The 56,549-nt window shown below is 64.3% G+C and carries 52 protein-coding genes and 2 tRNA genes (2 of these 54 running past the window's edge); 27 read left to right on the top strand and 27 right to left on the bottom strand.

Features of this window, described 5'->3' with window-relative positions; all coding sequences use genetic code 11:
- A protein-coding gene (locus CG51_RS05130; RefSeq protein WP_035742647.1) for a methyltransferase domain-containing protein crosses the window boundary here: on the bottom strand, nt 1–65 show its start. Its footprint begins 757 nt before the window's first position; 65 of the gene's 822 nt are visible here — the first part of the coding sequence; its start codon is at nt 63–65; its stop codon lies beyond the left edge, outside the window.
- A gap of 51 nt (nt 66–116) precedes the next feature.
- Here CG51_RS05130 and CG51_RS05135 point away from each other — a divergent pair, with 51 nt between their 5' ends.
- From CG51_RS05135 to CG51_RS05150, 4 genes are read left to right on the top strand one after another with little or no spacing between them, the layout of a single operon-like run.
- Nucleotides 117–848 (top strand): ComF family protein, encoded by a 732-nt coding sequence (locus CG51_RS05135; protein ID WP_035742649.1) that lies wholly within the window; start codon nt 117–119, stop codon nt 846–848.
- A gap of 33 nt (nt 849–881) precedes the next feature.
- Nucleotides 882–1,139, top strand: coding sequence for a glutaredoxin 3 (gene grxC / locus CG51_RS05140; protein WP_035742651.1), 258 nt, complete (start codon nt 882–884; stop codon nt 1,137–1,139).
- Nucleotides 1,140–1,143: 4 nt separating this feature from the next.
- The gene (locus CG51_RS05145; protein WP_035742652.1) at nt 1,144–1,974 is read left to right on the top strand and encodes a carbon-nitrogen hydrolase family protein; all 831 of its coding nucleotides are present in this window, start codon (nt 1,144–1,146) and stop codon (nt 1,972–1,974) included.
- Nucleotides 1,971–2,414, top strand: a complete 444-nt coding sequence (locus tag CG51_RS05150; RefSeq protein WP_051930057.1) for a MarR family winged helix-turn-helix transcriptional regulator — start codon at nt 1,971–1,973, stop codon at nt 2,412–2,414. Before CG51_RS05145 ends, CG51_RS05150 begins: the two co-directional genes overlap by 4 nt.
- A 3-nt stretch (nt 2,415–2,417) precedes the next feature.
- Here the strand turns inward: CG51_RS05150 and CG51_RS05155 are convergent, their stop codons facing one another.
- From CG51_RS05155 to CG51_RS19935, 3 genes are read right to left on the bottom strand one after another with little or no spacing between them, the layout of a single operon-like run.
- A complete protein-coding gene (locus CG51_RS05155) occupies nt 2,418–3,113 on the bottom strand; it encodes a flagellar hook capping FlgD N-terminal domain-containing protein (RefSeq protein WP_338085909.1) in 696 nt (231 codons plus the stop codon).
- Nucleotides 3,085–3,546, bottom strand: coding sequence for a flagellar hook-length control protein FliK (gene fliK, locus CG51_RS19930; RefSeq protein ID WP_088239027.1), 462 nt, complete (start codon nt 3,544–3,546; stop codon nt 3,085–3,087). Before fliK ends, CG51_RS05155 begins: the two co-directional genes overlap by 29 nt.
- A 20-nt stretch (nt 3,547–3,566) precedes the next feature.
- Nucleotides 3,567–4,406 (bottom strand): hypothetical protein, encoded by an 840-nt coding sequence (locus CG51_RS19935; protein WP_143412845.1) that lies wholly within the window; start codon nt 4,404–4,406, stop codon nt 3,567–3,569.
- Nucleotides 4,407–4,507: 101 nt separating this feature from the next.
- Here CG51_RS19935 and CG51_RS05170 point away from each other — a divergent pair, with 101 nt between their 5' ends.
- The 6 genes from CG51_RS05170 to CG51_RS05195 all read left to right on the top strand — a co-directional run bounded on the left by CG51_RS05170 (nt 4,508) and on the right by CG51_RS05195 (nt 8,105).
- The gene (locus CG51_RS05170; RefSeq protein WP_035742659.1) at nt 4,508–4,765 is read left to right on the top strand and encodes a rod-binding protein; all 258 of its coding nucleotides are present in this window, start codon (nt 4,508–4,510) and stop codon (nt 4,763–4,765) included.
- The gene (locus CG51_RS05175) at nt 4,758–5,054 is read left to right on the top strand and encodes a hypothetical protein (RefSeq protein WP_035742662.1); all 297 of its coding nucleotides are present in this window, start codon (nt 4,758–4,760) and stop codon (nt 5,052–5,054) included. The genes CG51_RS05170 and CG51_RS05175 overlap by 8 nt, the downstream gene beginning before the upstream one ends.
- A gap of 174 nt (nt 5,055–5,228) precedes the next feature.
- Entirely contained in the window at nt 5,229–6,431 is a 1,203-nt protein-coding gene (locus CG51_RS05180; RefSeq protein ID WP_035742664.1) for a flagellin, read from the top strand.
- A gap of 77 nt (nt 6,432–6,508) precedes the next feature.
- Complete coding sequence (flaF, locus tag CG51_RS05185; protein ID WP_035742958.1) at nt 6,509–6,886, top strand: flagellar biosynthesis regulator FlaF; 378 nt, start codon at nt 6,509–6,511, stop codon at nt 6,884–6,886.
- Nucleotides 6,883–7,281 carry a flagellar biosynthesis repressor FlbT gene (gene flbT / locus CG51_RS05190; RefSeq protein WP_035742667.1) on the top strand — a complete coding sequence of 133 codons (399 nt, stop codon included), beginning with the start codon at nt 6,883–6,885 and terminating at the stop codon, nt 7,279–7,281. Before flaF ends, flbT begins: the two co-directional genes overlap by 4 nt.
- On the top strand, nt 7,278–8,105 hold the full coding sequence (locus CG51_RS05195; RefSeq protein ID WP_035742670.1) for a DUF1217 domain-containing protein: 828 nt from the start codon (nt 7,278–7,280) through the stop codon (nt 8,103–8,105). The genes flbT and CG51_RS05195 overlap by 4 nt, the downstream gene beginning before the upstream one ends.
- Before the next feature lie 77 nt (nt 8,106–8,182).
- On the opposite strand, the gene CG51_RS05200 is transcribed toward CG51_RS05195, so the two are convergent.
- The 3 genes from CG51_RS05200 to dapE form a co-directional block, all read right to left on the bottom strand.
- Nucleotides 8,183–9,448 (bottom strand): lytic murein transglycosylase, encoded by a 1,266-nt coding sequence (locus CG51_RS05200; RefSeq protein WP_084695044.1) that lies wholly within the window; start codon nt 9,446–9,448, stop codon nt 8,183–8,185.
- Between the two features lie 96 nt (nt 9,449–9,544).
- Entirely contained in the window at nt 9,545–11,827 is a 2,283-nt protein-coding gene (rnr, locus tag CG51_RS05205) for a ribonuclease R (RefSeq protein WP_035742675.1), read from the bottom strand.
- 104 nt (nt 11,828–11,931) lie between these two features.
- Nucleotides 11,932–13,068 (bottom strand): succinyl-diaminopimelate desuccinylase, encoded by a 1,137-nt coding sequence (gene dapE / locus CG51_RS05210; RefSeq protein WP_035742678.1) that lies wholly within the window; start codon nt 13,066–13,068, stop codon nt 11,932–11,934.
- 605 nt (nt 13,069–13,673) lie between these two features.
- Between dapE and cysQ the strand changes: the two genes are divergently transcribed.
- From cysQ to galU, 3 genes are all read left to right on the top strand, one after another.
- Nucleotides 13,674–14,468, top strand: a complete 795-nt coding sequence (gene cysQ / locus CG51_RS05215; protein ID WP_035742681.1) for a 3'(2'),5'-bisphosphate nucleotidase CysQ — start codon at nt 13,674–13,676, stop codon at nt 14,466–14,468.
- 7 nt (nt 14,469–14,475) lie between these two features.
- A complete protein-coding gene (locus CG51_RS05220) occupies nt 14,476–15,288 on the top strand; it encodes a 3-deoxy-manno-octulosonate cytidylyltransferase (RefSeq protein WP_035742684.1) in 813 nt (270 codons plus the stop codon).
- A gap of 168 nt (nt 15,289–15,456) precedes the next feature.
- Nucleotides 15,457–16,350: a UTP--glucose-1-phosphate uridylyltransferase GalU gene (gene galU / locus CG51_RS05225; RefSeq protein WP_035707656.1), complete on the top strand. Its 894-nt coding sequence runs from the start codon at nt 15,457–15,459 to the stop codon at nt 16,348–16,350.
- A 160-nt stretch (nt 16,351–16,510) separates the two neighbouring features.
- Here the strand turns inward: galU and CG51_RS05230 are convergent, their stop codons facing one another.
- From CG51_RS05230 to CG51_RS05275, 9 genes are all read right to left on the bottom strand, one after another.
- Nucleotides 16,511–16,975, bottom strand: coding sequence for a PTS sugar transporter subunit IIA (locus CG51_RS05230; RefSeq protein WP_035742686.1), 465 nt, complete (start codon nt 16,973–16,975; stop codon nt 16,511–16,513).
- A gap of 36 nt (nt 16,976–17,011) precedes the next feature.
- Nucleotides 17,012–17,587 (bottom strand): ribosome hibernation-promoting factor, HPF/YfiA family, encoded by a 576-nt coding sequence (hpf, locus tag CG51_RS05235; protein WP_035707662.1) that lies wholly within the window; start codon nt 17,585–17,587, stop codon nt 17,012–17,014.
- Nucleotides 17,588–17,598: 11 nt separating this feature from the next.
- Nucleotides 17,599–18,960, bottom strand: coding sequence for an RNA polymerase factor sigma-54 (locus CG51_RS19045; protein ID WP_233141287.1), 1,362 nt, complete (start codon nt 18,958–18,960; stop codon nt 17,599–17,601).
- Between the two features lie 16 nt (nt 18,961–18,976).
- The gene (gene lptB / locus CG51_RS05250; RefSeq protein WP_051930100.1) at nt 18,977–19,735 is read right to left on the bottom strand and encodes an LPS export ABC transporter ATP-binding protein; all 759 of its coding nucleotides are present in this window, start codon (nt 19,733–19,735) and stop codon (nt 18,977–18,979) included.
- Between the two features lie 5 nt (nt 19,736–19,740).
- Entirely contained in the window at nt 19,741–20,289 is a 549-nt protein-coding gene (gene lptA / locus CG51_RS05255) for a lipopolysaccharide transport periplasmic protein LptA (RefSeq protein WP_035742697.1), read from the bottom strand.
- Nucleotides 20,286–20,954 carry an LPS export ABC transporter periplasmic protein LptC gene (gene lptC / locus CG51_RS05260; protein WP_051930062.1) on the bottom strand — a complete coding sequence of 223 codons (669 nt, stop codon included), beginning with the start codon at nt 20,952–20,954 and terminating at the stop codon, nt 20,286–20,288. The genes lptA and lptC overlap by 4 nt, the downstream gene beginning before the upstream one ends.
- A 4-nt stretch (nt 20,955–20,958) precedes the next feature.
- Complete coding sequence (locus tag CG51_RS05265; protein WP_035742700.1) at nt 20,959–21,921, bottom strand: KpsF/GutQ family sugar-phosphate isomerase; 963 nt, start codon at nt 21,919–21,921, stop codon at nt 20,959–20,961.
- Between the two features lie 16 nt (nt 21,922–21,937).
- Entirely contained in the window at nt 21,938–22,549 is a 612-nt protein-coding gene (locus tag CG51_RS05270; RefSeq protein WP_035742703.1) for a ribonuclease D, read from the bottom strand.
- Nucleotides 22,550–22,577: 28 nt separating this feature from the next.
- Nucleotides 22,578–22,662: transfer RNA gene (locus CG51_RS05275), tRNA-Leu, on the bottom strand.
- 171 nt (nt 22,663–22,833) lie between these two features.
- Here CG51_RS05275 and CG51_RS05280 point away from each other — a divergent pair.
- From CG51_RS05280 to gltB, 5 genes are all read left to right on the top strand, one after another.
- Nucleotides 22,834–23,820: a complex I NDUFA9 subunit family protein gene (locus CG51_RS05280; protein ID WP_035742706.1), complete on the top strand. Its 987-nt coding sequence runs from the start codon at nt 22,834–22,836 to the stop codon at nt 23,818–23,820.
- Nucleotides 23,821–23,863: 43 nt separating this feature from the next.
- Nucleotides 23,864–24,667 carry an undecaprenyl-diphosphate phosphatase gene (locus CG51_RS05285; RefSeq protein ID WP_035742710.1) on the top strand — a complete coding sequence of 268 codons (804 nt, stop codon included), beginning with the start codon at nt 23,864–23,866 and terminating at the stop codon, nt 24,665–24,667.
- Nucleotides 24,668–24,823: 156 nt separating this feature from the next.
- Nucleotides 24,824–26,260 (top strand): NAD(P)-dependent oxidoreductase, encoded by a 1,437-nt coding sequence (locus CG51_RS05290; protein WP_035742713.1) that lies wholly within the window; start codon nt 24,824–24,826, stop codon nt 26,258–26,260.
- Nucleotides 26,257–26,727 (top strand): GFA family protein, encoded by a 471-nt coding sequence (locus tag CG51_RS05295; protein WP_051930064.1) that lies wholly within the window; start codon nt 26,257–26,259, stop codon nt 26,725–26,727. The genes CG51_RS05290 and CG51_RS05295 overlap by 4 nt, the downstream gene beginning before the upstream one ends.
- 3 nt (nt 26,728–26,730) lie before the next feature.
- Nucleotides 26,731–31,266 carry a glutamate synthase large subunit gene (gltB, locus tag CG51_RS05300; RefSeq protein WP_035742722.1) on the top strand — a complete coding sequence of 1,512 codons (4,536 nt, stop codon included), beginning with the start codon at nt 26,731–26,733 and terminating at the stop codon, nt 31,264–31,266.
- A gap of 221 nt (nt 31,267–31,487) precedes the next feature.
- On the opposite strand, the gene CG51_RS05305 is transcribed toward gltB, so the two are convergent.
- A tRNA-Glu gene (locus CG51_RS05305) sits at nt 31,488–31,562 on the bottom strand.
- A 165-nt stretch (nt 31,563–31,727) separates the two neighbouring features.
- Between CG51_RS05305 and CG51_RS05310 the strand changes: the two genes are divergently transcribed.
- On the top strand, nt 31,728–34,157 hold the full coding sequence (locus CG51_RS05310) for an ATP-dependent helicase (RefSeq protein WP_035742962.1): 2,430 nt from the start codon (nt 31,728–31,730) through the stop codon (nt 34,155–34,157).
- A gap of 39 nt (nt 34,158–34,196) precedes the next feature.
- The gene (locus CG51_RS05315; RefSeq protein WP_035742725.1) at nt 34,197–34,880 is read left to right on the top strand and encodes a M48 family metallopeptidase; all 684 of its coding nucleotides are present in this window, start codon (nt 34,197–34,199) and stop codon (nt 34,878–34,880) included.
- A 577-nt stretch (nt 34,881–35,457) separates the two neighbouring features.
- On the opposite strand, the gene CG51_RS05320 is transcribed toward CG51_RS05315, so the two are convergent.
- The 3 genes from CG51_RS05320 to CG51_RS19940 all read right to left on the bottom strand — a co-directional run bounded on the left by CG51_RS05320 (nt 35,458) and on the right by CG51_RS19940 (nt 37,519).
- Nucleotides 35,458–35,991, bottom strand: a complete 534-nt coding sequence (locus CG51_RS05320) for an RSP_2648 family PIN domain-containing protein (RefSeq protein ID WP_035742728.1) — start codon at nt 35,989–35,991, stop codon at nt 35,458–35,460.
- 27 nt (nt 35,992–36,018) lie between these two features.
- Nucleotides 36,019–37,206, bottom strand: coding sequence for an RSP_2647 family RNA methyltransferase (locus CG51_RS05325; RefSeq protein ID WP_035742731.1), 1,188 nt, complete (start codon nt 37,204–37,206; stop codon nt 36,019–36,021).
- Between the two features lie 145 nt (nt 37,207–37,351).
- Nucleotides 37,352–37,519: an RSP_7527 family protein gene (locus CG51_RS19940; RefSeq protein WP_156961332.1), complete on the bottom strand. Its 168-nt coding sequence runs from the start codon at nt 37,517–37,519 to the stop codon at nt 37,352–37,354.
- Between the two features lie 221 nt (nt 37,520–37,740).
- On the opposite strand from CG51_RS19940, the gene edd reads away from it, so the two are divergent.
- Nucleotides 37,741–39,549 (top strand): phosphogluconate dehydratase, encoded by a 1,809-nt coding sequence (gene edd, locus CG51_RS05330; RefSeq protein WP_035742734.1) that lies wholly within the window; start codon nt 37,741–37,743, stop codon nt 39,547–39,549.
- A 22-nt stretch (nt 39,550–39,571) separates the two neighbouring features.
- Here the strand turns inward: edd and dusA are convergent, their stop codons facing one another.
- Entirely contained in the window at nt 39,572–40,570 is a 999-nt protein-coding gene (dusA, locus tag CG51_RS05335; protein ID WP_084695045.1) for a tRNA dihydrouridine(20/20a) synthase DusA, read from the bottom strand.
- A gap of 189 nt (nt 40,571–40,759) precedes the next feature.
- Between dusA and CG51_RS05340 the strand changes: the two genes are divergently transcribed.
- The gene (locus CG51_RS05340) at nt 40,760–41,053 is read left to right on the top strand and encodes a hypothetical protein (protein ID WP_035742737.1); all 294 of its coding nucleotides are present in this window, start codon (nt 40,760–40,762) and stop codon (nt 41,051–41,053) included.
- A 449-nt stretch (nt 41,054–41,502) separates the two neighbouring features.
- Here CG51_RS05340 and ychF read toward each other — a convergent pair whose 3' ends face one another.
- Entirely contained in the window at nt 41,503–42,600 is a 1,098-nt protein-coding gene (ychF, locus tag CG51_RS05345; RefSeq protein WP_035742742.1) for a redox-regulated ATPase YchF, read from the bottom strand.
- Nucleotides 42,601–42,703: 103 nt separating this feature from the next.
- Here ychF and CG51_RS05350 point away from each other — a divergent pair, with 103 nt between their 5' ends.
- Together CG51_RS05350 and trpA are read left to right on the top strand one after the other, a co-directional pair.
- Complete coding sequence (locus CG51_RS05350; RefSeq protein ID WP_051930066.1) at nt 42,704–43,162, top strand: VOC family protein; 459 nt, start codon at nt 42,704–42,706, stop codon at nt 43,160–43,162.
- A 138-nt stretch (nt 43,163–43,300) separates the two neighbouring features.
- Nucleotides 43,301–44,092, top strand: coding sequence for a tryptophan synthase subunit alpha (trpA, locus tag CG51_RS05355; RefSeq protein ID WP_035742967.1), 792 nt, complete (start codon nt 43,301–43,303; stop codon nt 44,090–44,092).
- 870 nt (nt 44,093–44,962) lie between these two features.
- Here the strand turns inward: trpA and carB are convergent.
- Entirely contained in the window at nt 44,963–48,292 is a 3,330-nt protein-coding gene (gene carB, locus CG51_RS05360) for a carbamoyl-phosphate synthase large subunit (RefSeq protein ID WP_035742745.1), read from the bottom strand.
- 159 nt (nt 48,293–48,451) lie between these two features.
- Here carB and CG51_RS05365 point away from each other — a divergent pair, with 159 nt between their 5' ends.
- Nucleotides 48,452–49,117: a CPBP family intramembrane glutamic endopeptidase gene (locus CG51_RS05365; RefSeq protein ID WP_035742968.1), complete on the top strand. Its 666-nt coding sequence runs from the start codon at nt 48,452–48,454 to the stop codon at nt 49,115–49,117.
- 40 nt (nt 49,118–49,157) lie between these two features.
- Here the strand turns inward: CG51_RS05365 and CG51_RS05370 are convergent, their stop codons facing one another.
- Nucleotides 49,158–50,402, bottom strand: a complete 1,245-nt coding sequence (locus CG51_RS05370) for an SAM-dependent methyltransferase (protein ID WP_051930069.1) — start codon at nt 50,400–50,402, stop codon at nt 49,158–49,160.
- Between the two features lie 147 nt (nt 50,403–50,549).
- Here CG51_RS05370 and aspS point away from each other — a divergent pair, with 147 nt between their 5' ends.
- Together aspS and CG51_RS05380 are read left to right on the top strand one after the other, a co-directional pair.
- Entirely contained in the window at nt 50,550–52,322 is a 1,773-nt protein-coding gene (gene aspS / locus CG51_RS05375) for an aspartate--tRNA ligase (protein WP_035742748.1), read from the top strand.
- Nucleotides 52,319–53,113 carry a BglII/BstYI family type II restriction endonuclease gene (locus tag CG51_RS05380; protein WP_233141161.1) on the top strand — a complete coding sequence of 265 codons (795 nt, stop codon included), beginning with the start codon at nt 52,319–52,321 and terminating at the stop codon, nt 53,111–53,113. Before aspS ends, CG51_RS05380 begins: the two co-directional genes overlap by 4 nt.
- A 1,266-nt stretch (nt 53,114–54,379) precedes the next feature.
- Here the strand turns inward: CG51_RS05380 and CG51_RS05385 are convergent.
- From CG51_RS05385 to CG51_RS05395, 3 genes are all read right to left on the bottom strand, one after another.
- Complete coding sequence (locus CG51_RS05385) at nt 54,380–55,012, bottom strand: MT-A70 family methyltransferase (protein WP_035708349.1); 633 nt, start codon at nt 55,010–55,012, stop codon at nt 54,380–54,382.
- Between the two features lie 86 nt (nt 55,013–55,098).
- Nucleotides 55,099–56,472, bottom strand: coding sequence for a sigma-54-dependent transcriptional regulator (locus CG51_RS05390; RefSeq protein WP_035742751.1), 1,374 nt, complete (start codon nt 56,470–56,472; stop codon nt 55,099–55,101).
- Nucleotides 56,469–56,549: the end of an ATP-binding protein gene (locus CG51_RS05395; RefSeq protein WP_035742754.1), read on the bottom strand. The gene runs 1,425 nt beyond the window's last position; only the last 81 of its 1,506 coding nucleotides appear in the window; its start codon lies off the right edge, out of view — the gene reads right to left on this strand; it ends in the stop codon at nt 56,469–56,471. Before CG51_RS05395 ends, CG51_RS05390 begins: the two co-directional genes overlap by 4 nt.

Raw genomic sequence — 56,549 nt, forward strand, 5'->3', positions numbered from 1 at the left:
TGCTGCGCCCGCTCGCGCTGGCGGAGAAGTTTGGGGCGATCGGTCAGTTGGGGTGGTTGATGCATGAGCCTACCTTGGAACCTGCCGAATCTAGGGGCAGGCTCCGCGCTTTGCAAATGCTCGTCGCGCGGGGAGGGCGCAGGGCTTTGCGCGCGCTCTATCCGCCGCAATGCGTGGCCTGCGCCGCGCCGGTGGCGGAGGACTTCGGGCTTTGTCCGGCCTGCTGGCGGGATGTGGATTTCCTGGACGGCCTGGTCTGCGATGCTTGCGGCCTGCCCCTGCCGGGTGGGCAGGAAGACGGTGTGCTCTGTGACAGCTGCCTGTTCGAACCGCCGGTCTGGGACAGGGCGCGTGCGGTCTTCACCTATGCGGGAACGGGGCGGCGACTCGTCCTGGCGTTCAAGCATGGCGACCGTACCGAACTTCATCGTCCGGCGGGGCGCTGGCTGAGACAGGCGGCGGAACCGCTCCTGCTTCCCGAAACGGTGATCGCGCCGGTGCCGCTTCACTGGATCAGGCTGTTACGGCGGCGATACAATCAGTCGGCCCTGCTGGCGCAGGCACTGGCGCGGGAAACCGGGACGGAATGCGTCGTTGATCTGCTGCATCGGCCCCGCTCCACCGGCAACCAGGACGGGCGCGACAGGGCAGGCCGTTTTGCCAACATGGCTGGAGCGATCTGCTGCACGCCGCGTCGTGCCGCGGTGATCGCCGGTCGCCCGGTGCTTCTGGTCGATGATGTTCTGACATCCGGCGCCACGCTTGCCGCCTGCACCGCGGCGCTCCGGGCGGCGGGCGCGTCGCGCGTCGCCGCGGTTGTGCTCGCACGCGTTGCGAAAGGGGGATAAGCAATTATATCTGGCGCGAACCACGAGGATACCATGGCCGATATCGAGATCTACACGACGCCCACTTGCCCCTATTGTGCCGCAGCAAAGCGGCTGCTTGGCAAAAAGGGCGTCGCCTACCGTGAAATTGACGTGTCTCGCGATCCCGATCTGCGCAGCGCGATGACCCGTCGGGCGGGCGGGCGGCATACGGTGCCGCAGATTTTTATTGGTGATGTGCATGTCGGCGGCTCCGACGATCTGCACGCGCTCGAGGCCGCCGGTCGCCTCGACCCGCTGCTCAAGGGCTGAGGGGATGCGCGCAGCCCTTGTTCAGCTCAACGTCACCGATCTGCCCGATGAAAACCTTCCCGGCATCTTGGCGTTCATCGATCAGGCGGTGGCTGGCGGGGCGGAGTTTGTGTTGACGCCGGAGGTGACGAACTGCATCTCCACCGACCGGGCTCACCAGCATGCAGTGCTGCGCCATGAGGAAGACGATCGCACGCTCGCCGCGCTTCGCGCCCGCGCGCGGGACCACGGGGTCTGGCTGCTGATCGGCTCGCTCGCGCTTCTGACGCACGACCCGGATGGCCGTTTTGCCAACCGCTCCTTCCTCATCACGCCGGAGGGGGAGATCGCCGCGCGCTACGACAAGATCCACATGTTCGACGTGCAGGTCTCCGAGACGGAAGTGTATCGGGAATCCTCTGGCTATCGGCCCGGCGATCGGGCGGAGGTGGTGGCAACGCCGTTCGGCAAGGTTGGCTTGTCGATCTGCTACGATCTGCGGTTTCCCTATCTGTATCGTGCAATGGCCAAGGCAGGCGCGGAAATTCTTACGGTTCCTGCCGCCTTCAATACCACGACCGGTGCCGCGCATTGGGAGCCTCTGCTGCGGGCCCGTGCCATAGAGACGGGCTGCTTTGTTCTAGCGCCCGCGCAGACGGGCACGCATGTCGAGCGCAAAGGACCAGGGCGGAGAACCTACGGTCATGGGCTTGTCGTCGCTCCCTGGGGAGAGGTTCTGGCGGATGCGGGGACGGAGCCGGGGGTGACGTTCGTCGATCTTGATCTTGCGGAAGTGCGCAAGGCCCGCGGCAGAGTACCCTCTCTCGACCATGACCGGGCTTTTGCGGGACCATGACGCGGCCGGACCACGAGCCACTGGGCGCCCTTCTTTTCAGCGAAATCTACATGGTCGATCAGCTTGCGCGGACCTTGCTGTCAAAGGCTCTGCCGCGAGGGATGGAATTGTCGCATTTCGCTGTTCTGAACCACCTCGCCCATCTGAACGAAGAGCGCACACCGGCACAGCTTGCCCGGGCCTTCCATGTCACCCGTGGCGCGATGTCCAACACCATTTCCAAACTCGAATGGGCGGGCCATGTTCATGTGCGCCCCGACTGGGACGACGCACGTCGCAAGTTTGTGGCCATCAGTCCTGCAGGCCGCGCGGCGCGCGACGCTGCCTTTGCCGCGATCTCTCCGGCCATGTCACGCACGGCGCGTGCGCTCGGCACAGAGCGGGTGCGCGCGGTTCTCCCTGTTCTGCGGGAGTTGCGCATGCGGCTGGAGGAGGGTTGAGGTTCATCCCGGTTCTCGCATGGCGACCACCTGATCGGCGCTGAACTGCGCACCCCCCCGCAGGATAAGCTGGACGGCGCCGTTGGTATTGGCCCGTATCTCCTCAACGCGCTGATAAACCGGCACGCTCTCCGTCGTGAGCGGCGTTGTCCCGGAAAAAGACTGGACGCTGAAACTGTAGCGGCCCGGCGGGAGCGGGGTCTCCCCCGACAGGCTTCCGGCCCAGGTCACGGCATTCCCATCCATCGGGAAATCCTCGCGTGAGACAATGTTTCCGCCGCTGTCCCGGACCAGCAGAACGGCACGATCTGCCCCTGCCAATTCCGGGGGAAGAAGGGTCAACGGCACACCATCGTAAGCCGCGGGAGAGGTTACTGCCACCTCCTTGCCCAGCCAATTGGAAAAGCCGGATACCCCCCCGAGCCCCGGACCAGAGGCCAGCCCCTCCAGAAGCTGGTTCGTCCGCATCTGCTGCTCGACGCCCGAAAATGTCGCGAGCTGTACGGCGAATTCACTGGATTCCATCGGGTTCAACGGGTCCTGATTCTGCAGCTGCGTCGTCAACATTCGAAGGAATGTCTGAAAATCGGTGCTGGCGAAGCCTCCGGCCGACGAACTTGGCGTTCCGGTGCTGCGCTGCGTTGTCGTACCTGCAATGTCCACTTTGTCCTCACATGCGCAAATCCAGCCGGTCCTCACCAGCCAGGCTTTTTCTAGAAGCGGGTTCGATCGTCACGGCAAACTGGGCCTCGACGGTCCCCGATCTGAGCGGACTACGCCGGTCATGTCTCTTTTCGCCGCCGAAATGGAAACTGACTTCGCCATAGCCCTGCTGCCGAAGATCCCGCTGAAGTTCTGCCGCCTGACGCTTTGCCGCGTCCAGAGAGTCCGCGCGGCTCGAATCAACCTCTATGCGGACACCACTTGGTGTTTCGTGGATCTTCAAGTCCAGTCGCCCGAGATCCTTGTCATCCAAGGAAAGCTCCATCACCTCGCCGTCCTGCCGCAAAAGCAACCGGTGTGTTTCCTGTGCGACCGGCGCGGGTGGCGAGAAAAAACGGGGACGGGTTTCGTTCGCGCCTTCCGGGTGCCGGTCAACCCTTCCGGACTCGCGGAAAACATGCGTTTCCACCGCTTCTCCATCCGGATTAATCAAAGCCTCACGATCCAAAGCGTGTTCTGGACTACTTTCCTGGTTGTCGGTGTCAGCTGCATCCTGACCGGCCTCAATCGTGGACAAATCGGCTTGCCGGATCTGAAGGGGGCTGCCAGCCCCGGCGGCATCGTCGCGGTGATCTCGGGCGGGCTCATTTCCCTTACCGGCGCGTCGCGTCCTGCAATATCATCCTGATTCTGCGTTTGAAGCGAGGGGTTGTTGGCTATCGGCGGTGTTGACGGCCCGATAACGGCGGGCAGCTTGCTTTCTATAATTCCCTGTGAGTTTACCGATTGCTGAAAATGCGGTTTCTTAGAAAAAAAACCCTCCGATATTTTTTCATCCACCGGCGTGAATCCCCGCATTATTCCCGGTCCGGCCACCCTTGAGGAAAAATTCGGAAAATCAAGAACCGCGATCGCAAAACCACCCTCCGCCTCCTTCGGCCGCTCCATCTCCTCGTCTGACCGCGCATGGTTTTCCATGCCTGTCTCCGCGGCACTTGACCAGTCCCTGAGCTGAATCTCCTCAGTTTCAACTACTTGCGACGGAATATCCTGAGGGACGGGTGAAACCGGCATAGCCGGATAGTCAATATCAATTTCAGTCGAGATCGAATCTTGATCAGGCGCCACCGCATCGAGGCGGATAGAGAACGGAATATGGTGGACAGGATTTATAAATGTCCTTGGTTCGAGTGTAGCTTTGCCGGAATTGGTGGGCTGCGCTTCAATCTCATCTTCAAAAACTGGACCTATCGGAAGCTCGCATGCAGCAGGCGACAACCCGGCATCTGTCGTTGGGGCGATAGTTGAAAGAAGAGCAATGGCGTCCATCGTAGGCCTCGCTTTGTGCTGCTCCATAATGACCGGGGGAAGTTACTCAATCTTTACCGCTGCGCGTTAAATATGGTGGCAACGGGTGAAAGGAGCTCTCAATGGAAGTCGATGGAATACCAGATCAGTCAAGGATACTGAAACTGCGCGCTGCGGCGGCCGCGCTGGAGGGAGCTTTTCTCGCGGAAATGCTCAAATCTGCCGAAGTGAAGTCCGATTTGGGCGGCGGTGCGGGCGAGGCGCAGTTCGCATCCTTCCTACGCGAAGCCCAGGCCAAGCAACTTGTATGTGCGGGGGGGGTGGGCCTTTCGGAGAGTCTCTTCACCGCGTTGATTAACTCGGAGAGCAGCCATGTGTGATGCGCTTGCACTTATGGAGGCAACGCGTGAAGCGATTGTCATCGGTCGATTTGAACAACTGACGGTTCTGATCGATGCGACAGATGACCTGCTGTCGCATCTTCCATGTGCTTCAGAAGAAGAACTCGCGATGATGCGCTCCCGCGCTCTTCGAAATCAGGGGCTTATCCGGGCGGCGTTGACGGGCTTGCGACTATCAGTATCGCTCAACGGGTCCTTTTCTGCTTATGGGACCGATGGGCGCCGCATCACGGACAGCACGGGTCCTGCCATCGAGCGAAAAGCCTGATCGTTAGAATGCAAGATATTCTCTGCGACGCTTTAGCAATTCGTTAGAGATTCGGCTGCATTATGAACAGGCATCCAGAGGGATGGCGCGGAAAAATCCGCATCGGGCAGAAGGCCGGACCAGCCAGTTCAAGGCGCAACGGGCGCAAAACGCGACCTTATCAGGGGAATTCCTATGTCCAGCATTCTTACGAACTCGAGCGCGATGGTCGCCCTTCAGACGTTGAAAGGCATCAATAGCAGTCTTGCTAAAACTCAGGACGAGATCTCCACCGGGAAGTCGGTTGCTTCCGCCAAGGATAACGCCGCCGTCTGGGCCATTTCCAAGACGATGGAATCCGATGTGGCGAGTTTCAAAGCGGTGTCGGACGGTCTGTCCCAAGCGAAGTCCACTATCGCCGTTGCCCGAACCGCGGTTGAATCGATTGCTGAAGATCTGACTTCGATCAAAGGCAAGATCGTCGCCGCGCAGCAGGGGACCGGGTCTGCCGAACTGCAAAAAGACATCGAAGGGATTATTGCGAACATCAAGTCCACGATCAGCACGGCGCAGTTCAGCGGGATCAGTCTGCTGGAAGGAACGGGATCGGTCGACTATTTGGCATCTCTGGACCGCAGCTCCGATGGATCTGTGACACCGACCAAGATCAGCGTCGCGAAACAGGACCTGTCCATAGGAACCTATACCGCGAAGGCCGCCTTCACCGGTTCGGACGGGGTGTCGACGGGAGCGGATACCTTCGCGACCACGGTGGATGGTGGCGGGTCGAGCACCAATATCGTCATCGACAACAATACCGATGCGTTGGCCGCTGGTGACCGGATCTCTGTGACTATCGGCGACAAGACGGCGAGCTATACCGTCACCGCCGACGATGTCGCCTCCTCGACCCCGGCGGATCTGGTCGCCGTTGGTCTGAAGGGCGCGGTCGAGGCCTTGGGCATCGAGGGTGTCAGCCTTGACTACGACAGCGGGACCCCGGGCACGCTGGTGCTGACCAACAATGGAGGGGGCGACCTTGCCGTCTCCGGCCGCTTCCAGAATGCAGGCAGCGGCGGCTTGGGCGCGCTCGATTCCATTGATGTGAGCACCGCCGCCGGGGCTGCTTCGGCGCTGACGGCGATCGAAGGACTTCTCGATACCGTGAAGACCGCTGGCGCGACGCTGGGCTCCACTGAGAGTCGTGTCGAAAAACAGGCGAATTTTATCAGCAAGCTGTCCGACGCCCTGACACAAGGCATCGGCGCCATGGTGGACGCAGATATGGAGGAAGCTTCCGCGCGGCTGCAGGCGCTGCAAGTGCAGCAGCAACTGGGGATTCAGGCGTTGTCCATTGCGAACTCTGCGCCGCAGAATGTGCTGTCGCTCTTCCGCTAATATCGTCCGCGGCGGGGCCTATGCCTCGCCGCGCCTTTTTCCGAGCGTTGAGCCATGTGTCGCTGAAAGGATGCATCTTGAACGCAATCGAGAAGGCGCGAAGCGCCTACGCGCGAACCGAGCCCATGTTGGGAACGGAACGCGATATGGAATACGAAGCCTTTGCAAGGGCGACACGGCAACTCCGTGCCGCGGTCGCTTGCGGTCGTTCGGGTTTCCCGGCGCTCGTCCAGGGGCTTCACGACAATCGCAGACTGTGGACCGTATTGGCGACGGATGTCGCGAGCCAGGGCAATGGATTGCCCGCCGCGCTCCGAGCACAGATCTTCTATCTCGCGGAGTTCGTGAGGGTTCAGAGTGATCGTGTATTGAGCGGTACCGCCGAAGTGGAAGCGCTGATCGAGATCAATATGGCTGTCATGGCGGGTCTCCGCCAACGGGGGACGAGCTCTTGAGCGGGCTGGTTCTTAAACTTGCTCCGGGAGAAAGGCTGCTCGTCAACGGGGCCGTGATTGAAAACGGTGACAGAAGATCCCGTTTTTCGATCATCACGCCAGGCGCCCATATTCTCCGGCTCCGCGATGCGCTTCATCCCCGGGAGGCGACAACACCCGTCAGTCGGGCCTGCTATATGGCGCAGTTGGTTTTGTCCGGCGACGCGACGGAGCAGGCGACATGTACCGAACTTTTGGCGGCGATAGATCAGCTCGATAATGTGATGGCGGATGCTGCCAGCCGGCTGCTACTGTCACAGGCGCGGCAGAGTGTCGCTTCACATCAATACTATGCGGCTCTTAAAACGCTTCGCGGGTTGTTGCCGGGGGAAGCGCGGCTTCTGGCTGAACCATGAGCTTCGGTCCTGTCATTCCCGTTGGTGGATATGCCGGATGGCGGTTCCTTCAGCGTACAGTGGAAGCGCAAAAGGAAACTTTCGTCACGTCCGCAAAAATTCAGCGCGACGAGGCCTATTTCAGAGAACGCATCAGCGGAATTTCCAGCGCAGGGGAGTTGGTCGCGGACCGGCGCCTGCTTCAGGTTGCTCTTGGCGCCTTTGGGCTGGGCGACGACATTGGTAACAAGTACTTCATCCGAAAAGTATTGGAAGATGGGGTCAGCGAGCGGACCGCGCTCGCCAATAGGCTTTCCAACAAGGCCTATGCCGAGATGGCATCGACCTTTTCCTTTACCGAGGATCCGCCTTTCACCCAGAGGGAAGGTTTCGCAGATGCGATCCTTGCCGCATACAAGACCCGCGCATTCGAAGCGGCAGTGGGGGAAAGCAATGATGACATGCGGCTCGCGATGAATGCGCAGCGCGAGCTGGAAAGACTGGCGGAGCGACCGGCATCGGACAACACTCTTTGGTATGCGGTCCTGGGATCGAAGCCGTTGCGTACCGTTTTCGAGCGGGCGTTTGCCTTACCGGCGAGCTTCGGCGCGCTCGACATAGACCTGCAACTGCGAACGATGAAGAGCCGGGCGCAGAGCACGCTTGGCCAGAGTTCGATCAAGCAGTTCGCCGATCCCCAACAATCCGAAGTGCTGATCCGTCGCTTCCTCCTGATGTCCGATCTTCAGTCGGGATCGTCGCAAAACGCCCCCGGCGCGGGGGCGCTCGCCCTTTTGCGGGGGCAAGGGAGCGCGGCCTCCCTGCTTTCCATCCTGCGGAGGTAGCCCACCACGGAGTGATCCTGCACCGCGAGGGCAGGGACCAAAGCGGGCGCGGGCGGAAACCCGCCTCATTGAGACCGTTAGCGCAGGCGATCGAGCAGATCGTAGGAGGGATAGCCGTCCGGTGTCATACCGCTCGCGACCTGATAGCCCCGGATGGCCGCAATCGTATCGGGGCCGATTTTGCCATCCGCGCTCCCGGGATCGAAACCGGCACGGGCAAGGCGTTGCTGCAACTCCGTTCTCTCCGATTGCGTCAGCGCCCGGTCCGTTCTGGGCCATGCGGTGAGGAAGGGACCGCCACCCTTCAACCGGTCGGAAAGGTGGCCGACACCCAGCACGTAGCTGTCGGCGGCGTTGTAGCGCGAGATGGCGCGGAAGTTGTTGAAGATCAGAAAGGCCGGGCCATTTGCGCCGGCCGGCTGAAGCACGGACGCCGCGCCATGATCCCGCAGCCTCGTGCCATCGGCAGAGCGGATGCCCAGAGAGGACCATTCCGCGACACTCTTGCGCGTACCCTTGCCCGCGAGAGAATGGTTGAACCCGGCAGGAAGCACCACCTCCACCCCCCAGGGCTGGCCGCGCGTCCAGCCGGAGCGCGCCAGATAGGCGGCGGTGGAGGCGAGTGCGTCAGAGGGATCGTCGGACCAGATATCCCGCTTGCCGTCTCCATGGAAATCCACGGCGTAGAGCAAATAGCTCGTCGGGATGAACTGCGTATGGCCCATCGCCCCGGCCCAAGAGCCGGTCATGTGCCGGGCATCGACATCGCCTGCCTGAATGATCTTCAGCGCGGCGACGAGCTGTTGTTCGAAGAACGCGCCGCGCCGTCCGTCATAGGCCAGGGTGGCAAGCGAAGGAATCACCGGCATGGTTCCCCGGTGGCTGCCATAGGAGCTTTCCATGCCCCAGACCGCGACGACCACCTCCCGCTCCACACCGTAGTGGGCCTCGATCTCATCCAGCACGCGGCGGTTCTCGGCCAGCGCCTTACGCCCGTTCTCGATCCGCGTGTCGGAGACGGCGCTGTCCAGATATTGCCAGATGGTGCGGGTGAACTCTGCCTGATTGCGGTCGCGCTGGATCACCTCCGGCACGTAGCCCACGCCCGCGAAGGCAGTGTCGAAGGTCCGGGGCGATATCCCCTGGGCCATCGCCCGCCCCCGGAAGCCCGAGAGCCAGCTGTCGAAGCCCTGATCCTCCACCATGTTCAAGGCCTGCGCCGCAGCGGGCGCGCGCGGGAAATCACGTGTTTCCGCGGAGGACCGCGATACCCAATCGGACGACCCGCAAGCCGGAAGTGCGACGAGGCCGGCCACCGCGAAGGCGGTCAAGGAATTGCGCATACTGTCACCTGCTCGATATTCTTTTTGTTGCGCAGATGGTAGCAACGGCAGACCGATCTGCAAAGCGTCGCGGTGGTCGCAGGTGGAATTTTCGTCCTATCTTTCCCGCTTGCGTCGGGTGAGCTTGCGGGAAGTCGCGTCCTTGCGCACCTTGGCGGGGCCGGGCTTCCGCCCCTTGGGTGGGCCTGTACGCCGACCGCCCGGGCGCCCGCCTGTCCGCGGGCCGCGCGGCAGCTCATTATCCTCCAGGGTCAGCAGGTCCAGCACCAAGCCGCCGGTCACCGGTACGGCTTCCGCCAGCCGGACGGTGACACGCTGGCCGAGAGAGAGCGTGAGGCCGGTCTGATCGCCCATCAGCGTCTGGCTGTCGGCGTCGAAATGGAAATACTCATGCCCCAGCGCGCGGATCGGGATCAGCCCGTCCGCCCCGGTCTCGTCCAGCCGGACGAAGACACCGAAACGTGTGATGCCGGCGATGCGGCCAGCGAATTCATTGCCCACCCGTTCGGACAAATAGGCGGCGAGGTAGCGGTCGGTCGTGTCACGCTCCGCCGCCATGGAGCGGCGTTCCGTCTCCGAGATATGCTCCGCCGTGGCCTCCAGCTCCTCGATATCGGCGGGGCTGAGGCCGTCCTTGCCCCAACCATGGGCAGAGATCAGCGCGCGATGCACGATGAGGTCGGAATAGCGCCGGATCGGCGAGGTGAAATGCGCGTAGGATCGCAGCGCCAGCCCGAAATGACCGAAATTCTCCGGGTGATAATAGGCCTGAGTCATCGACCGGAGGGTGGAGATGTTCAGAAGCTGGTCGAACGATGTCCCCTCCGCTTGTGCGAGCAGATTGTTGAGATGCCGGGTCTGAAGCACCTGTCCCTTCGCCAGCGTGAAGCCGGAAGCCTCCGCCACCTCCCGGAGTGCGTCGAGCTTCTCAGGCGAGGGCTCCTCATGCACGCGGAACAGCAGGGGACGGCGGCGCTGGATCAATTCCTCCGCCGCGGCGACATTGGCGAGGATCATGAACTCCTCGATGAGCTTGTGCGCGTCGAGCCGGTCCCGGAAGGCGACCGAGGCGACGCGGCCGTCTTCCGTCAGGATGATCCGCCGCTCCGGCAGGTCGAGGTCCAGCGGCTGACGGCGCGCCCGCGCGGCGCTGGCGGCGGCGTAGGCGGCGTAGAGCGGGCGGATCACGCGGTCCAGCAGCGGTTCCGCCTGCGCGTCGGGCGCCCCGTCCTGCGCGGCCTGCACCTGCTCATAGGTCAGCGACGCGGCGGAGCGCATGAAGCCTCGCACGAAACGGTGGCTGATCTTGTTGCCCTCCGCGTCGAGCCGCATCCTGACGGCGATGCAGGGGCGCGCAACCCCTTCGTGGAGCGAGCAGAGGTCGCCCGACAGTCTGTCCGGCAGCATGGGCACCACACGGTCGGGGAAGTAGGTGGAATTGCCACGTTCACGCGCTTCACGGTCGAGCGCGGAGCCGGGTTTCACGTAATGGGCCACATCCGCGATGGCCACCCAGACGATATGGCCGCCGGGGTTGCCTTCATCGCTGTCCGGCTCCGCATAGACCGCGTCGTCATGGTCGCGGGCATCGGCGGGGTCGATGGTGACGAGGGGCATGTCGCGCAGATCATCCCGGCCGCGCGCGGTCGCGGGTTTCATCGCATCGGCCTCGGCGATCACGCTGTCGGGAAAGGCGTCGCGGATGCCGTGCTGATGGATCGCGATGAGCGAGACGGCCTTCGGGGCCGAAGGGTCGCCCAGCCGTTCGATGACGCGCGCCTGCGGCAGACCCATGCGGGCGCGGTGGCCAAGCTGCTCGGCCTCCACCAGCTCGCCATCCTGTGCGCCCTGCGTGGCGGTTGCGACCACGCGCCAGTCGCGGTCGGCGCCCTTGTCGATGGGCACGATGCGACCGCCCTCCGTCTCCTTGCGGAAGACGCCGAGGATGCGGCGCGGGTTGCTGCCGATCTTGCGGATCAGGCGGGCCTCGTAATGATGGTCCTCCGCCCCCGCTTCCACAACGCGGGCAAGAATGCGGTCACCAGGGCCGATCGCGGGGTCGGTCTTGCGCAGCACCATGAGGATGCGCGGCTCCGGCCCGTCGCCCTGCCATTCCAGCGCCCGGGCAAAAAGGTCGCCGTTGCCGTCGGGTTTCAGCACCTCCAGAATGGAGACGGGGGGCAGTTTCTCCGCATCGCGGTAGCGGCTCCGTTTCCGCTCGAGCTGCCCTTCCGCCTCCAGCTCTTTCAGGATGCGTTTCAGCTCGACCCGCTGATCGCCCTTCACGTTGAAGGCTTTCGCGATGTCGCGCTTGGCCGAAAGGCCGGGATGTGCGGCGATCCACTCAAGGATCTGGGATTTGGAGGGCAGCGGGTTCATGCACACGCCCTACCACAGGCTGCGGGTCCGGTCATCCGGGAAACCGGCGACGGGGGCAGCGGGTTCGCCGTATTTTCACTGCTCCCACAGCGGCCGCGGAAGCCTCAGGCGAAATAATCCCGCAGGATGCGGGCATAGATCGCCTTCAGGCCCACGATCTGCGCGACCTCCACCCGCTCGTCCACCTGGTGCATCGTCTTGCCGACCAGCCCGAATTCCACCACGGGGCAATGGCGGCGCACGAAGCGCGCGTCGGACGTGCCCCCTGTGGTGGAGAGTGCGGGGGCGATGCCCGTCTCCGCCTCCACCGCACGGGCGATGAGGTCGGAGAGGGGACCGGGCGGCGTCAGGAAGGCTTCTCCCGAGACCTTGGTGCGCATCCCGAAGGTGATGCCGGTTTCCGCTGTCACCCGGTCGGCCTCCTGGCGGATCCAGTCGGTGAGGCTTTGCGAGCTGTGGGTGTCGTTGAAGCGGATGTTGACCGTCGCCCGTGCTTCGGCCGGAATCACGTTGGTGGCCTTGTTGCCCGTATCGACGGTGGTGATGGCGAGGGTGGAGGCGTCGAAATGGTCCGTGCCGGTATCGAGCCTGTGGCTCGCCAGCCGGTCGAGCAGCCGGACGAGGCCGGTCAGCGGATTCCTCGCGCGGTGGGGGTAGGCGGAATGGCCCTGCACGCCCTGTGCGGTCAGAAAGGCGCTCATGGAGCCCCTCCGGCCGATCTTCATCATGTCGCCCAGCCGCTCCGGGCAGGTGGGCTCGCCCACGAGGCAGACATCCATCCGCTCGCCCTGCACCTCCATCCAGTCGAGGATCGCGGTGGTCCCGTCCACGCCGTCGCCTTCTTCGTCTCCCGTCAGCGTGATGACGATGGAGCCGTCGGGCGGCGTTTCCTGCACGAAGTCGATGGCGGCCGCGACGAAGGCCGCGACGCCCGATTTCATGTCGGTCGCGCCGCGTCCCCAGAGTTCCGGGCCGACCACCTCTCCGCCGAAGGGATCATGGCTCCAGCCTTCGCCGGCGGGGACCACGTCCGTATGCCCGTTGAAGCCGAAGCTCCGCCCGTTTCCGCCCGTGCCCCAGCGGGCGAACAGGTTGGCGATGCCATTACGGTCCACACGTGTACAGGCGAAGCCGGCCTCCGTCAGCACCCGCTCCATGAGGAGGAGCGCGCCGCCCTCCTCCGGGGTGACGGAGGGGCAGCGGATCAGTTCGGCTGTGAGGGCTACGGGATCTGTTGGCATGGGCGACCTCCTGCTGTCGGGAGAGGGAGTAGCGCGCCCGGGGCGGGGTGGGCAATGCTTCCCGCGCCGGTCGCGTCTGTCTGCGCGAGTGAATGGCCGTCTGCCTTTCTCGCTGCCCGTCTGGCTCCGTCCGCCCGCCTGTCTGGGCCTGCTTGCCAGACCGTCCTCGGTCTGCCCCCTGTCCGCCGGGCCACTGGGATCGACTGTCTGACATCCTCACCGCCAGCATGACGGTCACCGCCCCCGACCGTCATCTCCGCAAGATGCCCTTCTGCAGCGGCGTGCGGCAGGTCCAGCGGCTGCGCGCCCCGAGCCGCATCATCAGGACCTGACGTTCCAGGTCTCCGAAACGAATGTTGTCGCCCAAGACGCGGCGCGTAGCCTGCGTCGCTCATCATGGATGTGGCAGAGAGGATGCCTCTGAAGCCGCGTGCCGCGCCGCGCCCTCTCCGGCCCCTTATCCGGTGGCCCTTATTATATGACGGGGTAGGGGCATTGCCGTGCCTCATTGTGTTTGTTGGTGTTTTTCGACGGCCCCGTGTCTGCCTGCTTGCCCCGCATGCCTCTGCGGCGCTATCAGGCGCGGAGCGAAGGAGTGAGACGCCATGGACTTCGACCTGATTGAGCGTATCTTTCGCGACCTTGCACTTGCGGCGGGGCGGGAGATCCTTGCGATCTATGACAGTGGAGCGCTCGGCACACGGGCCAAGGCCGACGAGAGTCCGGTGACGCTGGCCGATCTCGCCGCCGACCGGGTGATATCGGAGGGGCTGCGCGCTGCCTTCCCGGACCTGCCGCTTGTGACGGAGGAGCAGGCCGCGACCCATGCGGCGCAGGCGCGGACCTTCCTCATCGTCGATCCGCTGGACGGGACAAAGGAATTCGTGCGCAGGCGGGCGGATTTCACCGTGAACATCGCGCTGGTGGAGGAGGGGCGGCCCGTTCGCGGCGTGGTCTATGCCCCCGCGCGGGAGCGGCTTTTCTACACCGACGCGGCGGGCCGCGCGGTGGAAGAGGAGGGTCCGTTCGGCCCGCGCCCCGGCCCGCTCCGCCCTTTACATGTGCGCAGGCCCGACAATGACGCGTTGACCGTCGTTGCCTCAAAGTCCCACAGGGACGCAGCGACGGAGGATTATATTGCGCGCTACAGGGTTGCAGCTTCGGAGGCGGCAGGGTCTTCGCTGAAATTCTGCCTCGTCGCGGCGGGGGAAGCGGATCTCTATCCGCGGCTCGGCCCGACGATGGAATGGGATACGGCGGCGGGGGATGCCGTTCTCCGTGCCGCGGGGGGGGAGGTGGCGCGTCTCGACGACCTCTCTCCGCTGACATATGGCAAGCCGGAGTTTCGCAATCCGACCTTTGTCGCCTACGCTCCGGGCGTCGTCCTCCTTCCAGCCTGAGGTGCCCATGAAGACGCTCATCGTCATTCCAGCCCGCTACGCCTCCACCCGCTATCCGGGAAAGCCGCTTGTCCCGCTGACCGGGGCGGATGGGGTACCCCGCACGCTGATCCAGCGGTCGTGGGAGGCGGCAATCGCCGTGGGCGGGATCGACCGGGTGGTGGTCGCCACGGATGACGACCGGATTCGCGCAACGGCGGCGGCCTTCGGCGCGGAGGTTGTGATGACCCCCGACACCTGCCGGAACGGCACCGAACGCTGCGCTGCAGCATATGCGGCACTGGGGGGCGGCTACGACATCGTCGTCAACCTGCAGGGGGACGCGCCGCTCACACCCCATTGGTTCGTGGAGGACCTGATCGCCGGGCTGAAAAAGGCGCCGGAAGCGGAGATCGCGACACCGGTCCTGCGCTGCGATGGCGCGATGCTGGAAGGGCTGCTGGCCGATCGCCGCGCGGGCCGGGTGGGCGGCACGACAGCGGTCTTTGGGGCGGGGGGGAAAGGGCTCTACTTCTCCAAGGAGGTGATTCCCTTTACCTCTCAAGCCTATGAGCCGCAGGAACCGACCCCGGTCTTTCACCATGTGGGCGTTTATGCCTATCGGCCCGAGGCGCTTGCGGCCTATCCCGGCTGGGAGGTTGGTGTGCTGGAGACGCTGGAGGGTTTGGAGCAGCTCCGATTCCTGGAGAACGGCCGCGCGGTGCTTTGCGTCGAGGTGGCGGCGCGCGGGATGGAGTTCTGGGAACTCAACAACCCGGAGGACGTTGCCAAGATAGAAGCCATGCTGGCCCGGCGCGGGGGAGTTTTACCTGCAGGATAGGCAACATCTTGCCTAAATTGTCAGCAATTTCTGTGGCAAAGCGGCGTTTGGGTGCTACTATCTTTCCGCAGGTGCATAACTACGTCGTCCCGTCACAGAATGCGCTATAGTGTTGGTGTAGTCGCGTCGGAATTGGCCGGCGCTGAACGCCACAGTTCGGAGACCCGAATGAAGACCAAAGTTACCAAGGCCATTTTCCCCGTCGCGGGCTTGGGAACGCGGTTCCTGCCCGCGACCAAATCCGTGCCGAAGGAGATCATGACCCTCGTTGATCGCCCGCTGATCCAGTACGCGATCGACGAGGCGCGGGCTGCGGGGATTGAAGAGTTCATTTTTGTCACCTCCAAGGGCAAAAGCGCGCTCGAGGATTACTTCGACAACGCGCCGGAGCTTGAGAATTCGCTCCGCAAGTCGGGCAAGACCGACCTGCTGGAAATCCTTCAGTCCACCTACATGGATTCCGGGGAGATCGCCTATATCCGCCAGCACAAGGCGCTCGGTCTCGGCCATGCCGTGTGGTGCGCGCGGAACCTCGTCGGCGATGAGCCCTTCGCGGTGATCCTGCCCGATGACGTGATCGCGGCGGAGCGGCCCTGCCTGCAGCAGATGGTGGAAGCCTATGCCGAAACGGGCGGCAACATCGTCGCCGCGATGGAAGTGCTGCCTGAAAAGGCATCCTCCTACGGCGTGCTCGATATCGCCGATGACATGGGCTCGCTGGTAAGGGCGAAGGGCATGGTGGAGAAGCCGAAGAAGGGGGAGGCTCCGTCGAACCTCGCCGTGATCGGCCGCTACATCCTGCAACCCAAGGTCATGCAGCATCTCAACGAGAAGAAGGAAGGCGCGGGTGGGGAAATTCAGCTCACCGACGCCATTGCCCGTGAGATCACCGAATCCGGCAACGTCTATGGTTTCCGCTTCCGCGGACAGCGGTTCGATTGCGGCTCCAAGGCAGGCTTCCTTCAGGCCACGGTCGCATTCGGGCTGGCACGGGAAGAGCTGCATGACGAATTCGCCGATTATCTGAACGAGATCGTTCCGATCCAGAAGGCGGCGCAGTAAGCGGCGGGGTTGCCGCGCCGATCTGGCGCGGCTCGCCAAACCTCCTCGGCACCGGACCCGGGAGCCCAAAACAAAAGGCCGCTCGGAAAGAGCGGCCTTTTCATTATGCCCACCGAGACGTCCTCATCCCCACTGAGACGTCGGCCTCTCCGCCGAGGCGTCAGCCGGCTGCGACCGGACGGGCTTCGGTCAGGATCGCATGCAGCTTCGCCGGATCCACGTTGGCGCGGAGCTTGGCGCAGATCTGCGGGTCGCGCATCGTGCGGGATACCAGGGCCAGCGCCTTCAGATGTTCGACCCCGCTGTCCTTCGGGGCAAATAGTGCGAAGATCAGGTCCACCGGCTGCCGGTCCACCGCGTCAAAATCCAGTGGTTTCTCCAGCCGGACGAAAGCGCCGACCACCCTGTCCACCCCGTCAAGCCGGGCATGGGGCAGGGCAATCCCGTGACCCACACCCGTAGGGCCAAGGCTTTCCCGCTCCTGCAACGCATCGGTCGCAGACGCGGCGTCCAGATCATAGGCCGCCGCGGCGATTTCGCCGAGTTCCTGAAACAAGCGCTTCTTGCTTGTCAGATGACCGATGACCTTGACGGCCCCGGGCTTGAGAAGGCTCGATATATCCATGGAGCTCTTTCGTCCGGCGCCGCCGGTCAGGCAGCGCTACCTCGTGTTACGCGGGTCGATCCAGCCGATATTCCCGTCATCGCGACGATATACAACGTTCACGCCGCCGTGTCCTTCATTTCGAAAGACCAGAAGAGACGATCCCGCCAGTTCCATCTGCATCACCGCCTCGCCCACGGACACGGAGGGTATGCGCGCCTCCATCTCCGCGATGATCATCGGTTGCAGCGTTTCGGGTTCGACATCCTCGGGTCCGTCACTCGCGGCGAGGATATACGAGGAACCCCCGTCAAAGACAACCGGCTGCGCGCGGTTCCTCTGGTGCGCCTTCAGGCGGCGGCGATAACGGCGAAGCTGCTTCTCCATCTTCTCCGTGCAGGCTGCGAAGGCGGCATAGATTTCCGTCGCCGTTCCCTTGGCCTGAATGGACAGGCCGCTGGGGAGGTGGAGCGTCGCTTCGCAGGCGAACTCATAGGAATTGCGGGAGAAGGTGACGAGGGCATCTGTCGGCTCCTGCGCATATTTGAGCGCAAGGGCGTCGATCTCCGTCCGCACATGCGTTTGGAGTGCTTCACCTATGTCGAGCTGTTTGCCGCTGATCTGATAGCGCATGGTCTCTCCTTTCAGGCTCCAGAGGGAAACCCGCGCGCGCCGCGCCGGTTCATTTCCCCGTGGTCTTTACCCCGGTCCCCGTCACTCTCCTCCATCCGGGTCAGGCGCACCGAGCGACGGCGCTGCGCTGACGACGGTATCCGCATGCCTTCACGGTATTTGGCGACGGTTCGCCGGGAAATGTCAACGCCGCGACCGCGGAGAAGGTCGCACAGCATGGCGTCGGAAAGGGGGTTCTGGGGCGGTTCTGCGGCGATCAGACGCAGGAGGTGCTGCCGGACGGCGGCGCTCGAAACCGATGTGCTTTCAGCGCCGCCCGTGACGGGGAGCGCGCTGGAGAAGAACATGGAGAGCGGCAGCAATCGGCCTCCGAAGATCAGCGACTTGGCGGTGATGGCCCGTCCAAGCGTGGAAGGGTGCAGGCCCAGCTCCTCCGCCAGTGTTATCCGTGTCAGGGGCTGAAGCCCGTCGGGACCGGAATGAAAGAAGTCGGCCTGCCGGGCAAGGATCGCTTTCCCGATGCGGAGCAGCGTGGCGTGCCGCCATTCCACCGCAGCGATCAGCGCGCGCGCCTGTGCGAGCCGCGCCTCGACGCTCTCCCCGCCGCGAAGCGCCCGGACAAGCCGGGTGTCGAGCGACAGGGCGAAAGGGCGGGCCCGCTCCACGAGGAGGCTTCCGTCATTCTGGCGCACGATACGCAGGTCCGGCAGCCTGGGCCCCAACGGGTCCGGCGACGCCTCTCCGACCGGGGCGTTCGGCAGGCCCCGCAGAAGCGCGCGGACCCGCTTCAGGAGCGGCGGGGGCAGATCCGGCAGGGAGGGGAGCGCGCGTCGCTGGCGGAGACCTCCCGTAGGGGTGGCAATGAGCGCGGCTATGCGATGGGCGGTCGTCTGGTCGATCCCGTCTTCCTCCAGCCGAGCTGCAAGGTATTCCGCAAAGCTGCGGGAGCCGACCCCGGTCGGCTCACAGGTCTTCAGCACGGTCACCGCTGCTTCGGCGAGCTCCGCGGATTGCCCGGCCGCTGTCAGCAAGGCAGTGGCCTCTCCTTCCAGATAACCGTCCGGCCCGACATGGGTGGCCAGCGTCAATGCTGCGCGGGAGAGTGGCGGGGGCAACGCCTTCATGCTGATCTGCGCTGTGAGCTCTTCGGTCAAAGGCCGCACCGCCGCCACGGTGCCGAGTGCCAGATCGTAAAGAGCCCCGCCGCTTTCCTGCCGACGGGCGCGGAATATCAGGAAGGGGTTCTCTGCCGCTTCCGCTGCCAGTGCCTCCATCAACCCCAGAGCGGGCAGCGCAAGAAGGCCGATCGACTGACGCAGTCCCGGTGTCAGCGCGAGCCGTTGCTCCTGTTTCAGGCCGAGCCTGGGTGTCACGGCCAAGTCTGCCCCCTTAGCTGTAGGTGAAGGCCTCCCCGAGATAGACGCGTCGCACGTCGGGGTTGCTGACCACCTCTGCCGCCGTGCCGCTCATCAGCACGTTTCCATCATGGAGGATATAGGCGCGATCGACGATTTCCAGTGTCTCGCGTACGTTATGATCGGTGATGAGCACACCGATGCCTCGCGCACTCAGATCCTTCACCAGATCACGGATATCGGAAATGGAGATAGGATCGACCCCCGCGAAGGGTTCGTCCAGCAGCAGGTAACGCGGGTTGGCCGCTAAGCTCCGCGCAATCTCCACGCGCCGGCGCTCCCCTCCCGAAAGGGCGAGGGCGGGCGAATTGCGCAGATGGGTGATGGAGAATTCCGAGAGCAACTCCTCCAGCCGTTCGCGGCGGCGGTGGCGATGCCTCTCCGAGATCTCAAGGATGGCGAGGATGTTGTCCTCCACCGACAGGCCACGGAAGATCGACATTTCCTGCGGCAGGTAACCGATGCCAAGCCGAGCGCGACGATACATCGGCAGGCCGGAGGCGTTCTGGCCGTCGATGATGACCTCGCCCCCGTCGGCCATGACCAGACCGGCGATAGCATAGAAGCAGGTGGTCTTGCCGGAGCCGTTCGGACCGAGCAGCCCCACCACCTCCCCGCGGGCGAGATGGAGCGAAACATCGCGGATGATCGTGCGCTTGCCGTAGCTCTTGCGCAGGCCACGCACGACAAGCCCGCTGGGCGAGGTCGGTTGCGGCGGTGTGGCGCGGGGCATCCGCATCAGCGGTTGCTCCGGCCGGATGAGGTGCCGGGCGGGTTGGCGGACTGGATGACGGTACGCACGCGCCCCTCCATCCGCCCGGTGCCGCTGTCCACATTGACGACGAGACGCTGGCCGGTGATCGTGCTTGCCCCCTGCGTGACGACGACGCTGCCGGTCATGACGATCTGGTCCTCAGCCATGGTATAGACGGCCTCCGTCCCCTGCACGCCAAGGTCGCCGGAGGCGATGAGCACGTTGCCGGTCGCGTGAATGGTGGAAATACCGCCCTGCGCCCCGTCCGTTCCCGCGGCATAGGTCGCCTCCACCCGATCGGCGCTCATCCGCGTGGTGCCCTGGGTCACCACCACGTCGCCGGTAAAGACGGCGGTACCCTTGGCCTGATCCACTTCAAGCTGATTGGAGGTGATCTCCACCGGTTGGCCCGAATCCTGCTTCATCTCGTTGAACTGGAGGCCCACGCCCTGCGCGCGGACGGGCTGGCTCAGAAGAGGGGCGAGAGGGAGCAGCAGTAACGCGCCGAGAGCCGCGCGCAGGACAAGGGTCATGGGGTCTTCCTCTCCTCGGGAGCCTTTGGCTGATACACTATCCGCACGCCTTCGGTGAAAACCAGCCGGTAGTTTTCGCCCCCGCCGTCGCCCCCGGTTTTCTGACGGAAGACCTGCATCGCTCCGGCCTGCAATGTGCCGAGCGGGCCGCGCCCGTCCACGGGACCGGTGGCGTCGAGTTGACCGACGTCGAGAAGCGCCGTGACGGTGGGGGCATGCATTTCGTATCCGTCGGAGCGGTTGACATCCACCCCGCCGCTCAGCCGGAGGGTCTTGGCACCGGTGTCCACGACTCCCGTCGGTGCAGTCACGACAGTCTCCGCGCCCCCCGGTTCTTCCAGCCGCGCGAGCACGTTTTCCGCCGTCGCATGGCCCGGATCCTCGCGGTCTGGCCGGGCGGTGTTGGCGACGATCGTGACCACCGTGCCATCGGAGGTCATCCCGGCATAGGTCGGATTGGTGATCCGCTGATCGCGGATCAGCGCCTCCACATCCAGATTGGCCTCTGCAAAGGGAATGCCGGAATTCGGGTCGATGCGGTGGGAGATCAGAAAGATGGTCGACAGGATGCCAAGAGCCACCAGAGGCAGGATGACCTTCGCCCAGGCGACGAAGCGGGAATAGGTTATCCTGTGGGTCGCGCGGGCGGCGGCGGCCTCTGTCATTGGCTCACACCACGCCCGCGCGGAGGCAGTCCTGAATGTGGATGAGACCCACAGGGTTGCGGCTGCCCTCCGGCTCCACCACGAAGAGCACGGTGATGCGCCGCTCCTGCATCACCGCCAGCGCACGCTCCGCCAGTGCGTCGGGGCCGATGGTGCGGGGGGCAGCGGTCATCACCTGTTCCGCCTGCCTGTCCAGCAGTCCGGCCATGTGGCGGCGCAGGTCCCCGTCGGTGATGATGCCGGCGAGGGTGCCGTCCGCCTCCGTCACGCCAGTGACGCCGAAGCCGAGCCGACTCATGGTCAGAAGCGCATCCGACATGGGAGCGTCGCGCGGGACGAGCGGGAGATCGGTGTGCATGAGATCGCGCACCTTGAGCAGCCGAGCGCCGAGCTTGCCGCCGGGATGGAAGACGCGGAAATTCTCTGACGTGAAATGCCGGTGTTCCATCAGCGCGATGGCAAGGGCATCTCCCAGAGCCAGCGTCATGGTGGTGGAGGTGGTGGGCACCAGACCTTCGCCACCCGCCTCCGGCGCAGGGGGAAGGAGAAGCGCCACGTCGGATTGCCGCAGCAGCGTGGACTCCGCCCGGCTTGCCACACCGATCAGCGGAATGTCGAAGCGACGGGTATGGGCGAGGATATCGGCCAGTTCGGGCGTCTCGCCGGAGTTGGACAGCACGAGCGCCACATCCTCCCGCGTGATCATGCCGAGGTCGCCGTGGCTGGCCTCCGCCGGATGGACGAAATGCGCCGGCGTGCCGGTGGAGGCAAGCGTCGCGGCGATCTTCCGCGCGATGTGGCCGGATTTCCCCATGCCGGAGACGATCACTCGTCCGCGGGTGGCGAGTATCGTCTCCACCGCCCGCGCGAAATTGCTCCCGAGCGTGTCGGCCAGCAGGACAAGCGCCTCCGCTTCGCGGAGTATCACGCGGCGGCCCGTCTGGATGAAGGTGTCGCCCTCCGTCATCTGTCGTCCTGCAAGGTCAGTGCGAGAACAGGTCGGGCTCCGCCCATCCCTTCAGGTCGAGGATGGCGCGGGTCGGCAGGAAGTCAAAACAGGCCCGTGCCAGCTCCGTCCGGTCTTCCCGCGCGAGCCGACGGTCCAGTTCTTCCCGCAGGCGGTGCAGATAGAGCACGTCAGAAGCCGCATAGTCGAGCTGCGCCTGTGTCAGCGTTTCGGCGCCCCAGTCGGACGTCTGCTGTTGCTTGGAGATATCCACGCCCACCAGCTCGCTCACCAGATACTTCAATCCGTGCCGGTCGGTGAAGGTGCGAATGAGCTTGGAGGCGATCTTGGTGCAGTACACCGGCGCCGTCAGCGTGCCGAACGCATTGTAGAGCGCGGCAATGTCGAACCGCGCGAAATGAAAGAGCTTCAGGACGTTCGGATCGGCCAGCATGCGCTGAAGATTCGGGGCGCTGGTCTGCCCCTTGCGGATCTGCACCAGATGCGCCTGGCCGTTCCCCGCGGACAGCTGAACGAGGCACAGCCGATCCCGGCGGGGGTCAAGCCCCATCGTCTCCGTGTCAATGGCCACGACCGGACCGAGATCGACTCCGTCCGGCAGGTCACCCTGATGAAGATGGATCGCCACGTTCTCACCTTTCCTCGCGGGGAGGGGGTGGTGCCCAGGAGAGGACTCGAACCTCCACGCCTTGCGGCACACGGACCTGAACCGTGCGCGTCTACCAATTCCGCCACCTGGGCCGGTGTCGTGGAGGGCGATGTATCGGGGCCGCAGGGGAGTGTCAACGGCCCTCGTGCGAATTTTTCGCTTCCCGTTCGGATTGCGCGGCAGTGCAGCATCCGGGATGCTTTGCGACTTGTCCGGGGTGCGGTGCGGGAGTAATCAGGGGCGAGACGGTGTCGGAGGCAGTCATGCAGAAGCTGGTCACGATCTATGGCGGATCCGGGTTTGTCGGGCGCTACATCGCGCGGCGGCTCGCGGCTGACGGCTGGCGCATTCGCGTGGCGGTGCGCCGCCCGAACGAGGCGCTGTTCCTGCGCTCCTACGGTTATGTGGGCCAGGTGGAGCCTGTGCTCTGCAATATCCGTGACGACGCTTCTGTGAAGGCGGCGATGACCGGGTCGGAAGCCGTGGTCAATTGTGTCGGCATCCTGAATCGCGATGGTGCGAATACTTTCGACGCCGTACAGGTCGAGGGCGCCGAGCGTATCGCGCGGCTTGCCGCCGCGGGCGGTGTAGCGCGTCTCGTGCATATCTCGGCGCTCGGCGCCGGGGAGGGGGGCAGCGACTACGCCCGTACCAAGGCGGAAGGCGAGGCGCGGGTGCTCGCGGCCTTTCCAGACGCGATGATCCTGCGCCCGTCTATCATCTTCGGCAATGAGGACATGTTCTTCAACCGCTTCGCCGCGATGTCCCGCCTCGGGCCGATTCTGCCGCTGGTAGGGGCGGAGACGCGATTCCAGCCGGTCTATGTCGATGATGTGGCCCAGGCCGCCGTCATGGGCGTGACCGGAGCTGCGAAACCGGGGGTCTACGAGCTCGGCGGGCCGGAGACGGATTCACTTCGCAACATCATGAAGAAGATGCTCGGCGTGATCCACCGGCGTCGCGCCATCCTGAACATGCCTTTCTGGCTTGCGGGGATCTTGGGTGGAGCGCTGGACCTGGGCCAGACCGTCACGGGCGGCCTGCTTGCCAACAATACTCTGACGAGAGATCAAGTCCGCAGCCTCCGCCACGACAACGTGGTATCGGGCGAGACGATGGCCTTCGACGATCTCGGCATTACCCCTGTGCATTTCGAGGCGGTGCTTCCCGATTACCTGTGGCGCTACCGTCCGTCCGGCCAATACGACGCTATCAAGAGCAGCGCCCGTAACCTGCGTAAGACATCCTGACCGCGGGAGGGCCACAACAGGGCCGTGAAGGCCCGGAGGGACCGTGGAGCATAATACGATCGTCGCCCTGATTCTGGGCGTTCTCGAGGGGCTGACCGAGTTCATCCCCGTATCCTCGACCGGCCATCTTCTGCTTGCCGGACATTTCCTGAATTTCCACTCCGCAGGGCGCAGTTTCGAGGTGGTGATTCAGCTCGGCGCGATCCTGGCGTTGCTGTCCGTCTATGCCGGACGGCTGTGGCAGGTGTTCAGGTCGGCCCCGCATGATGCGGGCGCCCGGCGCACTATCCTGTCGGTGCTCGTCGCCTTTCTGCCTGCTGCCGTCATCGGCGTTCTGGCGCATGGGTTCATCAAGGACGTGCTGTTCGAGACGCCGATGCTCATCGCCATCATGCTGATCCTTGGCGGTTTCGTGCTGCTCTGGGTGGATCGGATGAAGGTTCCGGTACGCTATGATGACGCCGAGCGTCTGCCGGTCCACACGTCGCTTGCGATCGGTTTCTTCCAGTGTCTTGCGATGATCCCCGGCGTTTCGCGTTCAGGCGCGACGATCGTGGGGGCGATGCTGCTCGGTACATCGAAGCGCGCGGCGGCGGAGTTCTCCTTCTTCCTGTCGATGCCGACGATGATCGGCGCGGTGGTCTACGATCTCTACAAGAACCGCGATGTGCTCGATTCCTCAGCATGGAGCGAAATTGCCATCGGTTTTGTGGCGGCTTTCGTGGCGGCGCTGATCGTTGTGCGATGGTTGCTCGGTTATGTGAGCCGGCATGGCTATTCTCTGTTCGGGTGGTGGCGAATCATCATCGGTAGCGTGGCTCTGATCGCACTTATGATCTGGCGATAGCATTTAGGTATGCTTTGCTGACCTATTTTTATGCCCCAAGACCAAAATAGTTTGCCTTGCAGGGATAAAAAACGAAAATAGGTCAGCCATACTGACTTTTATATGATCGCGAGCGGTCATATAAGGCCCGAGCCAGGATTTCGTGAGGGCCCAGCTATGGCGAAGCAGCAGATGCTCCAGTTCGTGACCGTCGGCAAAGAGATGCCGTCGAAACGTCCGCCCGAACTCCGGGCCAAGGACTTCCACGAGATTTACGGGGAGTTCTCGGACTCAAAGGCGGCGGAGCAATCCGGCCGCTGCTCACAATGCGGCGTGCCCTATTGCCAGGCGCATTGCCCGCTCTCCAACAACATTCCCGACTGGCTCCGCATGACCGCCGAAGGGCGTCTGCAGGAGGCCTATGACCTCAGCCAGGCAACCAACACCTTCCCGGAGATCTGCGGTCGCATCTGCCCGCAAGACCGTCTGTGCGAGGGCAACTGCGTCATCGAACAGTCGGGCCACGGCACCGTCACCATCGGCTCCGTGGAGAAATACATCACTGATACCGCCTGGGAACAGGGCTGGGTGAAGCCGATCCGTCCCCCCATGGAGCGGGAGGAGAGCGTGGGTATCGTCGGTGCTGGGCCTGCCGGGCTCGCCGCGGCGGACCGCCTGCGGCGCATGGGCTTCAAGGTAACGGTCTATGACAAATATGATCGTGCGGGCGGGCTGATGACTTATGGCATCCCCGGTTTCAAGCTGGAGAAGCCGGTCGTCATGCGGCGCTACGAGCAGCTTGTCGATGGCGGGGTGGAGTTCGTGATGAACTGCCGCATCGGCGATGCAATGGATTTTGCGGCGCTGCGCGGCAAGCATGACGCGCTGTTGATCGCCACCGGCGTCTATAAGGCACGCGACATCAAGGCCCCGGGCGTGGGTCTCAAAGGGATCGTGCAGGCGCTCGACTATCTCACCGCATCCAACCGCCAGTCCTTCGGCGACAGCGTGCCGGAGATCGAGTCGGGTGAGCTGAACGCCGATGGCAAGCGCGTGGTGGTGATCGGCGGCGGCGACACCGCGATGGACTGCGTCCGCACGGCGATCCGCCAGGGGGCGACCAGCGTCAAATGCCTCTATCGCCGTGACCGCGCGAACATGCCGGGCTCCCAGCGGGAGACGCAGAACGCGGAGGAGGAGGGCGTCGAATTCGTCTGGCTCACCGCTCCGAAGGGCTTCGTGGGCGACGGTGCCGTCTCCGGCGTCATGGTGCAGCGCATGCGCCTCGGCCCGCCGGATGCGACCGGGCGGCAGATGCCGGAACTCATAGAGGGCGCGGATTACGTCGAGGATGCCGATATCGTCATCACCGCGCTCGGCTTCGAGCCGGAGGAGATCCCGACGCTCTGGAACGTGCCGGACCTGGAGGTCACGCGCTGGGGAACGGTGAAAGCCGATTTCCGCACCCATGCCACCAACCTTCCCGGCGTTTATGCCGCGGGGGATATCGTGCGGGGGGCGAGCCTCGTCGTCTGGGCAATTCGGGACGGGCGCGAGGCGGCGGATTCCATCGCCGATTACCTCAGCCAGCCGGCACGGGTGGCCGCCGAATGAGCGCCTCCACCGGAGGAGCCGCCGCAGTGGCCGGCGTGCGCACCGGGCGCTGTCTGTGCGGCGCCGTGCAGATCTCCATCCGCAATGCGCCGGTCGCGTTGGGCGCTTGCCATTGCGAGAACTGCCGCCGCTGGACGGGATCGGCGCTCATCGGGCTGACGGTGGCGCCTGAGGATATCGCCATCGTCGGGTCTGACAGCGTGACGGCCTACCGGTCTTCCGACTGGGCGACGCGATCGTTCTGTTCTGTCTGCGGCTCCACTCTCTGGTACCGGCTCACCGTGCCCACGCCGGAGGAAGGGAGCTACGAGATCCCCGTCGGACTGCTCGACAATCCGCATGGCCTGCCACTGACCAGCGAAATCTACATCGACCGGAAGCCCGACGGCTACGTGCTCGCGGGCGCCACCAGACAACAGACCGCCGCCGAATTCGAGGCGTTCATCCAAGCCTCCATGAAGGAGTGAGCCATGACCAAGTATGATGCCGCCTGGGTCGCAGCCGAGGAAGCCAAGCGCAAGTGGATGGCGGAGAACTCGCTCTACCGCGAGGAGGATGAACATGCCTCCTGTGGTGTGGGGCTGGTCGTCTCGGTGGAGGGCAAGCCCACCCGCCGCGTCGTGCAGGCGGGTATCGATGCGCTGAAGGCTGTCTGGCACCGCGGCGCGGTCGATGCGGACGGCAAGACCGGTGACGGTGCGGGCATCCATGTGCAGATCCCCGTGCCCTTCTTCTATGACCAGATCCGCCGCACCGGCCATGAGCCGGACACGTCGAAGCTGGTCGCTGTCGGGCAGGTTTTCCTGCCGCGGACCGATTTCGGCGCGCAGGAACGCTGCCGGACCATCGTGGAGACCGAAGTGCTCCGCATGGGGCACTATATCTATGGCTGGCGGCATGTGCCGGTGAACACTGCCGTTCTGGGCGAGAAGGCAAATGCCACCCGGCCAGAGATCGAGCAGATCCTCATCCGCTGCGAGAAGGACATCGACCAGGAAACCTTCGAGCGCGAGCTCTACGTGATCCGCCGCCGGATCGAGAAGGCCGCCATCGCCGCGCAGATCTACGGCGTCTATCTCTGCTCGCTGTCGTGCCGGTCGATCATCTACAAGGGCATGATGCTGGCCGAACAGGTCGCGGAATTCTATCCCGACCTGAAGGATGAGCGGTTCGAGAGCGCCTTCGCCATCTATCACCAGCGTTATTCCACCAACACCTTCCCGCAATGGTGGCTGGCCCAGCCGTTCCGGATGCTCGCCCACAATGGCGAGATCAACACCCTCAAGGGCAACGTCAACTGGATGCGGAGCCACGAGATCCGCATGGCTTCCTCCGCCTTTGGTGAGATGGCAGAGGATATCAAGCCGATCATTCCCGCCGGCACCTCCGATTCGGGTGCGCTGGACGCGGTGTTCGAGCTCATGGTGCGCGGCGGGCGCAATGCGCCGATGGTCAAGACCATGCTGGTGCCGGAGGCCTGGTCCAAGGCCACGACCGACATGCCGCAGGCCTGGGCCGACATGTACGCCTATTCCAACGCCGTGATGGAGCCGTGGGACGGCCCGGCGGCGCTCGCCATGACGGACGGCCGCTGGGTCTGCGGCGGACTCGACCGCAACGGGCTGCGTCCCATGCGTTATGTGGTGACGGGCGACGGCTTGCTGATCGCGGGGTCCGAGGCCGGCATGGTGCCGGTGGACGAGGCGACCGTGGTGGAAAAAGGCGCGCTCGGTCCCGGCCAGATCATCGCGGTGGATATGGGCGAGGGCAGGCTCTACCACGATCGGGAGATCAAGGACAAACTCGCCGCCTCATCCCCGTTCGGAGAGTGGGTGGAGAAGGTGACCGCGCTCAACGAGATCATGCGTGATCTGCCGGAGCAGGCGCTCCATTCCGGTGCCGACCTGCGCCGGCGCCAGATCGCCGCCGGCTATACGCTGGAGGAGCTGGAGCAGATTCTCGCCCCCATGGCGGAGGACGGCAAGGAGGCGCTGGCCTCCATGGGCGATGACACGCCGCCCGCAGTGTTGTCGAAGCTCTATCGCCCGCTCTCGCACTTCTTCCGGCAGAACTTCAGCCAGGTGACCAACCCGCCCATCGACTCGCTTCGCGAGGAGCGGGTGATGTCGCTGAAGACCCGCTTTGGCAACCTGAAGAACGTGCTCGATCAGGACAGCTCACAGACCGAGATCATCGTGCTGGAAAGCCCGTTCATCGCGAACGGGGAGTTCGCGGAACTGCTGCGCCAGTTCGGCCAGAGCGTCGGCGTCATCGACTGCACCTTCCCGCGCGACGGCGGCACGGAGGCGCTGAAGCTGGCACTCGACCGTATCCGTTCCGAGGCGGAGGATGCGGTGCGGTCCGGCGCGTCGCATATCGTTTTGACGGATGAGCATCAGGGTGTGGACAGGATCGGCATTCCGATGATCCTCGGCACCTCGGCTGTCCATTCCTGGCTGACCCGCAAAGGCCTGCGGACCTTCTGCTCGATCAATGTCCGCGCGGCGGAATGCATCGACCCGCATTATTTCGCAGTGCTGATCGGCGCCGGCGCGACGACGGTGAACCCCTATCTGGCGGAGGATTCCATCGCCGACCGGATCGAGCGCGGATTGCTTGACGCCACGCTGATGGAGGCGATGCGCAACTACCGCCACGCCATCGACCTCGGCCTGCTGAAGATCATGGCGAAGATGGGGATTTCCGTCATTTCCTCCTACCGCGGCGGCCTGAACTTCGAGGCGGTAGGCCTGTCCCGCGCGATGGTGGCGGAATACTTCCCCGGCATGAACAGCCGCATCTCCGGCATCGGCCTCCACGGCATCCAGATGAAGGTGGAAGAAATCCACGCCAAGGGCTTCCTTGGCGGGGCCGACGTGCTGCCTATCGGCGGCTTCTACAAGGCGCGCCGCTCGGGCGAGAAGCACGCCTGGGAAGCGCAGACCATGCACCTGCTGCAAGCCGCCTGCGACCGGGCGTCCTATGAGCTGTGGAAGCAGTATTCCGCGGCCATGCGCGCCAACCCGCCGATCCATATCCGCGATCTGCTCGACATCAAGCCGCTGGGCAAGCCGGTGGCGATCGAGGAAGTGGAGAGCATCACCTCCATCCGCAAGCGGTTCGTGACGCCGGGCATGTCGCTGGGCGCCCTGGGCCCGGAGGCGCACAAGACGCTGAACATCGCCATGAACCGGATCGGTGCGAAATCCGACTCGGGCGAGGGTGGTGAGGATCCGGCGCATTTCCTGCCCGACGCGAACGGAGACAACCCGTCGGCCAAGATCAAGCAGGTGGCCTCCGGCCGGTTCGGCGTGACCGCCGAATACCTCAACAACTGCGAGGAGCTGGAGATCAAGGTCGCGCAGGGCGCGAAGCCGGGTGAAGGCGGCCAGCTTCCGGGCATGAAGGTGACGGAACTGATCGCACGGCTCCGGCACTCCACCAAGGGTGTCACGCTCATCTCGCCGCCGCCGCACCACGACATCTATTCCATCGAGGATCTGGCGCAGCTCATCTACGACCTGAAGCAGATCAACCCGCGCGCCAAGGTCACGGTGAAGCTCGTCTCCGCCAGTGGCGTCGGCACGATTGCGGCGGGCGTGGCCAAGGCCAAGGCGGATGTCATCCTGATCTCCGGCCACAACGGCGGCACCGGGGCATCCCCGGCCACCTCCATCAAGTTCGCGGGGCTTCCGTGGGAGATGGGGCTGACCGAGGCGCATCAGGTGCTCGCCATGAACAACCTGCGGGAGCGGGTGACGCTGCGTACGGATGGCGGCCTGCGCACGGGGCGCGACATCGTCATCGCCGCGATGATGGGCGCCGAGGAATACGGCATCGGCACCGCCGCGCTGATCGCCATGGGCTGCATCATGGTGCGTCAGTGCCAGTCGAACACCTGCCCGGTCGGCGTCTGCACGCAGGACGAGCGGCTGCGGGCGAAGTTCACCGGCACCGCGGACAAGGTGGTGAACCTCATCACCTTCTACGCGCAGGAGGTGCGGGAGATCCTCGCCTCCCTCGGCGCGCGGTCATTGGACGAGGTGATCGGGCGGGCCGACCTGTTGACGCAGGTGAGCCGTGGCTCCGCCTATCTGGACGATCTGGACCTCAATCCGCTGCTGATCTCCGTCGATGACACGCACAAGTTCGTCTATGACCGGACGAAGCCGCGCAACTACGTGCCCGACACGCTGGATGCGGAGATCGTCGCCGACGGCGCGCGGTTCTTCGAGGAGGGGGAGAAGATGCAGCTCTCCTATGCCGTTCGGAACACTCACCGCACCATCGGCACCCGCGCGTCGAGCCATATCGTGCGGAAATTCGGGATGCGGAACAACCTGCAACCCGATCATCTGACGGTGAAGCTGACCGGCTCCGCGGGTCAGTCGCTCGGCGCCTTCGCCGCGCCGGGGCTGAAGATCGAAGTGTCGGGCGATGCCAACGATTATGTCGGCAAGGGCCTGTCGGGCGGCATCATCGTGGTGAAGCCCGCCATGGGTTCTCCGCTGGAGGCCGCGAAGAACACGATCATCGGCAACACCGTGCTTTACGGGGCGACGGACGGCTGTCTCTTTGCCGCCGGGCGGGCAGGCGAGCGCTTCGCTGTCCGCAATTCCGGCGCGAAGGTGGTAATCGAGGGTTGTGGCACCAACGGCTGTGAATACATGACCGGCGGGGTTGCGGTGATCCTCGGCTCCATCGGCGCGAACTTTGCCGCGGGGATGACGGGGGGCATGGCCTATCTCTATGATCCCGAAGGCGTGGCCGGTTCCTTCATCAATGCGGAAACGGTCGTCACGGCGCCGGTTGAGGTCTCTCATTGGGAGGGGGAGCTGCGCGCCCTCGTCCAGCGCCACGTGGATGAAACCGGAAGCCGCAAGGCCGCCGATATCCTGCAGCACTGGAAGCTGGAACTGGGCAACTTCGTTCAGGTCTGCCCCAAGGAGATGCTTGTGCATCTCCCCTATCCCATCCGCCTCGCCGAAGGCGCGGCGCGCGCCTGACCGTAAGGTTGTTTCGAAAGACCATAGGGGGCGGCAACGCCCCCTTTTTCCATTTCGCATTCACCATGCCGCCCTAACGCCTCTGCACAGGTCACGGGGCGGTAAAAGTCTCTCGGTAAAAAGCCGGGGCCTCCCGTGCAGACCTAAAGGGGTCCGAAATGCCAACAACCGCTGCCGATCTTATCGAAGCGGTTTTGATCTTCAATGTTGCGGAGAAAAAGTGGCAGCCCGTAGGGGAGTCGAACCCCTCTTTTCAGGTTGAAAACCTGACGTCCTAACCGATAGACGAACGGGCCACGTTTGGCGTGGGGCGGTATCTAGGGGAGGCGGCGGGGAGGCGCAAGAGGAAAAATGCAGGGAATGGAGAGATTTCTGCGGTGCAGGCGCGGAACATCGTGCGGCATGAACGGAAGGGGAACGTATCCCTTGGCGCGCGCGGGTGCTTGCGCTATATCGGACCGATGAGCGAATGGGATGACGAAGCCGAGGCGTTTGAGAACGCCGCTGAAGGCCGGGGGGCGAAGGTGCCACTGTCCCGCCGGGCGATGGCCATGCGCCCGGCGCCTTACCTCAATGATCTCAACCCCGCCCAGCGGGAAGCGGTGGAGACGCTGGACGGGCCTGTGCTGATGCTCGCGGGGGCGGGCACCGGCAAGACGAAGGCGCTCACCGCCCGCATCGTGCATATCCTGAATACCGGCCGCGCCCGGCCCGATGAAATCCTCGCCGTCACCTTCACCAACAAGGCCGCGCGGGAAATGCGCGAGCGCGTGGGCCGGCTCCTGGGCGGAGTGGGGGAGGGGATGCCTTGGCTTGGTACCTTCCATGCGATCTCGGTACGTCTGCTCAGACGCCATGCGGAGCTGGTGGGGCTGAAGTCGAACTTCACCATCCTCGACACGGACGATCAGGTGCGCCTGCTCAAGCAGCTCATCATTTCGGCGGGGATCGACGAGAAACGCTGGCCGGCACGGCAGCTCGCCGGAGTGGTGGAGGGCTGGAAGAACCGCGCCCTGACACCGGACCGGGTTCCGGCTGCGGATGCGGGTGCCTTCAACCGCCGGGGGGTGGAACTTTACGCCGCCTATCAGGACAGGCTGAAGGTTCTGAACGCCGTGGATTTCGGCGACCTGCTCATGCATGTCGTGACGATCTTTCAGAGCTATCCCGATGTGCTGGAGGGCTATCAGCGCCGCTTCCGCTACATTCTGGTCGATGAGTATCAGGATACCAACGTCGCGCAGTATCTGTGGCTGCGGCTGCTTGCCCAGGCGCACCGCAACATCTGCTGCGTGGGGGATGACGACCAGTCGATCTATGGCTGGCGGGGCGCCGAGGTCGGCAACATCCTGCGGTTCGAAAAGGATTTTCCCGGTGCGCGGGTGATCCGGCTCGAGCAGAACTACCGCTCCACGCCACATATTCTTGCCGCCGCCTCCGGGCTGATCGAAGCGAATGAGAGCCGGCTCGGCAAGACGCTGTGGACGGATGCGGCTGATGGCGAGAAGGTCCGCGTCATCGGCCATTGGGACGGTGAGGAAGAAGCCCGTTGGATCGGGGAGGAGATCGAATCCCTCCTCGGCACACATCGTGCGGTGGGGCCGAAGACGCTGGACGACATGGCGATCCTCGTCCGTGCCTCGCACCAGATGCGCGCGTTCGAGGACCGGTTCCTGACCATCGGGCTGAACTACCGGGTGATTGGCGGCCCGCGCTTCTACGAGCGGTTGGAGATACGCGACGCGATGGCCTATTTCCGCCTCGCCGTCAGCCCGGACGACGATCTGGCCTTCGAGCGGATCGTGAACACGCCGAAGCGGGGACTGGGGGAGAAGGCGCAGGCGCTGATCCAGTCCACGGCACGGGCACGGGGGCTGACACTCGTCCGCGCGGCGAAATATCTGGTCGATGCGGGAGAGATACGCGGCAAGGGCGGGGCGGAGTTGCGCAACCTCGTCGCCGCCATCGGGCGCTGGCACGCGGAAGCGCTGGCCCCGGCGGATCTGCCCGACGACGCGGTGGTGGAGCCACTGCGCGAAGGCGCGGGTCGGTCACGCTCGCATGTGGAGCTGGCGGAGATCATTCTGGACGAATCCGGCTATACGGCGATGTGGCAGAACGAAAAGACGCCCGAAGCCCCCGGACGGCTGGAGAACCTAAAGGAACTTGTAAAGGCGCTGGAGAGCTTCGACGGGCTTCAGGGCTTCCTCGAACATGTCGCGCTCATCATGGACAACGAGCAGGAGGAGGGGACGCCCAAGGTCTCCATCATGACGCTCCATGCCGCGAAGGGGCTGGAGTTTCCGGTGGTCTTCCTGCCGGGGTGGGAGGACGGCCTCTTCCCCTCCCAGCGCGCGATGGATGAGAGCGGCCTGAAGGGTCTGGAGGAGGAGCGGCGGCTGGCCTATGTCGGCATTACCCGCGCGAGGGAGCTGTGCACGATCTCCTTCGCCTCCAACCGGAGGGTCTATGGCCAGTGGCAGTCGCAGATGCCCTCCCGCTTCATAGACGATCTGCCGGAGGAGGATGTGGAGGTGCTGACGCCCCCCGGCCTTTACGGCGGCGGTTATGGAGCGGCAGGCTTTGCAGCGATGGAGGCGAAGGCGGCCTCTGCCGATGTCTACAACTCCCCCGGCTGGCGACGGATGCAGGAACGTTCGACGCGCCGCCCCATGGCGCAGCCGCGGGAATCGCGGGGGCCGGTCATAGATCTGGATGCCGTGCCGCCTTTCGCCGTGGGCGATAGGGTGTTCCACCAAAAGTTCGGCTACGGCGCCGTGACCGCGGTGGAAGGCGACAAGGCGCATGTGGAATTCGACAAGGCGGGAGAAAAGAACGTCATGTCGGCCTATCTCGTCCGGGCCGAGCAAGCTGACGACGTGCCGTTCTGACGCGTTGCCGGGCATGGATTGCGTGCCCATATTGGTCCAATGATCAAACTTCTGCCCCTTCTTCTGATGCTGGCTTATGGTTTCGTGACCTATCGCCTGTCGGTCTGGCGGTCCCGGCGGGAGCTGGACGCGCGCTCCAGCCCGCTACGTGACCCCGATCTCGGGAGGCTCACTGACAGAATGGCACGGGCGCTGGACCTGAAGTCGATCCCCGTGCACCTTTACGATGTGCCTGTGGTCAACGGGCTGGCGGCGCCCGACGGCCGGATCTTCATCACCCGCGGGTTCTATGACAAGTTCCGGGGCGGAGAGGTTTTGGCGGAGGAGATGGCGAGCGTCATTGCCCACGAGCTTGGCCATGTCGCGCTTGGTCATGCGCGACGGCGGATGATCGACTTTACCGGCCAGAACGCGATCCGTCTCGCGCTTGCGCCCATTCTGGGGCGGTTCCTGCCCGGGTTGGGGGTGGTGCTGGCCAATGGCCTGGCTTCACTTGTCGCCGCGCGGTTGTCACGGCAGGACGAGTATGAGGCGGACGCCTGGGCAGCGGCGCTGCTGACCCGTTCCGGCATCGGCACGGCGCCGCAAAAGGCGCTGTTCACCAAGCTCGACAAATTGGCAGGCGGTCGTGCGCCAGTCGCCTGGCTGTCCAGTCATCCCGCCAGCCCGGACCGTGTCAGGGCCATCGAAGCGTTGGAGAAACGCTGGGTGCCGCAGGGTTGACAGCGGCAGGTTGGCAGGCTGTGCAAAGGGTTTGGCTTGGCCCGCTCTGCTGAAGAAGGCTTTTTGGCCAGTGTTTAATCGGGAATCGTCTGGAAACTGAGGAAGTCCGGCCTGAAATCCATGAATTTCTGGTAATTCCGGGTCTGATTTTCCGATCTTCAGAGCAGGGACACGACACTTCGGAGTTTTTCGGCAGCCTCCTGATCGGCTGCTGGAAAAGCATTCAGGACCGCGTTGAAGCGGAGATCATTCGCAATCCAACGAAATACAGCCGGAAACTGACACGGTTCTGGTTATCCGGGCGCCGATTTCCCGGTTTCCGGAACATGACACTTCAGGACTTTTTCGGCAGCCTGTTGGCAAGGGCGCTAAAAAAGTACTCAGAGGTTGCTCCCGAGCGGATATCTTTCCATACATGGTTGAAGGTGTCACGGAAAACGCAGGCTTGGCGCGTGACTGGACCGTTTCGGTCCAATTCAAGGTCGGGTGGACCCGCGACTTTTCAGCAGCCTGCTAAAGCGGTGCCGAAAACCGCCTGCGACCCGGCCGGGGGCATATCCCTTTCGGACCCCCGTGTTCAGCTGAGCGCCTTGCCCAGCCGGGGCAGCCGGACGCGGCGGAGAAGCGCCCGAAGCGGCTGCTCGCGCCCGGAGATCTCCTCCGTCCGCCTCTGCACCTTCCGGACTGCCCTTTCGACTTCCGCAGGATGTCGGAGCCAAAGATCCATCAGGAAATCATCCGGCGCTTCGGCGCGAAGCAGATGTATCTCCAACTCGCGGCGCGGAAAATCCTTCAGGTTCTGGGTAAGTATCACCTGTGCTTTGCCCGCCTTCGCTGCGGCAAGAACGTGGATGTCGTCGGGATCGGGCAGGTAGAGTCCTGCGGTATCGCCCGCCAGGACCTCCGCCACCGGCCATCGGGCGTGAAGGAGCGCGATTTCTCCCCTTGCCACCACCTCCTGTCCGGGGCCGAGGCGGCGTGCGGCCAGTGCCCATTCCTCCAATATCCGCCCAGACCAGAGGGGAGTGAACACCCCTTCGGCCGCCACGCCGATCACGATTTCCCGCAGGACCGTTGGGTAGAGGACATTGGCGTCGATCAGCACCCGCATTGCCGGCTCCGGTTGGTTCGGGTCTGGTCAGTCAAGCCGGAAGAACAGGGCCTTCAGATAGCCTGATTCCGCCAGTTGCGGCATCAGCGGATGGTCCGGACCGGCAAAGCCCGTGTGCAGAAGCTGTGCCCGGCGTCCGCTTCGCCCGATGCCGCGCACATTGGCCCCCCGGAAGGCAGCGAGATCCGCGGCATGCGAGCAGGAGCACAGGCCCAGATAGCCGCCGGGGGCCACCAGCGGCGCCGCGAGACGGGCCACGCGTTCGTAGGCCCGCAGCCCCGCCTCCAACGCCTGCTTGGAAGGCGCGAAAGCAGGAGGATCACAGACGACGAGGTCGAATTGCGCGCCCTCGGCCGCAAGCGCTTCCAGTGTGGTGAAGGCATCGCCCTGACGGGTGGCGAAGTGTGCCTCCGCACCCATGGCAACGGCGCCATCCTGTGCCAGCTTCAGCGCCGGGGCGGAACTGTCCACCGCGAGCGCCCGCTCCGCTCCCCCCGCAAGCGCCGCCAGCGAAAAGCCCCCGACATGGGAAAACACATCCAGAACCCGCGCCCCTTTCGCCAAACGCTGAGCGAAGGCGTGGTTGGGACGCTGGTCGAAGAACAGCCCTGTCTTCTGTCCGCCGAGCAGGTCGGCCATATAGGTCGCGCCGTTCATGGGCACCGCAACTGGGGCTTCCATTGCTCCCTGCAGCACCGTCAATTCCTCCGGCAAACCCTCCAGCGTCCGGGCCCGCCCCATGCCGTTTCGGATGATCGTGGTCACACCCGTGACTTTTGCCAGAGCGGCCGAGAGCGGCCCGATCAGCGTTTCCGACCAGGCGGCGTTCGGCTGGATCACTGCGGCAGTGCCGAAGCGGTCGATCACCACGCCCGGCAGGCCATCTGCCTCCGCGTGGACGAGTCGGTAGTAGGGTGCATCGAACAATGTCTCGCGGAGCGCGAGTGCCCGCTGCAGACGGGCGACGAACCATGCCTCGTCGATCACCGCCGCCGGATCCCGGTCGATCATCCGGCAGACGATGCGCGAACTGGAATTGACCGTGACAAGGCCCAGCACCCGCCGCTCCCCGTCCTCCAGCACGGCGAGCGCACCCGGTTCCAGCCCCTTGGTGCGGCGGTCGGTGACCAGCTCGTCGGCATAGACCCAGGGGAAGCCATGGCGGATCGCGCGGGCTTCGGCCTTTGGTTTGAGTCTGACGGTCGGGTAGGTCATGGGTTCTCCAGGTGAATTCTCGGCGCGTCCGGGGACGGTTCGGCGCGGACCTCTCGGCATCAGGCCTCCGGACATGCAAAAACCCCGGAGTCTACCGGGGCTTTTCCGTCCTCAGACGGGTTTCGTCAATGCACGTGATGCGCAGTTAATGCGCGTGATGTGCAGAACCATGCCGGTTCAACGGATGGGCGAGCCATGCAAAGACCTTCGGCATCAGGCGGGCAATGGTCTGGGCGCGCAGTTCGGACGCTTCGCGGACGATCTCGGGGACGGATTTCGGTTCGCCACGGGTCTCGGTCTCTAGCAGGTTCATCAGCCTTCTCCTGTGGGATCATGGGGATTTGCATTATATAGGTCAGTAAAGCTGACTTAGCTATTGCAGAAATCGTCAGCCGGATATGCAATCAGAGCATGATCCCGGAGCGATATGCCCGCAGGAGAAGTAATTTCCGCGCAGCGCGCGCTCCGGCATGGAATTGTTAGCGCATAACAGCCATGTTAGTGCTGCGACGATGAGACGGAAGGAGCAGCGCCATGCCACTCGATGCGACACTTGCCGAGGTTACAGAACGCATCCGCAAGCGGAGCAGGGAGGCGCGTTCATCCTATCTAGAGCGTATCCAGCGGGCGCATGAGGCGGGCCCGGCGCGTGGGCATCTGGCCTGCGGCAATCAGGCCCACGCATATGCTGCTGCGACGCCGGGCGACAAGGCGGATCTTGCCGCCGACAAGGCGCCCAACATCGGCATTATCACCGCCTATAACGACATGCTCTCGTCCCATCAGCCCTACGAGCGTTTCCCGGAGCTGATCCGCGCCGCGGCTCGGCGCATCGGATCCACGGCGCAAGTCGCGGGTGGGGTGCCGGCCATGTGCGATGGGGTGACGCAGGGCCGCGCGGGGATGGAGCTTTCACTGTTTTCCCGCGACGTGATCGCGCTGTCGGCGGCGGTCGGCCTGTCACATGACACTTTCGATGCGGCGCTCTATCTTGGTGTGTGCGACAAGATCGTTCCCGGCCTGGTCATCGCGGCGGCAAGTTTTGGCCACATTCCTGCCGTGTTTCTGCCCTCCGGCCCGATGACGTCCGGCCTGCCCAATTCGGAGAAGGCCAAGGTGCGGGAGCTGTTCGCCGCCGGAAAGGTCGGGCGGGAGGAGCTGATGCGGGCAGAGATGGAAAGCTATCACGGCCCCGGAACCTGCACATTTTATGGCACGGCCAATTCCAACCAGATGCTGATGGAATTCATGGGCCTGCAGCTGCCCGGCTCCAGTTTCGTCAACCCGAACACGCCGCTTCGGGAAGCGCTCACCGTCGCGGGCGTGGAACGCGCGGCGGCGATTACCGCGCTTGGCAATGATTATACACCGGTCGCGGAAATTCTGGATGAGCGGACTTTTGTAAACGGTATCGTCGGCCTGATGGCGACGGGAGGGTCCACAAACCATGTCCTTCACCTTCCCGCAATGGCGCGGGCGGCAGGGGTCATTCTGGATTTGGAGGATTTCGACAGCCTCTCCGCCATCACGCCGCTGATGGCGCGCGTCTATCCGAACGGGCTGGCCGACGTGAACCACTTCCATGCGGCAGGTGGTCTGGGCTACATGATCGGCGAGCTGCTGGAGGCGGGTCTGCTGCATCCCGATACGCGGACGGTCGCGGGCGAAGGGCTTGGCCTCTACACGCAGGAACCCGTCCTGGAGGAGGGCAGTCTCGCCTGGCGGCAGGGATCGGGCGAATCTCTGAACCCGCAAATCCTGCGGAGCGCCACCGATCCCTTCCAGCAGCAAGGTGGCCTTCGGCAGTTGCACGGCAATCTGGGGCGCGGCGTTATCAAGGTTTCCGCCGTGGCGGAGGAGCGTCGCTTCATCGAGGCACCGGCCCGCGTCTTTGCCAATCAGGAGGATGTGAAGACAGCCTTCAAGGCGGGCGAGTTCACGGGTGACACGATCGTCGTCGTTCGGTTTCAGGGACCGCGCGCGAATGGCATGCCGGAGCTTCACAGCCTGACGCCGATCCTTGCCGTGTTGCAGGACAAGGGTCTGCGCGTGGCGCTGGTGACGGATGGCCGGATGTCGGGCGCATCGGGCAAGGTGCCCGCTGCGATCCATGTCAGCCCGGAAGCCGCCGAGGGAGGTCCGCTGGCGCGCATCCGGGATGGCGATGTGCTGCGGCTTGATGCGGTGGGGGGGACGCTGGAAAACCTGCATCCCGATTTTCTTTTGCGCGAGCCGGCGGTGGAGGATCTCTCTGCTCATCACTCCGGCATGGGACGGGAACTGTTCGATGCCTTCCGGCGAAACGTCGGTTCCTCCGTCCATGGTGCGGCGGTGGTGATCTGAGCAGAGCCGCGTGCGTGACGACTCAGGCGGCGGCGAGAATTTCTTCCAGCGCACGGTCCAGCGCATCGAGACCCGCATCGGGGCGGGAGCCGGCTTCAGACAGGCTCCGCCGCCAGGACCGCGCGCCGGGGCGCCCGGCGAACAGGCCGAGCATGTGCCGCGTAACGGCGCCCAGCCTGCCCCCGATGGCAAGGTGCCGCACGATATAGGGACGCATCGCCGCAACCACGGCCTCCGGACTCTGGTCGGGGGCGGCGCGCCCGAACATCAGCCGGTCGGCGGGGAGCAGGATTTCCCCCGGATCGTGATAGGCTGCGCGCCCGATCATCACCCCGTCCAGCCCCTGATCCAGCAACTCCCGCGCGGTGGTGAGGCTGCCGATTCCGCCATTGATGATGATGGCGAGGTCGGGGAAGGCCTGCTTCATCGACAGCACCAGCGGATAGTCGAGCGGCGGGATCTCCCGGTTCTCTTTGGGGCTCAGGCCCTTCAGCCATGCCTTCCGCGCGTGGACGATGACGCGGTGGATACCCGCGCCCTGCACCGTCTCCAGAAAGGCGGGAAGCACCTCCTGTGGCACCTGGTCATCGACGCCGATGCGGCATTTCACCGTCACCTCCGCGCCCGTGATTTCCGCCGCCTCGCGCATCGCGGCCAGACAGTCGCCGACCAGCGCAGGATCCCGCATCAGCACGGCCCCGAAGCAGCCCGATTGGACGCGGTCGGAGGGGCAGCCGACGTTCAGGTTGATCTCACGGTAGCCATGATCGGCGCAGATCCGCGCGGCTGTGGCCAGCTCCTCCGGCTCTGACCCGCCCAGCTGCACGGCGACGGGGTGCTCCGAGGGATCATGGTCCAGAAGGCGCAGCGCCCCGCCGCGCACCAGCGCCGCCGCTACGACCATCTCGGTGTAGAGCAGGGCATGGCGGCTCATCTGCCGGTGCAGGTAGCGGCAATGCCGGTCTGTCAGGTCGATCATCGGGGCCACCGACAGGCGGTAGGCGGGGGGCACGGCGTTCATGTGTCGTCCTTTCATCCCCGGCGATGTAGGACGCCGGTGCTCATGTCGAAAGACCGCGAAGCGCAGCGACATGCCATCATTCGGCGTTTTCCGCAACAGGGCGGAGTCCTGCCCGCGCTGCGTCCGCCCCTTGAGCCTTTGCGAAGATCGGCCCACAAGAGACGCTGGAGCACTGGAGGGGAGTATCCCATGCATCGCCTGATCATCGCCTTTGCCGCCGCCTGTCTACTCGGGTCGCCCGCCGTGGCCCGCATGTCCGGTTATTACGAAAGCGCGGCAGTCATCCACGCCATTCTCGGGAATGGACAGGTGGCGGACGGGCTGGGCCAGCAACCGATCGAGAGCATCACCCGCACGCGGGAGGGCTATTCGGTGCAGAGCAAGAATTGTTCCGTCGGCGTGGTGGTGGTGACGCGCAGGGCCGACCGTCCCGGACCCGAAGACTTCTCCCTGCGCGTTCAGCGCGGACGCTGCCGCAGGTAAGCGCAAAGGCCGCCCGTCAGCAGGGGCCGTTTCTCTCCGTCGCGATGGTTGCTCCTTCCGCAGGAGCGACGGTCGTGCCGCGCTCCCGCGGTGGAATATGCGGACGGGGCCATAGCCGGCAGGAGGCGCGGGGGTGAAAGCGCGTCGGCTCCGAAACTGCGTCCGGGTCTTTCGCAAGGCCGGGGCGCAGCGGAATGTCAGGGTCGAATTGCGGGGTCGTTTGTCGAGGCGGCTCCGCCAGAAAGCGCTCTCCTCAGAAAAGCCGTTCCCCGAAAGCGCGCTGCGGCGAAAGGCCCCCTTTGAGGGAAAGCGAAGCTGGTCTTTCGAACAGGCTCTGGTCAGCGGCCTCAAGAGCCACGCCGTCCCGGGTTTTCACACCGACGGGTGGGCGCGGCGACGGGAAGTGCAGCCCCTTCACCGCCTCTATGCATCGCTTCGGTGCGGTGATGTCAGGCGTTGAACAGGAAGTGGAGCACGTCGCCGTCCTGCACCTCGTAGGTCTTGCCCTCTACGCGGAACTTTCCGTTCTCGCGTGCGCCTGCCTCGCCATTGCCCGCGACATAATCGTCGTAACCCACGGTTTCCGCGCGGATGAAGCCCTTTTCGAAATCACCATGGATGACGCCCGCTGCCTGTGGCGCGAGCATCCCTTGGGTGATCGTCCAGGCGCGGGCTTCCTTTGGGCCGACAGTGAAATAGGTGCGCAGACCCAGAAGATCGTAGGCAGCGCGGATCAGACGGTCCAGTCCCGGCTCCTCCAACCCCAGTTCGGAGAGGAACATCTCCGCCTCCTCCGGGTCGAGTTGGCTGATCTCCTCCTCGATCCGGGCGGAGATGACGACGGTCGCGGCCCCTTCGGCCCGCGCCTTTTCCGCCACTTTCTCCGTCAGCGCATTGCCGGTCGCGGCCTCGGATTCCGCCACGTTGCAGACGTAGAGCACGGGTTTCGCGGTCAGAAGCTGGAGCTGATTCCAGAGCCTGCGATCCTCCTCCGACACGGAAACGGTCCGCGCCGGCTGGCCCGCGTTCAGCACGTCGAGCGCCACGCGCAGCAGGCGGTCCTGATCCTTGGCCTCCTTGTCCCCGCCCTTCAGCTTGCGCTGAAGGTTGGCGAGGCGGCGCTCGATCGATTCCATGTCGGCGATCATCAGTTCCGTCTCGATCGTCTCCGCATCGGCGACCGGATCGACGCGCCCCTCCACATGGGTGATGTCGCCATCCTCGAAACAGCGGAGCACATGGGCGATGGCGTCCACTTCGCGGATGTTGGCAAGAAACTGGTTGCCCAGGCCCTCGCCCTTGGACGCCCCGCGCACGAGGCCCGCGATATCGACGAAGGTGATCCGCGTCGGGATGATCTGTTTCGATCCCGCGATGGCGGCAAGCCGGTCCAGCCGCTTGTCCGGCACGGCGACCTCACCCACGTTCGGCTCGATGGTGCAGAAGGGGAAGTTGGCCGCCTGCGCCGCGGCGGTGCGGGTAAGCGCATTGAACAGGGTGGACTTGCCGACATTCGGCAGCCCGACGATACCCATCCTGAAGCCCATGGCTCTGCCCTCCTGGCCCGAAATTCCGCTGTGCTGTGTCCGCGTCTCTCTAGGGGGGCGGCGCACTCTCTGCAAGTATTGTCCGCCCGGCACGGGGCGCTAGATGCGGCGAGAGAAGGTCGAAGGGCAGCAGAAGGGCGCAGGCGGCATGGGTTTCGTTCCCTACCTCTACTTTCAGGGCAACTGCGCCGAGGCGCTCGACTGGTATGCGGGCATCTTCGGCGGCACCGTTTCGCTGCTGCGTTACAAGGACGCGCCGGACCTGCCGCCGGAGATGGCCGGGTCCGAACTCGTGGTGAACGGGGTGCTGGACGTGGACGGCGCGGTGCTCATGGCGTCCGATTTCCCGCCGGGCATGGACGGGCGGCCGCAGACCGCCGTCTCCGTCAGCTATGCCGCCGCCACCGATGCGGAGGGGGAAGCGCTTTTCGAGCGTCTGTCGGAGGGGGGGGCGCTGGTTTTTCGCTGGAACACGACCTATTGGGCAAGGGGCGCGGTCGGCATGGTGCGGGACCGGTTCGGCACCCATTGGGTGATCTCCGGTCCGCTGCGGCCCTTCTAGCCCCACCCTCGGCCTGCCGCCTTCGATTCCCCTGTCTTCGATTCCCCCTGCGGCCCCGTCGACCATGCGATATGGCGAAGCGTGCTTGCCTTCGCGGCCTGCTTCCGGCACATCGGAACGGACCAGCCGGAGGAAACGATGAGCCGCATCGACGCGAAATTCGCCGCCCTGAAAGCAGAGGGTCGCAAGGCCTTCGTCTCCTACATCATGGCGGGCGACCCGGATGTGGACACCTCTCTCGAGGTCATGAAAGGCCTTCCCGCCGCGGGGGTGGATGTGATCGAACTGGGGCACCCCTTCACCGATCCGATGGCCGACGGGCCTACGATCCAGCGCGCCGGCCAGAGGGCGCTGGAGGGCGGGCAGACGCTTGACCGGACGCTCCACATGGTGCGGGAATTCCGCAAGGGCGACGACATCACCCCGATCGTGATGATGGGCTATTACAACCCCATCTATTCCCGCGGTGTCGCGCGTTTTCTGACCGAGGCGAAGGAAGCGGGCATCGACGGGCTGATCGTCGTGGATCTGCCGCCGGAGGAGGATGCGGAGCTTTGCCTGCCCGCGCAGGCGCAGGGCATCAACTTTATCCGTCTCGCCACACCGACAACGGACGAGGCGCGGCTGGGCACGGTGCTGCAGAACACCTCGGGTTTCGTCTATTACGTTTCCGTCACCGGGATCACCGGCGCGCAGGCCGCGCAGGCCGCCTCCGTCGCGCCGGAAGTCGCGCGGATCAAGGCGGCGACGGATCTGCCGGTGATCGTCGGTTTCGGCATCACCACGCCCGAAGCGGCGCGGGACATCGCCTCTGTGGCCGATGGCGCGGTCGTCGGCTCCGCCATCGTCAACCTGATCGGTCAGGGAAAGCCGGTGGAGGAAGTCCTGGCCCAGGTTTCAAAACTCTCTGCTGGCGCCCACGCTGCATGAACGGTCGTGCTGTCTAGCCGGGCGCGGCGATCATCGCACGGGCGTCGGTTGATCACGGGCGGGTGCTGGGCACGCGGCGCTTGATCGAGGGGTGCCCGGTTTGAGGTAGCGACGGGCGCGTGAGCCCGGTGCAAAGCGCCCGCCGCCCGCCGCCCGCCGCCCACCGTGCTGTCCATCGGAAGCTGAGGATCCGGGTGGCGCTACAAGGACTGCCGCCGGCCCCTAGGAGCGTCGCCGCCCTGCCTCCACAAAGAGTTCGGCGCCTGCCCGGGGTGGTCGGTATCCTTCCGCACGCCCGGTTCCGAATTCCCCGGCTTGTGCCGCCGACGCCTGCAGAGCAGGACGGCGATTTTTGCCAGGATTTGACGGACATGCCGGTCCTTGCGGGGGGCGGGTTTTGCTCGCTCGCAGTGCTGCTGATATATCTCCTCCCACCGGGCTTCGCCCTGCCGCCACAGGCGGTTAGCTGCCTGCCAGAAGGAAGGGGCAGGTCGCTATCCTCCCGCACGCCCGGCTCCGAAATCCCCGACCTGCTCCACGGACGCCTCCAAGGCGGAACGGCCATTTCCGCCGGGCGTCGGCAGAAACGCCCGAACCTTGCTGTCGAGGGAGAGCAGTCGCGGCTCTGCCGAGCTATTGTTTTTGAAGCGTTGACGGGGTTGTTCAGCCGAAACGGCGCAAAGGGGCGCAAGCCCCCTGCAGTGCGGAACTGGAATCGCGCTATTCCCTTGACGGCAGAGCAGCCACCCTCTCGCCGTCGATGCCACTGCCCCTTCGGGCGGCAGGGGCGGTCTGCCTTTCAGGCGCTGTGGCAACGCGTTACTTCACCCGACGCCATTAAAAAACCCCGCCGAGGCGGGGTTTTCCGGGTCATTGGAGCGAGCGGACCGTCAACTCTCCCTGCAGGCGGGATTTCATCGCGGACACGGCGGCGATGGCACCGGCGGCAGTGGTGAAATAGGGGATCTTGTCGTAAAGCGCGACCCGGCGGATGTCGCGGCTATCGGCAATGGATTGTGCCCCTTCCGTCGTATTGAAGACCAGCGCGATACGCCCGTTCTTCAGGTCGTCGGCGATGTTCGGGCGGCCCTCGTAGACTTTGCGGGCCAGTTCCGACACGACGCCGTGCGTCTCCAGAAACGCGCGCGTGCCGCCCGTCGCCACCAGCGTGAAGCCGAGTGCGGCAAGATCGCGCGCCGCTTCCGCCATTTCCGCCGTCTTGTCGGCATCCTTGATGGAGATGAACACGCGCCCCTCTGTCGGCAGCACCGTGCCCGCACCGAGCTGCGCCTTCAGGAAGGCGCGGGGGAAATCGCGGTCCCAGCCCATCACCTCGCCGGTGGAGCGCATCTCGGGGCCAAGCAGCGTATCCACGCCGGGGAAGCGGGCGAAGGGCAGCACCACCTCCTTGACGGAGAACCATGGCGTCAGCGGATCGGCCAGCGTCATTGGGTCTGCGAGCGGCAGCGGATCGTCCGGCCCCACACCCTCGGGGTAGGCCGCGCGCATCGGGAAGGCGGCGAGCTTCTCCCCCGCCATGATCCGCGCGGCGATGGAGGCGATGGCCGAATCGGTGGCCTTGGCCACGAAGGGCACGGTCCGGGAGGCGCGCGGGTTCACCTCCAGCACATAGATCTCGCCATCCTTGATGGCGAACTGCACGTTCATCAGCCCGACGACGTTCAACCCCTTCGCCATCATCACCGTCTGCTGCTTCAGCGCCGCCACCGTCTCCGCATCCAGCGAATAGGGCGGGAGCGAGCAGGCGGAATCGCCCGAGTGGACGCCCGCTTCCTCGATATGCTGCATGATACCGCAGACATGGACATCCGTCCCGTCGCAGAGCGCATCGACATCCACCTCGATCGCGCCGGAGAGATAACTGTCCAGCAACACAGGGTTCCTGCCCGACACCTGCACCGCTTCGCGGATGTAACGGTCGAGATGAGCGTCGTCGCGCACGATCTCCATCGCGCGGCCGCCCAGCACGTAGGAGGGGCGGATCACCAGCGGGTAGCCCACGCGATGCGCGATCTCGAACGCCTGTTCCCGGCTGGACGCGATGCCGTTAACCGGCTGCCGGAGGCCGAGCTGGTTCAGGAGCTTCTGGAACCGCTCCCTGTCTTCGGCAAGGTCGATGGCGTCCGGCGTGGTGCCGAGGATCGGGATGCCTTCTTCATAGAGCGCGTTGGCGAGTTTGAGCGGGGTCTGCCCGCCGAACTGCACGATCACCCCATGCAGCGTGCCGTTTTCCTGCTCCACCCGCAGGATTTCCAGCACATGTTCCAGCGTCAGCGGCTCGAAATACAGCCGGTCGGAGGTGTCATAGTCGGTGGAGACCGTCTCCGGGTTGCAGTTGACCATGATGGTCTCGTACCCGGCCTTCGTCAGCGCGAAACAGGCATGGCAGCAGCAGTAGTCGAATTCGATGCCCTGGCCGATCCGGTTCGGGCCGCCGCCGAGGATCACCACTTTTTTCCGGTCGGAGGGACGGGCCTCATCCTCCACCTCGCCCATCACGGGCATCTCGTAGGTGGAATACATGTAGGGGGTCTGGGCCTCGAACTCGGCGCCGCAGGTGTCGATGCGCTTGAACACCGGCATGATGCCGAGGGTGCGGCGCGCCTTGCGGACCTCGCTCTCCATCTTGCCAGTCAGCCGGGCGAGGCGCGCATCCGTGAAGCCGAGCATCTTCGCACGCCGCATCGCCGCCTCCGTCGCCGGCAGGCCGGAGGCGAGGATTTCGCCCTCCGCCTCGACGATCTCCCGGATCCGGGCCAGGAACCACGGATCGAAGGCGGTGGCGTCCTGAATCTCGCCGTCCGAAAGCCCGTGGCGCATGGCCTGCGCGATGAGGCGGAGCCGGTCGGGCGTGCGGGCGGAGATCGCCTTGATGATCGCGGCCTTCTCGGGCGCGTCGGGGATCGTGATCTCGTCGAAACCGGTGAGGCCGGTTTCCATGGAGGCGAGCGCCTTCTGCAGCGATTCGTGGATCGTCCGGCCGATGGCCATGACTTCCCCCACCGACTTCATCGCGGTGGTCAACTCGGGTGTTGAGCCGGGAAACTTCTCGAAGGCGAAGCGCGGGATCTTGGTAACGACATAGTCGATGGTCGGCTCGAAGGAGGCGGGCGTGACCTTGGTGATGTCGTTGTCCAGCTCGTCCAGCGTATAACCGACCGCCAGTTTCGCCGCGATCTTGGCGATGGGGAAGCCCGTGGCCTTCGACGCCAGCGCCGAGGACCGCGACACCCGCGGGTTCATCTCGATCACCACCATCCGTCCGTCGGCGGGGTTGATCGCCCATTGCACGTTGGAACCGCCGGTTTCCACTCCGATCTCGCGCAGAACAGCGATCGAGCCGTTGCGCATGATCTGGTATTCCTTGTCGGTCAGCGTGAGGGCCGGGGCGACGGTGACCGAATCGCCGGTGTGGACGCCCATCGGGTCGATGTTCTCGATGGAGCAGACGATGATCGCGTTGTCCGCCTTGTCGCGGACCACCTCCATCTCATACTCCTTCCAGCCCAGCAGGCTCTCATCGACCAGCACCTGCGCGACCGGCGAGGCTTCCAGGCCGGAGCGCACGATGGCCTCGTAATCGTCACGGTTGTAGGCCACGCCGCCGCCCGTGCCGCCCAGGGTGAAGGCGGGCCGGATGATCGCGGGCAGGCCGATGTGCTCCAGATCGTCAAGCGCCTGCCGCACGCCGGTGTTGATGTCATATCTGCCGTTCGGAAGCTTGGGTGCGGCAACGATCGTGGCCTTGGGATTCTCCAACCCGATCCTGTCCATCGCCTCGCGGAAGAGCTTGCGATCTTCTGCCATTTCAATGGCTTCGCGGTTCGCGCCGATCAGCTCGACGTTGAATTTCTCCAGCACGCCCATGTCGGCCAGCGCCAGCGCGGTGTTCAGGCCGGTCTGTCCGCCCATGGTGGGCAGCAGCGCGTCGGGGCGTTCCTTCTCGATGATGCGGGCGACGACCTCGGGCGTGATCGGCTCGATATAGGTGGCGTCGGCCATCTCCGGGTCGGTCATGATCGTGGCGGGGTTGGAGTTGACCAGGATGACCCGGTAACCTTCCTCGCGCAGTGCCTTGCATGCCTGAACGCCCGAGTAATCGAACTCGCAGGCCTGACCGATGATGATGGGGCCTGCCCCGATGATCATGATCGACTGGATGTCGGTTCTTTTCGGCATGATCGGGACCCCACGGCTGCGCAAATTGTCGGCGTTATAGTCGGCGCCGGACCGGGCGCAACCCCTTGCGCGACAGGGCTGGCGCGAAGCGGGTCAAAGCGGTCATGGAACTGAAATGCTCCGCGGGTGATGGAGAAGGGAGCAAAACAGGACCACGCCATGTCCGACCCCCAGTTCCACACTGCCGAAGCGAGGCCGCTCCGGGCCCTCCGGGCGGAGTTTCTGTGCCTCTATCTGGCGACTCCGCTGGTTTTTGCGCTGGCCGTGACCCCACGACTGCTCTTTCCCATGTTGTTCGCCATGATGATCGGCGGCGTCGCGCTTCTGCATGTTACGCCGGGATTCCGGTGGCGGGAACTTCTGCGGGGTCCGGTGGATCTGCGGCTGGTCGCGGTCTTTCTTCTGCTGGCGGCGCTGGTACTGACGGCATTCGTGTTCTGGCTGACGCCGGGAAGTTTCCTGCAGCTTCCACGTCGCCAGCCCGGCCTGATGCTGGCAATCGCCATCTTCTATCCACTGTTCTCGGCGCTGCCGCAGGAGGTGCTGTTCCGCGCACTCTACTTTCGCCGCTACCGGTCGCTGCTTCCGCGAGGCATAAGGGGAATGCTCCTCAATGCGGCGGTCTTTGCCTGGGCGCACCTGCTTTACTGGAATTGGGTCGCGGTTGCGGTGACGTTTCTTGGCGGTCTTGCCTTTGCCTACGGCTACAAGCGCGGCGGGGGATTCGGTACGGCGGTACTCATGCACGCCGCGGCCGGGCTGTTGTTGTTTGCACTCGGACTCGGGCGGTATTTCTATTCGGGCGCGGTGATACGTCCGTTCTGAAATCAAGACGGCGCTTTCCAGTAAGGCCCATGCCTTCCGATCAAGGCCCGTGCTGTTCCGCCGGCGGATTGCGAACGGGCAGCGCAGGGGCATTCGCGCCGTAAAGGTAATCCCGCGTCACGGGGACGGCTTCCTGACGGCGGGCGATCTGGAACTGGAAGACGCACTGGTGATTATAGCGGAATGTCAGTTCAGAGCCGATCAGGTAGAAGCGCCACATCCGGCAGAACCGTTCGTCATAGATTTCCCGCACCCTGTCCATGTTGACCAGAAAGCGTTCGTGCCAATGACGCAGCGTCTCTGCATAGTGCAGGCGCCAGACCTCGACATCCGTGGGGTAGAGGTTCTCCTTCTCCACCGCCGCCATGGTTTCCGACATGGCCGGGATGGAACCGCCCGGGAAGATGTATTTCGTCACCCAGCGGCTCGTCGTGCCTGGCGGGTCTGTGCGGCCGATCGTGTGGATCAGCGCCACTCCGTCCTCCGTGAGGAAATTGTGCACATGCCGGAAATATTCGCGGTAGTGCGGCAGCCCGACATGTTCAAACATGCCGACGGAGACCACCCGCTCGAATTTCTCGGCCACGTTGCGGTAGTCGGTCAGCCGGAACTCCACCTGACCCTCCAGCCCCGCCGCGCGGGCCCGTTCCGTTGCGACCTTGTGCTGCTCCTGCGAGAGCGTGACACCCACGACGCGCGCGCCATAATCCCGTGCCAGGGTCAGCGCCATCCCGCCCCAGCCGCAGCCGATATCCAGCACCCGCATGCCGGGCCGGAGCAGCAGCTTACGGGCGATATGGGCCTTCTTCTGGACCTGCGCCTGTTCCAGCGTATCGTCCAGCGAGCGGAAGTAGGCGCAGGAATACTGGCGGTCGGCATCGAGAAACAGCGAGTAAAGCTCCTCCGACAGATCGTAGTGATGCGCCACGTTCGCCTGCGCCCGCCCTATCGGGTTGAATGTCTCCACTCGGCGGAGCAGGCGGCGGAAGCGATCCATCAGGGAATACTGCCTGTGCGCAATTGCCGCATTGCGAATCCCCAGTGTGAGGAAGCCATATAGGTCGTCGTCATCTATGGTGAGGCGACCGTCCATATACGCCTCGCCGATGGCGAGATCGAAGGACGACAGGATCTTGCGCGGCAGCGCGGGGTCGGTAAGGCGGATTGTGACGGGGGTTCCAGTGCCGTCGCCATAGCGGTTTACGCTGCCATCCGGCATATGGATGATCGCAGTGCCCTCTTTCATGAGGGATCGGATCATCCGGTCGAGAAGCCTGTTCCACATCGTGTCACCCTCTTCACGTATAATCAGAACTACGTTACGCCCCGTTTTTCCGTTCTGTCCAGATAAGGTGGCGCGGCGTCACTTGACTTCGAGGGCCGCTCGGGGTGTATCGACGCCACTTTCCGAACGCCTCCGAAGGGGATCGTCATGCACGTCTATCGCAGCCATACCTGCGGCCAGCTGACCCGCGCCGATGCGGGAGCCGAGGTCCGTCTCTCCGGTTGGGTGCACCGGGTGCGCGATCACGGCGGGGTTCTGTTCATCGACCTGCGGGATCACTACGGCATCACCCAGGTGATCGCCGATGGCGACAGCCCCGCCTTCGCCGCGCTGGAAAAGGTCCGTGCGGAATATGTGATCCGCATCGACGGGCGCGTGAAGGAGCGGGACGCGAGCCTCGTGAACCCCAAGATCCCGACGGGCGAGATCGAGGTCTATGCCATCGACATGGAAGTGCTCGGCCCGTCGGACGAACTGCCGCTGCCGGTCTTCGGTGAGCAGGACTACCCCGAGGAGACCCGCCTCACCTACCGCTTCCTCGACCTGCGGCGCGAGGGGCTCCACGCCAACATGATGTTGCGCTCCAACGTGGTGCGATGGATCCGGCAGAAGATGTGGGCGCAGGGCTTCAACGAGTTCCAGACGCCGATCATCACCGCGTCCAGCCCGGAGGGCGCGCGCGACTTTCTCGTGCCGTCGCGGCTGCATCCGGGCAAGTTCTATGCGCTGCCCCAGGCACCGCAGCAGTTCAAGCAGCTCATCATGGTGGCGGGCTTCGACCGCTACTTCCAGATCGCACCCTGCTTCCGCGATGAGGATCCGCGCGCCGATCGCAGCCCGACCGACTTCTACCAGCTCGACATGGAAATGTCCTTCGTGGAGCAGGAGGACGTGTTCGCCGCCGTGCAACCGGTCATCCAGGGGCTGTTCGAGGAATTCGGCAACGGGCGTCACGTGTCCGGCGACTGGCCGCGCATCGCCTATCGCGACGCGCTGCTGTGGTATGGGTCTGACAAGCCGGACCTGCGCAACCCGATCCGGATGGAGATCGTCTCCGAGCATTTCGCCGGTTCCGGCTTCGGCATCTTCGCCAAGCTGCTGGAGAACGAGGGGACGCAGATCCGCGCGATTCCAGCCCCGACGGGCGGTAGCCGCGCCTTCTGCGACCGGATGAACGCCTTCGTGCAGAAAGAAGGTCTGCCCGGCATGGGCTATATCTTCTGGCGTGAAGAGGGCGAGGCCATCGTGGGCGCCGGTCCCATCGCCAAGAACATCGGGCCGGAGCGGACGGAAGCCATCCGCCTGCAACTCGGCCTGAAGGCGGGCGATGCGGCCTTCTTCCTCGGCGGCAAGCCGGACGCGTTCGAGGCCGTCGCCGGCAAGGCCCGCAACGAGATCGGGCGCGAGCTGGGGCTGACCCGGACCGACCGGTTCGAATTCGCCTGGATCGTGGATTTCCCGATGTACGAGAAAACGGATGAGGGCGGGATCGACTTCTCCCACAACCCGTTCTCCATGCCGCAGGGCGGGATGGAGGCGCTTCAGGGCGATCCGCTGGCCGTCCACGCCTATCAGTATGACCTTGCCTGCAACGGCTATGAACTCATCTCCGGCGGCATCCGCAATCACGAGCCGGAGATCATGTTCAAGGCCTTCGAGATCGCGGGCTACGGCCGGGACGAAGTGGAGAAGCGCTTCGGTGGCATGGTCAAGGCGTTCCACTACGGCGCTCCGCCCCACGGCGGCTGTGCAGCGGGGATCGACCGGATCGTGATGCTTCTGGCGGATGAGCAGAACATCCGCGAGGTCATCATGTTCCCGATGAACCAGCGGGCCGAGGATCTGATGATGAATGCGCCCTCGGACCCGACACCGACCCAGCTCCGGGAGCTGCGTCTCAGGGTGGTGCCCAAGGAGTGAGTATCGCCGCCCTCCGCAAGGCGGGCTTCGATGTGATGGCCCGCAACCACGCCGAAGCGATCCTCGGCGTGGATTTCCCCAGAGAGACCTCCGAGCTCATCGAAGCGCTGCTGAACGTCCGGCTCGATCCCGGCGAACTGATCGCCAGCGGCGGGGGGGAGGCGCCCTCCACCCAACGGATGCGGCGGCATCTGGACGAATGCGGTTGGCGCAAGCACAACTTCCGTATCCAGACGACGCTGGATGGCAAGCCGCTGGGCGACGGGACGAGCCATGAGATAGACCACGTGCGCCTCGCCGGGGCCGGTACGCTGGCGCTTGAGATCGAGTGGAACAACAAGGATCCGTTCTTCGACCGTGATCTGGAGAACTTTCACCGGCTGCATGCCCAATCGGTCATATCCGTAGGCATCATCGTGACGCGGGGGCGCAGCCTGCAGGCCGCGTTGCCGGGTATCGTGCGCAGCTATCTCGCCGCCAACCGTATCGAGGATCCGGCGGCGCTGGTTGAGCACGGCATGAAACGGCGGACGGACCGGCAGAGCGCGCTCGTCGCGCGGGCCGTTCGGGCGGGAACCCCTTTTGGCGAGGCCTTCGCGCGGATCTTCGTGGCCGACAAATACGGGCCCGCGACGACGCATTGGTCCAAGCTATCCGACCGCGTGGCGCGTGGCGTGGGCAATCCCTGTCCGCTGCTGCTGATCGGCCTGCCCGCAAGCGTGGTGCGCCCCGTTACCACCCAGAAAGCCGACAGCCGCGAGGCGCTGCTGCAACAGGGCCTGGACCTTTAGCAGAGGGCCGGAGGTTCTGTCAAAAGGCAGAAGTCTTCCCGACATGGTCGCAGGTTGCTCCGGGAACGGCAGGCTTTGGCTCTCGGCCGGCGCGGTTTCCGATCTTCAACCTGGGCCCAGGGGGCGGTTTTCTCTGCCACCCCGCCAGGTCCGTGCCGACCGGTCTGAAGGGGCACGGTTCTGGGCGATCACGCCCTGGGCGGGGCCGGTCGCCCGGAGAGTGAGCGCACGAATCGCATGGCGGTATCCTTGACGGTGACCCCTGCACTGTGCTCCCTTATGGGGATGGCATTCCCACGGCGAGGGATCAATGCTCCCGCTCGCCGGACAGAAGGTACCCGGCGGAGTTACATTTCTGACCCCTATAGCGGCTGCCGCACGGCGTGGAGGCGATCGGCAGCCCGAGAGGTTGAAAAACCATGAGAGCGATGCTGTCCCACCCGGAATGTGCTCCGCCGCAGCGTTGCCAATAGGCCGCCGAAAAAGTCCCGAAATCATTCCGATGCCGCGCGAATCGAGGTAGTTGGTCGGCCCGAACGTGGGGATTTGAGGGTGGATTTCGTCGAGCACAGACGTTTCCGCTCGCCCGCAAGCCTAACAGGCTGCTGAAAAGCATTCCGCAGTTGCGGTAGGGCGGAGGTCCTTCCAGCACGGTTTAAGAGCGCTTCGAAAACCGCAAGTATTAGCTCGTGACCGAACCGATTTTCTGGCTTCCGAGGCAAGTCCCGATAAACGCCAGACTTTTCAGCAGTCTGCCAGGAGTGATGAGGACACCTTTGGCGAGGGCCTGATCGTCCCCTTCTCGCAGCGCCTCAGGTTCAGTCTCCGGCATAGCTCCCGCAGTTGATGCTCGGATTACCGACTGCAAGTGCTGGGCTGCTCATCAACCGGCGTCGGTGCTCGTGGAGTCTTGCCGTTCGAGATGCGACGCTTGTATCGCGATGAAAAGACATCGGGGAGACAATCGAGAGGGAAGGTTGAGCGGCGCTCGACCGAAGGTCATGTCGTGTCACCTTCGGTTCGGCTCTGGGCGTTGACGGGCATGTCCCCGTCGTGCCGAAGCGGCCTTCCACTCTGCAGGCTCCCGGTGTGACGGCGGGATGACCTCTGCGGAATCGGCGGATCCGGTTGCCCGCTGCGGACCGTACCTGCCCGTCGATCGGTCTCTATCCCGAAAATACGCACGTCCCTGCAGTAGGGACGTGCAGTCTGGACACGCCCGGCGATTGCCTGCTGATGCATCGCGGAAGGTTCAGAGGCGTGAGGTCACTCCGCTGCGAGGGAGGAGTTATAGGCGTAGGTTGCCCAGTCCGGCTTGTAATCCTCCGTAGCCTGATTGCCCCAGACCGTCCAGCCAGGCCGCACACCCCGCCCGAAAAGCTCCAGATAGGGACCCCAGGAGCAGTTCTCGATCAGCTCATATTGCTCATCGGGTTTACGCGAGTGCTCACGCTTGCGCGTGGAAAGGAAGTTGACCTGCCGTCGCCCGGCGGCGAGGGTGCGGGCATTCTTGCCACGCGTACCGAACAGGATCACTTCTGTTACGTTGCGGAAGTAAAAACCTACACCCCGTCCGTCGGAACCGCCATCCTTCCGCTCCTTGTGCCAGATGAGGTTCGATTTGTATTCGAAACCCCAAGCCTGAAGTACCTGAAGCCCGTCGGGGAGCAGAGCATTGGGCACCCAGAGATAGCAATGCGCGCGGTCTTCGAGGTGGTCGGCCACCGGAAGGGCGCAAATATCCTCAAGCGTCAGGGTAGGGTAGCGGGAAAGGCGCCGATGTTCCGGCGCTACCTTTCCGGTACGGTTGGCAAAACGCCAAGGTGGATCGGCCAGAACGCAGGAAAAGCGTTGCTCGCCAAGGAAGTTCCGAAGGTCTTGTGAGGGATCGCGCGACATGTCCAGCATATTGATGATCCGTCCCTGCTTCGGCAACCGGAATCCTTCCGGCAAGGCGTGAACATTATGCGAACCAGCGCAAGGGATCAACCGACGCGAAGCGGTTTTCCCCACAGTTCGATCTTTCGGTAGAGCGTTGAGGGCGAGACATCGAGTGCGCGCGCCGCCTTGGGTATGGAGCCGCCATGGCGGCAAATGGCGGCTTCGATCACCATCCGCTCTGCCTCGGCCAATGTGCAATCGGCAAGGGCTTCGAGTGCGTTGCGCCGTGGTGGCTCAGACACCGTATTGGGGACATCTTTGAACCCTTGGGGCAGCATACGCGCGGTGACGACGGTCCCCTCATGCAGGACGACGATATTGCGCAGAACGTTGAGGAGTTGCCGTACATTCCCCGGCCAAGGCGCGGCGCGGAATATTCGCAGCACATCCTCGTCAAGGGCCGTGAAACTGCGGCCCTCCTCCCGCGACAGGCGTTGCAGCAGCGTACCCGCGATTTCCGCGATATCCTGCTCCCGCTCACGCAGTGGTGGCATGTGAAGGGGGATCACGTGCAGGCGGTAGTAGAGATCCTCCCTGAACCTGCCTTGGCGGACGGCTTCCAAGGGGTCACGATTGGTGGCGCAGAGGATGCGGACATTGACCTTGCGCGGGCGAGATGCCCCGACCGGCTGAATGGTGGATGTCTGAAGAAACCGGAGCAGCTTGGTCTGCAGCGCGAGGTCCATCTCGCAGATTTCGTCAAGAAACAGTGTGCCTCCGTCGGCTGCGGCCGCAGCTCCCGCCCGGTCGGAAAGCGCCCCGGTGAAGGAGCCGCGCAGATGGCCGAACACTTCCGACTCAAGCAGGTCCGGGGGGATCGCGCCGCAATTCAACGCGATGAACGGTCCCGCGGCGCGGCGCGAGCCTTCGTGAATCGCCATCGCCGCCAGTTCCTTGCCCGTCCCGCTTTCGCCAGTGATGAACACCGTCGCGGTCGAAGGGGCGACGGCACGGATCGTCTGGTAAATCTGCCGCATCGCAGGGGAAGAGCCGATGAACTCGCCAGGCGGCACATTGCTGTTGGGTGTGGCGGGGAGCGGGATATGCAGGTTTTCGATTGCGGAGAGAAGTCGCTGGGCATCAAAGGGCTTCACGAGAAAGTCCGTCGCCCCCGCCCGCATGGCCTCGACTGCCTTGTTGACGGAGCCGTTGGCCGTGATGACGATGACCGGCGTTTCGGGCCGGAGCACCCGCAACTCGGCCAGAAGATCTATCCCTTCCCGATCGGGGAGCATGAGATCCAGCAGGACGGCACAGGGCACGCTGCTGCGGAAGGCGCGCAGCCCGTCCGCCGCCGTGGCCACCGAAAGCACAGGGAGCCCGGCATTTTTAAGCGCCGATTCATAGACCAGGCGCAGGGATGGCGTGTCTTCGATCAGCAGGACCGGCGTGCCAGTCTTCGGGGAACAGTCATTCACAGCGATACCCCGGATAACTGGGCTTCGTTCGCCAAAGCATGGATCAACACGTCGAGCTGGTCGAGAACTTCTTTTCC

It is taken from the genome of Haematobacter missouriensis (genome assembly GCF_000740775.1).
In the GTDB taxonomy this organism is placed as follows: Bacteria; Pseudomonadota; Alphaproteobacteria; order Rhodobacterales; family Rhodobacteraceae; genus Haematobacter; species Haematobacter missouriensis.

What these genes read in the sequence shown, in the direction of transcription:
- lptA (WP_035742697.1), bottom strand. Translation starts at nt 20,289, where the DNA reads ATGACCCTTGTCCTGCGCGCGGCTCTCGGCGCGTTACTGCTGCTCCCT.
- cysQ (WP_035742681.1), top strand. Translation starts at nt 13,674, where the DNA reads ATGGACTTCGACCTGATTGAGCGTATCTTTCGCGACCTTGCACTTGCG.
- galU (WP_035707656.1), top strand. Translation starts at nt 15,457, where the DNA reads ATGAAGACCAAAGTTACCAAGGCCATTTTCCCCGTCGCGGGCTTGGGA.
- CG51_RS05295 (WP_051930064.1), top strand. Translation starts at nt 26,257, where the DNA reads ATGAGCGCCTCCACCGGAGGAGCCGCCGCAGTGGCCGGCGTGCGCACC.
- CG51_RS19935 (WP_143412845.1), bottom strand. Translation starts at nt 4,406, where the DNA reads ATGGACGCCATTGCTCTTCTTTCAACTATCGCCCCAACGACAGATGCC.
- dapE (WP_035742678.1), bottom strand. Translation starts at nt 13,068, where the DNA reads ATGCCAACAGATCCCGTAGCCCTCACAGCCGAACTGATCCGCTGCCCC.
- CG51_RS05135 (WP_035742649.1), top strand. Translation starts at nt 117, where the DNA reads ATGCTCGTCGCGCGGGGAGGGCGCAGGGCTTTGCGCGCGCTCTATCCG.
- gltB (WP_035742722.1), top strand. Translation starts at nt 26,731, where the DNA reads ATGACCAAGTATGATGCCGCCTGGGTCGCAGCCGAGGAAGCCAAGCGC.
- lptB (WP_051930100.1), bottom strand. Translation starts at nt 19,735, where the DNA reads ATGCCCCGCGCCACACCGCCGCAACCGACCTCGCCCAGCGGGCTTGTC.
- grxC (WP_035742651.1), top strand. Translation starts at nt 882, where the DNA reads ATGGCCGATATCGAGATCTACACGACGCCCACTTGCCCCTATTGTGCC.
- CG51_RS05195 (WP_035742670.1), top strand. Translation starts at nt 7,278, where the DNA reads ATGAGCTTCGGTCCTGTCATTCCCGTTGGTGGATATGCCGGATGGCGG.
- CG51_RS05150 (WP_051930057.1), top strand. Translation starts at nt 1,971, where the DNA reads ATGACGCGGCCGGACCACGAGCCACTGGGCGCCCTTCTTTTCAGCGAA.
- trpA (WP_035742967.1), top strand. Translation starts at nt 43,301, where the DNA reads ATGAGCCGCATCGACGCGAAATTCGCCGCCCTGAAAGCAGAGGGTCGC.
- CG51_RS05365 (WP_035742968.1), top strand. Translation starts at nt 48,452, where the DNA reads ATGTCCGACCCCCAGTTCCACACTGCCGAAGCGAGGCCGCTCCGGGCC.
- CG51_RS05230 (WP_035742686.1), bottom strand. Translation starts at nt 16,975, where the DNA reads ATGGATATATCGAGCCTTCTCAAGCCCGGGGCCGTCAAGGTCATCGGT.
- CG51_RS05220 (WP_035742684.1), top strand. Translation starts at nt 14,476, where the DNA reads ATGAAGACGCTCATCGTCATTCCAGCCCGCTACGCCTCCACCCGCTAT.
- CG51_RS05315 (WP_035742725.1), top strand. Translation starts at nt 34,197, where the DNA reads ATGATCAAACTTCTGCCCCTTCTTCTGATGCTGGCTTATGGTTTCGTG.
- CG51_RS05325 (WP_035742731.1), bottom strand. Translation starts at nt 37,206, where the DNA reads ATGACCTACCCGACCGTCAGACTCAAACCAAAGGCCGAAGCCCGCGCG.
- CG51_RS05170 (WP_035742659.1), top strand. Translation starts at nt 4,508, where the DNA reads ATGGAAGTCGATGGAATACCAGATCAGTCAAGGATACTGAAACTGCGC.
- CG51_RS05320 (WP_035742728.1), bottom strand. Translation starts at nt 35,991, where the DNA reads ATGCGGGTGCTGATCGACGCCAATGTCCTCTACCCAACGGTCCTGCGG.
- CG51_RS05265 (WP_035742700.1), bottom strand. Translation starts at nt 21,921, where the DNA reads ATGACGGAGGGCGACACCTTCATCCAGACGGGCCGCCGCGTGATACTC.
- ychF (WP_035742742.1), bottom strand. Translation starts at nt 42,600, where the DNA reads ATGGGCTTCAGGATGGGTATCGTCGGGCTGCCGAATGTCGGCAAGTCC.
- CG51_RS05280 (WP_035742706.1), top strand. Translation starts at nt 22,834, where the DNA reads ATGCAGAAGCTGGTCACGATCTATGGCGGATCCGGGTTTGTCGGGCGC.
- carB (WP_035742745.1), bottom strand. Translation starts at nt 48,292, where the DNA reads ATGCCGAAAAGAACCGACATCCAGTCGATCATGATCATCGGGGCAGGC.
- CG51_RS05175 (WP_035742662.1), top strand. Translation starts at nt 4,758, where the DNA reads ATGTGTGATGCGCTTGCACTTATGGAGGCAACGCGTGAAGCGATTGTC.
- CG51_RS05290 (WP_035742713.1), top strand. Translation starts at nt 24,824, where the DNA reads ATGGCGAAGCAGCAGATGCTCCAGTTCGTGACCGTCGGCAAAGAGATG.
- CG51_RS05385 (WP_035708349.1), bottom strand. Translation starts at nt 55,012, where the DNA reads ATGTCGCGCGATCCCTCACAAGACCTTCGGAACTTCCTTGGCGAGCAA.
- lptC (WP_051930062.1), bottom strand. Translation starts at nt 20,954, where the DNA reads ATGACAGAGGCCGCCGCCGCCCGCGCGACCCACAGGATAACCTATTCC.
- CG51_RS05200 (WP_084695044.1), bottom strand. Translation starts at nt 9,448, where the DNA reads ATGCGCAATTCCTTGACCGCCTTCGCGGTGGCCGGCCTCGTCGCACTT.
- CG51_RS05310 (WP_035742962.1), top strand. Translation starts at nt 31,728, where the DNA reads ATGAGCGAATGGGATGACGAAGCCGAGGCGTTTGAGAACGCCGCTGAA.
- rnr (WP_035742675.1), bottom strand. Translation starts at nt 11,827, where the DNA reads ATGAACCCGCTGCCCTCCAAATCCCAGATCCTTGAGTGGATCGCCGCA.
- CG51_RS05145 (WP_035742652.1), top strand. Translation starts at nt 1,144, where the DNA reads ATGCGCGCAGCCCTTGTTCAGCTCAACGTCACCGATCTGCCCGATGAA.
- CG51_RS05340 (WP_035742737.1), top strand. Translation starts at nt 40,760, where the DNA reads ATGCATCGCCTGATCATCGCCTTTGCCGCCGCCTGTCTACTCGGGTCG.
- aspS (WP_035742748.1), top strand. Translation starts at nt 50,550, where the DNA reads ATGCACGTCTATCGCAGCCATACCTGCGGCCAGCTGACCCGCGCCGAT.
- hpf (WP_035707662.1), bottom strand. Translation starts at nt 17,587, where the DNA reads ATGCGCTATCAGATCAGCGGCAAACAGCTCGACATAGGTGAAGCACTC.
- CG51_RS05350 (WP_051930066.1), top strand. Translation starts at nt 42,704, where the DNA reads ATGCGGCGAGAGAAGGTCGAAGGGCAGCAGAAGGGCGCAGGCGGCATG.
- dusA (WP_084695045.1), bottom strand. Translation starts at nt 40,570, where the DNA reads ATGAACGCCGTGCCCCCCGCCTACCGCCTGTCGGTGGCCCCGATGATC.
- CG51_RS05180 (WP_035742664.1), top strand. Translation starts at nt 5,229, where the DNA reads ATGTCCAGCATTCTTACGAACTCGAGCGCGATGGTCGCCCTTCAGACG.
- edd (WP_035742734.1), top strand. Translation starts at nt 37,741, where the DNA reads ATGCCACTCGATGCGACACTTGCCGAGGTTACAGAACGCATCCGCAAG.
- CG51_RS19940 (WP_156961332.1), bottom strand. Translation starts at nt 37,519, where the DNA reads ATGAACCTGCTAGAGACCGAGACCCGTGGCGAACCGAAATCCGTCCCC.
- CG51_RS05370 (WP_051930069.1), bottom strand. Translation starts at nt 50,402, where the DNA reads ATGTGGAACAGGCTTCTCGACCGGATGATCCGATCCCTCATGAAAGAG.